At 70.7% G+C, this 50631-nt stretch carries 77 protein-coding genes and 1 pseudogene (1 of these 78 cut by a window edge); 64 read left to right on the forward strand and 14 right to left on the reverse strand.

The window, feature by feature from the left end; all coding sequences use genetic code 11:
- Positions 1-189: 189 nt before the first annotated feature.
- Positions 190-1428 carry an ROK family transcriptional regulator gene (locus tag ABZ725_RS13895; RefSeq protein ID WP_358802902.1) on the reverse strand — a complete coding sequence of 413 codons (1239 nt, stop codon included), beginning with the start codon at positions 1426-1428 and terminating at the stop codon, positions 190-192.
- 22 nt (positions 1429-1450) lie between these two features.
- Positions 1451-2896: a xylulokinase gene (xylB, locus tag ABZ725_RS13900; RefSeq protein ID WP_351902885.1), complete on the reverse strand. Its 1446-nt coding sequence runs from the start codon at positions 2894-2896 to the stop codon at positions 1451-1453.
- 140 nt (positions 2897-3036) lie between these two features.
- Here xylB and xylA point away from each other — a divergent pair, with 140 nt between their 5' ends.
- Positions 3037-4203, forward strand: a complete 1167-nt coding sequence (gene xylA, locus ABZ725_RS13905) for a xylose isomerase (protein ID WP_351902888.1) — start codon at positions 3037-3039, stop codon at positions 4201-4203.
- Positions 4204-4378: 175 nt separating this feature from the next.
- A complete protein-coding gene (locus tag ABZ725_RS13910; protein WP_351902891.1) occupies positions 4379-4834 on the forward strand; it encodes a hypothetical protein in 456 nt (151 codons plus the stop codon).
- A 61-nt stretch (positions 4835-4895) separates the two neighbouring features.
- On the opposite strand, the gene ABZ725_RS13915 is transcribed toward ABZ725_RS13910, so the two are convergent.
- The 3 genes from ABZ725_RS13915 to ABZ725_RS13925 all read right to left on the reverse strand — a co-directional run bounded on the left by ABZ725_RS13915 (position 4896) and on the right by ABZ725_RS13925 (position 10659).
- Positions 4896-6239: an esterase-like activity of phytase family protein gene (locus tag ABZ725_RS13915; protein WP_358802903.1), complete on the reverse strand. Its 1344-nt coding sequence runs from the start codon at positions 6237-6239 to the stop codon at positions 4896-4898.
- 170 nt (positions 6240-6409) lie between these two features.
- On the reverse strand, positions 6410-7753 hold the full coding sequence (locus ABZ725_RS13920; protein ID WP_358802904.1) for an SWF or SNF family helicase: 1344 nt from the start codon (positions 7751-7753) through the stop codon (positions 6410-6412).
- Entirely contained in the window at positions 7750-10659 is a 2910-nt protein-coding gene (locus ABZ725_RS13925) for a DEAD/DEAH box helicase (RefSeq protein ID WP_358802905.1), read from the reverse strand. The genes ABZ725_RS13920 and ABZ725_RS13925 overlap by 4 nt, the downstream gene beginning before the upstream one ends.
- 267 nt (positions 10660-10926) lie before the next feature.
- Between ABZ725_RS13925 and ABZ725_RS13930 the strand changes: the two genes are divergently transcribed.
- Positions 10927-11109 (forward strand): hypothetical protein, encoded by a 183-nt coding sequence (locus ABZ725_RS13930; RefSeq protein ID WP_358802906.1) that lies wholly within the window; start codon positions 10927-10929, stop codon positions 11107-11109.
- A gap of 78 nt (positions 11110-11187) precedes the next feature.
- Here the strand turns inward: ABZ725_RS13930 and ABZ725_RS13935 are convergent, their stop codons facing one another.
- Both ABZ725_RS13935 and ABZ725_RS13940 read right to left on the reverse strand, forming a co-directional pair.
- Positions 11188-12132 (reverse strand): hypothetical protein, encoded by a 945-nt coding sequence (locus ABZ725_RS13935; RefSeq protein ID WP_358802907.1) that lies wholly within the window; start codon positions 12130-12132, stop codon positions 11188-11190.
- A 139-nt stretch (positions 12133-12271) separates the two neighbouring features.
- The gene (locus tag ABZ725_RS13940; RefSeq protein ID WP_358802908.1) at positions 12272-12601 is read right to left on the reverse strand and encodes a hypothetical protein; all 330 of its coding nucleotides are present in this window, start codon (positions 12599-12601) and stop codon (positions 12272-12274) included.
- Between the two features lie 98 nt (positions 12602-12699).
- On the opposite strand from ABZ725_RS13940, the gene ABZ725_RS13945 reads away from it, so the two are divergent.
- A complete protein-coding gene (locus ABZ725_RS13945) occupies positions 12700-13584 on the forward strand; it encodes an oxygenase MpaB family protein (RefSeq protein ID WP_358802909.1) in 885 nt (294 codons plus the stop codon).
- Positions 13585-13722: 138 nt separating this feature from the next.
- On the opposite strand, the gene ABZ725_RS13950 is transcribed toward ABZ725_RS13945, so the two are convergent.
- On the reverse strand, positions 13723-14322 hold the full coding sequence (locus tag ABZ725_RS13950) for a class I SAM-dependent methyltransferase (protein ID WP_358802910.1): 600 nt from the start codon (positions 14320-14322) through the stop codon (positions 13723-13725).
- A gap of 152 nt (positions 14323-14474) precedes the next feature.
- Here ABZ725_RS13950 and ABZ725_RS13955 point away from each other — a divergent pair, with 152 nt between their 5' ends.
- The 7 genes and pseudogenes from ABZ725_RS13955 to ABZ725_RS13985 all read left to right on the forward strand — a co-directional run.
- Positions 14475-15269 (forward strand): MHYT domain-containing protein, encoded by a 795-nt coding sequence (locus ABZ725_RS13955; RefSeq protein WP_351902918.1) that lies wholly within the window; start codon positions 14475-14477, stop codon positions 15267-15269.
- A gap of 65 nt (positions 15270-15334) precedes the next feature.
- Positions 15335-17947: a nitrate- and nitrite sensing domain-containing protein gene (locus ABZ725_RS13960; protein ID WP_358802911.1), complete on the forward strand. Its 2613-nt coding sequence runs from the start codon at positions 15335-15337 to the stop codon at positions 17945-17947.
- A complete protein-coding gene (locus ABZ725_RS13965) occupies positions 17944-18381 on the forward strand; it encodes a roadblock/LC7 domain-containing protein (protein WP_358802912.1) in 438 nt (145 codons plus the stop codon). Before ABZ725_RS13960 ends, ABZ725_RS13965 begins: the two co-directional genes overlap by 4 nt.
- Before the next feature lie 22 nt (positions 18382-18403).
- Positions 18404-18814, forward strand: coding sequence for a DUF742 domain-containing protein (locus ABZ725_RS13970; RefSeq protein WP_358802913.1), 411 nt, complete (start codon positions 18404-18406; stop codon positions 18812-18814).
- 66 nt (positions 18815-18880) lie between these two features.
- Positions 18881-19486 carry an ATP/GTP-binding protein gene (locus tag ABZ725_RS13975; RefSeq protein ID WP_358802914.1) on the forward strand — a complete coding sequence of 202 codons (606 nt, stop codon included), beginning with the start codon at positions 18881-18883 and terminating at the stop codon, positions 19484-19486.
- Between the two features lie 147 nt (positions 19487-19633).
- Positions 19634-20047, forward strand: coding sequence for a roadblock/LC7 domain-containing protein (locus ABZ725_RS13980; protein WP_358802915.1), 414 nt, complete (start codon positions 19634-19636; stop codon positions 20045-20047).
- A 139-nt stretch (positions 20048-20186) separates the two neighbouring features.
- Positions 20187-20573 (forward strand): annotated as a pseudogene (locus ABZ725_RS13985) (DUF6397 family protein); the annotation flags it as partial.
- 3 nt (positions 20574-20576) lie between these two features.
- On the opposite strand, the gene ABZ725_RS13990 reads toward ABZ725_RS13985, so the two are convergent.
- The 3 genes from ABZ725_RS13990 to ABZ725_RS14000 all read right to left on the reverse strand — a co-directional run bounded on the left by ABZ725_RS13990 (position 20577) and on the right by ABZ725_RS14000 (position 23038).
- Positions 20577-21986, reverse strand: coding sequence for a tyrosine-type recombinase/integrase (locus ABZ725_RS13990; protein WP_358802916.1), 1410 nt, complete (start codon positions 21984-21986; stop codon positions 20577-20579).
- A gap of 16 nt (positions 21987-22002) precedes the next feature.
- The gene (locus tag ABZ725_RS13995) at positions 22003-22452 is read right to left on the reverse strand and encodes a hypothetical protein (RefSeq protein ID WP_358802917.1); all 450 of its coding nucleotides are present in this window, start codon (positions 22450-22452) and stop codon (positions 22003-22005) included.
- A 154-nt stretch (positions 22453-22606) separates the two neighbouring features.
- The gene (locus ABZ725_RS14000) at positions 22607-23038 is read right to left on the reverse strand and encodes a hypothetical protein (RefSeq protein WP_358802918.1); all 432 of its coding nucleotides are present in this window, start codon (positions 23036-23038) and stop codon (positions 22607-22609) included.
- 292 nt (positions 23039-23330) lie between these two features.
- Between ABZ725_RS14000 and ABZ725_RS14005 the strand changes: the two genes are divergently transcribed.
- The 27 genes from ABZ725_RS14005 to ABZ725_RS14135 all read left to right on the forward strand — a co-directional run bounded on the left by ABZ725_RS14005 (position 23331) and on the right by ABZ725_RS14135 (position 37139).
- Positions 23331-23570: a helix-turn-helix transcriptional regulator gene (locus ABZ725_RS14005; protein WP_358803253.1), complete on the forward strand. Its 240-nt coding sequence runs from the start codon at positions 23331-23333 to the stop codon at positions 23568-23570.
- Positions 23571-23852, forward strand: a complete 282-nt coding sequence (locus ABZ725_RS14010; RefSeq protein WP_358802919.1) for a hypothetical protein — start codon at positions 23571-23573, stop codon at positions 23850-23852. It abuts the gene before it with no gap.
- A gap of 88 nt (positions 23853-23940) precedes the next feature.
- Positions 23941-24756 carry a phage antirepressor N-terminal domain-containing protein gene (locus tag ABZ725_RS14015; protein ID WP_358802920.1) on the forward strand — a complete coding sequence of 272 codons (816 nt, stop codon included), beginning with the start codon at positions 23941-23943 and terminating at the stop codon, positions 24754-24756.
- Positions 24753-25010 (forward strand): hypothetical protein, encoded by a 258-nt coding sequence (locus ABZ725_RS14020; protein ID WP_358802921.1) that lies wholly within the window; start codon positions 24753-24755, stop codon positions 25008-25010. The genes ABZ725_RS14015 and ABZ725_RS14020 overlap by 4 nt, the downstream gene beginning before the upstream one ends.
- Positions 25003-25908 carry a hypothetical protein gene (locus ABZ725_RS14025; RefSeq protein ID WP_358802922.1) on the forward strand — a complete coding sequence of 302 codons (906 nt, stop codon included), beginning with the start codon at positions 25003-25005 and terminating at the stop codon, positions 25906-25908. The genes ABZ725_RS14020 and ABZ725_RS14025 overlap by 8 nt, the downstream gene beginning before the upstream one ends.
- Positions 25905-26636 (forward strand): hypothetical protein, encoded by a 732-nt coding sequence (locus ABZ725_RS14030; protein WP_358802923.1) that lies wholly within the window; start codon positions 25905-25907, stop codon positions 26634-26636. The genes ABZ725_RS14025 and ABZ725_RS14030 overlap by 4 nt, the downstream gene beginning before the upstream one ends.
- Entirely contained in the window at positions 26633-26860 is a 228-nt protein-coding gene (locus tag ABZ725_RS14035; RefSeq protein ID WP_358802924.1) for a hypothetical protein, read from the forward strand. The genes ABZ725_RS14030 and ABZ725_RS14035 overlap by 4 nt, the downstream gene beginning before the upstream one ends.
- Positions 26857-27576, forward strand: a complete 720-nt coding sequence (locus tag ABZ725_RS14040; protein ID WP_358802925.1) for a hypothetical protein — start codon at positions 26857-26859, stop codon at positions 27574-27576. Before ABZ725_RS14035 ends, ABZ725_RS14040 begins: the two co-directional genes overlap by 4 nt.
- On the forward strand, positions 27576-27824 hold the full coding sequence (locus tag ABZ725_RS14045; protein ID WP_358802926.1) for a phiSA1p31-related protein: 249 nt from the start codon (positions 27576-27578) through the stop codon (positions 27822-27824). Before ABZ725_RS14040 ends, ABZ725_RS14045 begins: the two co-directional genes overlap by 1 nt.
- Positions 27824-28099 carry a hypothetical protein gene (locus ABZ725_RS14050; protein WP_358802927.1) on the forward strand — a complete coding sequence of 92 codons (276 nt, stop codon included), beginning with the start codon at positions 27824-27826 and terminating at the stop codon, positions 28097-28099. Before ABZ725_RS14045 ends, ABZ725_RS14050 begins: the two co-directional genes overlap by 1 nt.
- Entirely contained in the window at positions 28096-28308 is a 213-nt protein-coding gene (locus tag ABZ725_RS14055) for a hypothetical protein (RefSeq protein WP_358802928.1), read from the forward strand. Before ABZ725_RS14050 ends, ABZ725_RS14055 begins: the two co-directional genes overlap by 4 nt.
- Entirely contained in the window at positions 28305-28781 is a 477-nt protein-coding gene (locus tag ABZ725_RS14060; protein ID WP_358802929.1) for a hypothetical protein, read from the forward strand. The genes ABZ725_RS14055 and ABZ725_RS14060 overlap by 4 nt, the downstream gene beginning before the upstream one ends.
- The gene (locus ABZ725_RS14065; protein WP_358802930.1) at positions 28778-29266 is read left to right on the forward strand and encodes a hypothetical protein; all 489 of its coding nucleotides are present in this window, start codon (positions 28778-28780) and stop codon (positions 29264-29266) included. The genes ABZ725_RS14060 and ABZ725_RS14065 overlap by 4 nt, the downstream gene beginning before the upstream one ends.
- On the forward strand, positions 29263-29685 hold the full coding sequence (locus ABZ725_RS14070; RefSeq protein ID WP_358802931.1) for a hypothetical protein: 423 nt from the start codon (positions 29263-29265) through the stop codon (positions 29683-29685). The genes ABZ725_RS14065 and ABZ725_RS14070 overlap by 4 nt, the downstream gene beginning before the upstream one ends.
- A 71-nt stretch (positions 29686-29756) precedes the next feature.
- Positions 29757-29906 carry a hypothetical protein gene (locus tag ABZ725_RS14075; protein WP_358802932.1) on the forward strand — a complete coding sequence of 50 codons (150 nt, stop codon included), beginning with the start codon at positions 29757-29759 and terminating at the stop codon, positions 29904-29906.
- Positions 29903-31021 (forward strand): DNA polymerase III subunit beta, encoded by a 1119-nt coding sequence (locus ABZ725_RS14080; RefSeq protein ID WP_358802933.1) that lies wholly within the window; start codon positions 29903-29905, stop codon positions 31019-31021. Before ABZ725_RS14075 ends, ABZ725_RS14080 begins: the two co-directional genes overlap by 4 nt.
- A 63-nt stretch (positions 31022-31084) precedes the next feature.
- The gene (locus tag ABZ725_RS14085) at positions 31085-31732 is read left to right on the forward strand and encodes a hypothetical protein (protein ID WP_358802934.1); all 648 of its coding nucleotides are present in this window, start codon (positions 31085-31087) and stop codon (positions 31730-31732) included.
- A gap of 124 nt (positions 31733-31856) precedes the next feature.
- Positions 31857-32096, forward strand: a complete 240-nt coding sequence (locus ABZ725_RS14090; protein ID WP_358802935.1) for a hypothetical protein — start codon at positions 31857-31859, stop codon at positions 32094-32096.
- Complete coding sequence (locus ABZ725_RS14095) at positions 32096-33073, forward strand: lambda-exonuclease family protein (RefSeq protein ID WP_358802936.1); 978 nt, start codon at positions 32096-32098, stop codon at positions 33071-33073. The genes ABZ725_RS14090 and ABZ725_RS14095 overlap by 1 nt, the downstream gene beginning before the upstream one ends.
- Positions 33070-33873: a recombinase RecT gene (locus ABZ725_RS14100; RefSeq protein WP_358802937.1), complete on the forward strand. Its 804-nt coding sequence runs from the start codon at positions 33070-33072 to the stop codon at positions 33871-33873. Before ABZ725_RS14095 ends, ABZ725_RS14100 begins: the two co-directional genes overlap by 4 nt.
- Positions 33874-33932: 59 nt before the next feature.
- Complete coding sequence (locus ABZ725_RS14105) at positions 33933-34238, forward strand: hypothetical protein (RefSeq protein WP_358802938.1); 306 nt, start codon at positions 33933-33935, stop codon at positions 34236-34238.
- On the forward strand, positions 34235-34612 hold the full coding sequence (locus ABZ725_RS14110) for a hypothetical protein (protein ID WP_358802939.1): 378 nt from the start codon (positions 34235-34237) through the stop codon (positions 34610-34612). The genes ABZ725_RS14105 and ABZ725_RS14110 overlap by 4 nt, the downstream gene beginning before the upstream one ends.
- Entirely contained in the window at positions 34609-34839 is a 231-nt protein-coding gene (locus ABZ725_RS14115; protein WP_358802940.1) for a hypothetical protein, read from the forward strand. Before ABZ725_RS14110 ends, ABZ725_RS14115 begins: the two co-directional genes overlap by 4 nt.
- The gene (locus ABZ725_RS14120) at positions 34836-35681 is read left to right on the forward strand and encodes a hypothetical protein (RefSeq protein ID WP_358802941.1); all 846 of its coding nucleotides are present in this window, start codon (positions 34836-34838) and stop codon (positions 35679-35681) included. The genes ABZ725_RS14115 and ABZ725_RS14120 overlap by 4 nt, the downstream gene beginning before the upstream one ends.
- Before the next feature lie 20 nt (positions 35682-35701).
- Positions 35702-35932 carry a WhiB family transcriptional regulator gene (locus tag ABZ725_RS14125; RefSeq protein ID WP_358802942.1) on the forward strand — a complete coding sequence of 77 codons (231 nt, stop codon included), beginning with the start codon at positions 35702-35704 and terminating at the stop codon, positions 35930-35932.
- Positions 35929-36393, forward strand: coding sequence for a hypothetical protein (locus tag ABZ725_RS14130; protein ID WP_358802943.1), 465 nt, complete (start codon positions 35929-35931; stop codon positions 36391-36393). Before ABZ725_RS14125 ends, ABZ725_RS14130 begins: the two co-directional genes overlap by 4 nt.
- Positions 36393-37139, forward strand: coding sequence for a DNA methylase (locus tag ABZ725_RS14135; RefSeq protein ID WP_358802944.1), 747 nt, complete (start codon positions 36393-36395; stop codon positions 37137-37139). The genes ABZ725_RS14130 and ABZ725_RS14135 overlap by 1 nt, the downstream gene beginning before the upstream one ends.
- 55 nt (positions 37140-37194) lie before the next feature.
- Here the strand turns inward: ABZ725_RS14135 and ABZ725_RS14140 are convergent, their stop codons facing one another.
- Positions 37195-37416 (reverse strand): hypothetical protein, encoded by a 222-nt coding sequence (locus ABZ725_RS14140; protein ID WP_358802945.1) that lies wholly within the window; start codon positions 37414-37416, stop codon positions 37195-37197.
- Positions 37417-37616: 200 nt separating this feature from the next.
- On the opposite strand from ABZ725_RS14140, the gene ABZ725_RS14145 reads away from it, so the two are divergent.
- The 26 genes from ABZ725_RS14145 to ABZ725_RS14270 all read left to right on the forward strand — a co-directional run bounded on the left by ABZ725_RS14145 (position 37617) and on the right by ABZ725_RS14270 (position 49598).
- Positions 37617-38939, forward strand: a complete 1323-nt coding sequence (locus ABZ725_RS14145) for an HNH endonuclease (RefSeq protein ID WP_358802946.1) — start codon at positions 37617-37619, stop codon at positions 38937-38939.
- A gap of 31 nt (positions 38940-38970) precedes the next feature.
- On the forward strand, positions 38971-39933 hold the full coding sequence (locus ABZ725_RS14150; protein WP_358802947.1) for a hypothetical protein: 963 nt from the start codon (positions 38971-38973) through the stop codon (positions 39931-39933).
- Positions 39930-40580 (forward strand): hypothetical protein, encoded by a 651-nt coding sequence (locus ABZ725_RS14155; protein WP_358802948.1) that lies wholly within the window; start codon positions 39930-39932, stop codon positions 40578-40580. Before ABZ725_RS14150 ends, ABZ725_RS14155 begins: the two co-directional genes overlap by 4 nt.
- Complete coding sequence (locus tag ABZ725_RS14160; RefSeq protein WP_358802949.1) at positions 40577-40894, forward strand: hypothetical protein; 318 nt, start codon at positions 40577-40579, stop codon at positions 40892-40894. The genes ABZ725_RS14155 and ABZ725_RS14160 overlap by 4 nt, the downstream gene beginning before the upstream one ends.
- Positions 40891-41196 carry a hypothetical protein gene (locus ABZ725_RS14165; RefSeq protein WP_358802950.1) on the forward strand — a complete coding sequence of 102 codons (306 nt, stop codon included), beginning with the start codon at positions 40891-40893 and terminating at the stop codon, positions 41194-41196. Before ABZ725_RS14160 ends, ABZ725_RS14165 begins: the two co-directional genes overlap by 4 nt.
- Before the next feature lie 49 nt (positions 41197-41245).
- Positions 41246-41680, forward strand: a complete 435-nt coding sequence (locus ABZ725_RS14170) for a hypothetical protein (protein WP_358802951.1) — start codon at positions 41246-41248, stop codon at positions 41678-41680.
- Entirely contained in the window at positions 41677-41946 is a 270-nt protein-coding gene (locus ABZ725_RS14175; protein ID WP_358802952.1) for a helix-turn-helix domain-containing protein, read from the forward strand. The genes ABZ725_RS14170 and ABZ725_RS14175 overlap by 4 nt, the downstream gene beginning before the upstream one ends.
- Positions 41947-41987: 41 nt before the next feature.
- Positions 41988-42206 carry a hypothetical protein gene (locus ABZ725_RS14180; protein WP_358802953.1) on the forward strand — a complete coding sequence of 73 codons (219 nt, stop codon included), beginning with the start codon at positions 41988-41990 and terminating at the stop codon, positions 42204-42206.
- A 76-nt stretch (positions 42207-42282) separates the two neighbouring features.
- Positions 42283-42939 carry a hypothetical protein gene (locus ABZ725_RS14185; RefSeq protein ID WP_358802954.1) on the forward strand — a complete coding sequence of 219 codons (657 nt, stop codon included), beginning with the start codon at positions 42283-42285 and terminating at the stop codon, positions 42937-42939.
- Positions 42936-43145 (forward strand): hypothetical protein, encoded by a 210-nt coding sequence (locus tag ABZ725_RS14190; protein ID WP_358802955.1) that lies wholly within the window; start codon positions 42936-42938, stop codon positions 43143-43145. The genes ABZ725_RS14185 and ABZ725_RS14190 overlap by 4 nt, the downstream gene beginning before the upstream one ends.
- Positions 43146-43207: 62 nt before the next feature.
- Positions 43208-44161, forward strand: coding sequence for a hypothetical protein (locus tag ABZ725_RS14195; protein ID WP_358802956.1), 954 nt, complete (start codon positions 43208-43210; stop codon positions 44159-44161).
- A 364-nt stretch (positions 44162-44525) separates the two neighbouring features.
- Positions 44526-44777 carry a hypothetical protein gene (locus tag ABZ725_RS14200; protein ID WP_358802957.1) on the forward strand — a complete coding sequence of 84 codons (252 nt, stop codon included), beginning with the start codon at positions 44526-44528 and terminating at the stop codon, positions 44775-44777.
- Entirely contained in the window at positions 44777-44992 is a 216-nt protein-coding gene (locus tag ABZ725_RS14205; RefSeq protein ID WP_358802958.1) for a hypothetical protein, read from the forward strand. The genes ABZ725_RS14200 and ABZ725_RS14205 overlap by 1 nt, the downstream gene beginning before the upstream one ends.
- Before the next feature lie 52 nt (positions 44993-45044).
- Positions 45045-45290 carry a hypothetical protein gene (locus tag ABZ725_RS14210; protein ID WP_358802959.1) on the forward strand — a complete coding sequence of 82 codons (246 nt, stop codon included), beginning with the start codon at positions 45045-45047 and terminating at the stop codon, positions 45288-45290.
- Positions 45287-45466: a hypothetical protein gene (locus tag ABZ725_RS14215; protein ID WP_358802960.1), complete on the forward strand. Its 180-nt coding sequence runs from the start codon at positions 45287-45289 to the stop codon at positions 45464-45466. The genes ABZ725_RS14210 and ABZ725_RS14215 overlap by 4 nt, the downstream gene beginning before the upstream one ends.
- Positions 45463-45777 carry a hypothetical protein gene (locus ABZ725_RS14220; RefSeq protein ID WP_358802961.1) on the forward strand — a complete coding sequence of 105 codons (315 nt, stop codon included), beginning with the start codon at positions 45463-45465 and terminating at the stop codon, positions 45775-45777. The genes ABZ725_RS14215 and ABZ725_RS14220 overlap by 4 nt, the downstream gene beginning before the upstream one ends.
- The gene (locus ABZ725_RS14225; protein WP_358802962.1) at positions 45774-46154 is read left to right on the forward strand and encodes a hypothetical protein; all 381 of its coding nucleotides are present in this window, start codon (positions 45774-45776) and stop codon (positions 46152-46154) included. The genes ABZ725_RS14220 and ABZ725_RS14225 overlap by 4 nt, the downstream gene beginning before the upstream one ends.
- A complete protein-coding gene (locus ABZ725_RS14230; protein WP_358802963.1) occupies positions 46151-46423 on the forward strand; it encodes a hypothetical protein in 273 nt (90 codons plus the stop codon). Before ABZ725_RS14225 ends, ABZ725_RS14230 begins: the two co-directional genes overlap by 4 nt.
- Entirely contained in the window at positions 46420-46698 is a 279-nt protein-coding gene (locus ABZ725_RS14235) for a helix-turn-helix transcriptional regulator (RefSeq protein WP_358802964.1), read from the forward strand. The genes ABZ725_RS14230 and ABZ725_RS14235 overlap by 4 nt, the downstream gene beginning before the upstream one ends.
- On the forward strand, positions 46695-47438 hold the full coding sequence (locus ABZ725_RS14240) for a hypothetical protein (protein WP_358802965.1): 744 nt from the start codon (positions 46695-46697) through the stop codon (positions 47436-47438). The genes ABZ725_RS14235 and ABZ725_RS14240 overlap by 4 nt, the downstream gene beginning before the upstream one ends.
- Positions 47435-47731, forward strand: coding sequence for a hypothetical protein (locus ABZ725_RS14245; protein WP_358802966.1), 297 nt, complete (start codon positions 47435-47437; stop codon positions 47729-47731). The genes ABZ725_RS14240 and ABZ725_RS14245 overlap by 4 nt, the downstream gene beginning before the upstream one ends.
- Entirely contained in the window at positions 47728-48111 is a 384-nt protein-coding gene (locus ABZ725_RS14250) for a hypothetical protein (RefSeq protein WP_358802967.1), read from the forward strand. The genes ABZ725_RS14245 and ABZ725_RS14250 overlap by 4 nt, the downstream gene beginning before the upstream one ends.
- Before the next feature lie 118 nt (positions 48112-48229).
- Positions 48230-48460: a hypothetical protein gene (locus ABZ725_RS14255; protein ID WP_358802968.1), complete on the forward strand. Its 231-nt coding sequence runs from the start codon at positions 48230-48232 to the stop codon at positions 48458-48460.
- Between the two features lie 12 nt (positions 48461-48472).
- Positions 48473-48964, forward strand: a complete 492-nt coding sequence (locus ABZ725_RS14260; protein WP_358802969.1) for a hypothetical protein — start codon at positions 48473-48475, stop codon at positions 48962-48964.
- An 89-nt stretch (positions 48965-49053) separates the two neighbouring features.
- Positions 49054-49338, forward strand: coding sequence for a hypothetical protein (locus ABZ725_RS14265; protein ID WP_358802970.1), 285 nt, complete (start codon positions 49054-49056; stop codon positions 49336-49338).
- A 41-nt stretch (positions 49339-49379) separates the two neighbouring features.
- Positions 49380-49598 carry a hypothetical protein gene (locus tag ABZ725_RS14270; RefSeq protein WP_358802971.1) on the forward strand — a complete coding sequence of 73 codons (219 nt, stop codon included), beginning with the start codon at positions 49380-49382 and terminating at the stop codon, positions 49596-49598.
- A gap of 29 nt (positions 49599-49627) precedes the next feature.
- Here the strand turns inward: ABZ725_RS14270 and ABZ725_RS14275 are convergent, their stop codons facing one another.
- Both ABZ725_RS14275 and ABZ725_RS14280 read right to left on the reverse strand, forming a co-directional pair.
- The gene (locus ABZ725_RS14275) at positions 49628-50008 is read right to left on the reverse strand and encodes a DUF6083 domain-containing protein (protein WP_358802972.1); all 381 of its coding nucleotides are present in this window, start codon (positions 50006-50008) and stop codon (positions 49628-49630) included.
- 256 nt (positions 50009-50264) lie between these two features.
- Positions 50265-50631, reverse strand: the 3' portion of a protein-coding gene (locus ABZ725_RS14280; RefSeq protein ID WP_358802973.1) for a hypothetical protein. 23 nt of this gene lie beyond the right edge of the window; 367 of the gene's 390 nt are visible here — the last part of the coding sequence; its start codon lies off the right edge, out of view; the stop codon is at positions 50265-50267.

Raw genomic sequence — 50631 nt, forward strand, 5'->3', positions numbered from 1 at the left:
GCTGCCGCTGCCGCTGCCGCTGCCGCTGCCGCTGCCGCTGCCGCTGCCGCTGCCGCTGCCGCTGCCGCTGCCGCTGCCGCTGCCGCTGCCGCTGCCAGTGCCAGTGCCAGTGCGAGTTGCAAAGACTGCCAGTGCTTGCGCCTCAGCGGACACCGGCAGGATGCGCGACCCCTGCACGGCCCGAGCCGTTCAGGCCCGTTCCGCCCCCGCCACACCCACCGCACCCGCCGCTCCCACCGCCGCCGGATCGTCCAGCACGGCCCGCACCACCGAGTGCGCGGCCCCCAGCAACGGTCCCTCGGGGCCCAGCCGCGAGACGGACACGGGGCAGGCGGGGCCCGCCGTACGCCGGGAGAGTTCGGTCTCGAGGGACGGCAGCAGCCACGGCGCGAGTGCGGCCAGGGCGCCGCCCAGCACGACGCCCTCCGGATCCAGCAGATTGAGCGCCCCGGTCAGGGCGATCCCCAGGGCTGTTCCCGCTTCGTGCAGAGCGTGCCGTACGTCGGGATCGCCGTCCGCGGCGCGCCCCGCCAGGAGTCCGACGCGATCCTCGCCCGGTTCCAGCCCGGCTGCCCGCAGCACCGCCTCCTCGCCGGCGTACTGCTCCAGACAACCCCGTCCGCCGCACACGCACTCCGGCCCGTCCGGGTGGACCGGCACATGGCCCAGCTCGCCGGCGAAGCCGCGGGTGCCGCGCAGCAGGTTGCCGTCCATGACCAGGGCGGCGCCGATGCCGATCTCCGCCGACACGTGGAGGAAGTTCCCCGGGGTGTCCGCGCCGAGCCATAGTTCGGCCAGTCCGCCGAAATTGGCCTCGTTGTCCACGGTCAGCGGGAACTCGTCGGGCAACAGCGCGCCGAGGTCGACGTCCTGCCAGTCGAGGTTCGGCGCGCGGACGACCGTACGGGCGTCCCGGGCGACCAGGCCGGGGACCGCCACGGCGAGCCCGGCCGGCCACAGCCCTTCGCGCTCCGCCTCGGCGACGATCCGGCGTACGAGCGCGGTCAGCTCCTCGACCACCGGCTCGGGGGAGCGGCCGCGGTTAGTGCCGTGCCGCACGGCACGCGCGCGTACCTCGCCGCGCAGGTCGACGGCGCAGACCGCAAGATGATCGACGCCGATCTCGGCGCCTATGCCCGACGGGCCGCGCCCGCTGACCGCCAGCGCCGAACCGGGCCGCCCGACCCGGCCGGGTCGCTCGGGGCCCAGCTCCTCGAGCAGTCCGGTGCGTATGAGTTCGTCGACGAGCGTCGAGACCGCCGCGCGGGTCAGGCCGATGCGTGAGGCGACCGCCGCCCGCGAGAGCTGGCCCTCGGCGCTGACGGCGTGCATCACCCGGGCCAGGTTGCGGCGGCGCATGCCCTGCTGGGTGTCGGGCAGTGCGCGCCCCGGGCCGGCCGGCCGGGCTTCGTGCAGCGGTGCGGTCATGCCTCCGTCGATTCGTCGATGCTCAGTGGGCGTCCGCGCTCCGTTCCAGCAGCGGGGCCGCGTCGGAGAGTACCCCGGCGATCCTGGCCAGGGTCGTGTCGTCCCGCTCGACGGCGTCGAGCACCGGACCCCGCGCGGTGTTCCAGCGGCGGGCGACGGCGGCCGGGTCCTCGCCGGTCAGCAGGCCCGCCGCCTGCGCCGCGGCGCCCAGCGCGACGAGCTCCTTGGCCTCGGGCACCTGCACCGGCCGCCCGGACAGCCGGCGCACGGTCTGCTGCCAGGCCGTGCCCCGGGCGCCCCCGCCGATCAGCAGGAGCGGCGCCGAGCGGTCCGCGTCCTCGTCGAGGACCAGGTCGAGCGCGCCCAGCAGCGAGTGCACGGCGCCGTCGTAGGCGGCCTGCAGCAGCTGACCGGCGGTGGTGTCGTGGCGCAGGCCGTGCAGCAGGCCGGAGGCGTTCGGCAGGTTCGGGGTGCGCTCGCCGTCCAGGTAGGGCAGCAGCGTGAGGTGCGCGGTGGGTTCCACCGCCTCGCGGTCCAGGCCGAGCAGGGCGGCGACGCGGTCGACGGCGAGCGTGCAGTTCAGGGTGCAGGCCAGGGGCAGCCAGTCGCCGTGGGCGTCGGCGAAGCCGGCCACGGTGCCGGTGGGGTCGGTGGGGCGGTGCTTCGCCACCGCGTACACCGTGCCCGAGGTGCCGAGGCTCAGCACGGGCGTGCCGGGGCGCAGCCCGAGGCCGAGCGCCGCCGCGGCGTTGTCACCGGTGCCCGGCGCGACCAGCGTCCCCTTGGCGAAGGGCAGGTCGTGGCTGTCGCGCACGGTGCCCGCCACCTCGCCGGGCCGTACCACGCGCGGGAGCAACGCGGGGTCCAGCCCCACATGGGCGAGGATCTCCTGGTCGTACGACTCGGTCCCGGACGCCCACCAGCCGGTGCCGGAGACATCGCCGCGGTCGGTGGTGCCCTCGCCGGTGAGGCGCTCGGTGAGGTAGTCGTGGGGGAGGCGCACGGCCTTGGTCGCGCGCAGAGCCTCCGGCTCGTTCTCCGCCAGCCAGGCCCACTTCGTGACCGTGAAGGACGCCGCCGGAACGGATCCGGTGCGCTCCGCCCAGAACTTCGCGCCGCCGAGCTCCTCGGTCAGCCGACGGGCCTGCGGGGCCGAGCGGACGTCGTTCCACAGCAGCGCCGGACGCACCGGCTCGCCGCGCTCGTCCAGCGTCACGAGCCCGTGCTGCTGCCCGCCGATCGACACCGCGGCAGCCTCGCGCGCCGCGTCACCGCACTGGTGCAGCGCCTCGCGCAGCGCGTCCCACCACTGGCGCGGGTCGCTCTCGCGGCCGGCCCCGGAGGACACGGTGTGCGGTGCCTGGCCGCTTGCGACGACCTCGCCGGTGGCCGCGTCGACGACCAGGACCTTGGTGGACTGGGTGGACGTGTCCACGCCGACGACGAGCGGACCCTCGGCTGCTGACATCGGGCTCTCCCTCAAGTTTTTCCGCGGCTCTGCGGGATCTGTCTTCCCAGAGATGCTTCCGCATACTAATTTGTAAACGGCCATGACGAAATAGTCAGCAGGACAGTCAGCAAGACAGACTTCAAGCAAGGAGCCGCGGCATGAGCTACCAGCCCACCCCCGATGACAGGTTCACCTTCGGCCTGTGGACCGTCGGCTGGCAGGGACGGGACCCGTTCGGCGACGCCACGCGGCGTGCCCTGGACCCGGTCGAGACGGTGCAGCGCCTGGCCGAGCTGGGCGCCTACGGCGTCACCTTCCACGACGACGACCTGATCCCCTTCGGGTCCTCGGACAGCGAGCGCGAGGAGCACATCAAGCGCTTCCGTGCAGCCCTGGACACCACCGGCATGACCGTGCCCATGGCCACCACCAACCTCTTCACGCACCCCGTCTTCAAGGACGGCGCGTTCACCGCGAACGACCGCGACGTGCGCCGTTACGCCCTGCGCAAGACGATCCGCAACATCGATCTGGCCGTCGAGCTCGGCGCGAAGATCTACGTCGCCTGGGGCGGCCGTGAGGGCGCGGAGTCGGGTGCCGCCAAGGACGTGCGCGTGGCTCTCGACCGCATGAAGGAGGCCTTCGACCTCCTCGGCGAGTACGTGACCTCCCAGGGCTACGACCTGAAGTTCGCGATCGAGCCCAAGCCGAACGAGCCGCGCGGCGACATCCTGCTGCCCACCGTCGGCCACGCCCTGGCCTTCATCGAGCGCCTGGAGCGCCCGGAGATGTACGGCGTCAACCCCGAGGTCGGCCACGAGCAGATGGCCGGGCTGAACTTCCCGCACGGCATCGCCCAGGCGCTGTGGGCGGGCAAGCTCTTCCACATCGACCTCAACGGCCAGTCCGGCATCAAGTACGACCAGGACCTGCGCTTCGGAGCCGGCGACCTCCGTTCCGCGTTCTGGCTGGTCGACCTGTTGGAGAGCGCCGGTTACGCGGGCCCGAAGCACTTCGACTTCAAGCCGCCGCGCACCGAGGACCTCGACGGCGTGTGGGCGTCGGCCGCGGGCTGCATGCGCAACTACCTGATCCTCAAGGAGCGCGCCGCCGCGTTCCGCAACGACCCGGAGGTCCAGGAGGCCCTGCGCGCCTCCCGCCTGGACGAGCTCGCCCAGGCCACCGCCGCCGACGGCCTGCAGGGCCTGCTCGCCGACCGCGGCGCCTTCGAGGACTTCGACGCGGAGGCGGCCGCCGCCCGGGGCATGGCGTTCGAGCGCCTCGACCAGCTCGCCATGGACCACCTGCTGGCCGCCCGGGGCTGAACCCGCGCACGCGTGTGTGCACCGATGAGCGTGCGCACACGCGTGGCGCAGAACGACCTCTGTTCGAGCGATCTCCGTACGGAGTGCGCCGGAACCATGCCGTCCATGCCATGGGTCGGTATCAACTTCCGTGCGGGGGTCGCGCTGTGAGCGGTCCACCGCGACGCTGGACCGTATGGCCATGCCGCCCGTACCGCCCCAGCCGCCCGGACCGCCGGGTGACACACCGCCTCCCGGCGGATTCGGACCGCCTCACTCCGGCTTCGGACACGACGACGGGACGGGAGGAGGGGGCGGTTGGTCGCCGCCTCCGCCGTCTCAGCCGCCGGGCGGCTCCGGACGGCGCCGGAACCCCCTCTTCGTCGTCCTCGCCCTGCTGGCCGTCGCCGGAGCCGTCCTCGTCGTCGTGCTGATGTCCTCGGGAGGCGACGACTCACCGGACGACGAGCCGACCGGCAGCAGCACGGGCTCCACTCCCGCCCCGTCCTTCAGCCTTCCGGTCGAACTGCCCAGCGGCCTGCCGACCGAGCTGCCGTCGCAGTTCCCCACCGAACTGCCGAGCGAACTGCCGACCGAGATTCCGAGCGAGCTCGAGTCGCTGCTGCCGTCCCTGAGCGAGTTGCTGCCCTAGTCTGCACACGCGCGCGTGGACCGCACATAACGGCCACGCGCGCGTGCCGAGGCGCCGACTCTCAGATGCCCCGCGGCAGCCGCACGTAGGTGACGGTCGTTTCTATGCCGCTGTCGACCAGCCGCCCCTGCGCGTCGAACGCCCCGGTGCCGTCCGTCATCCCGAAGTCGTTGTCGTTGACGAGCGCCAGCGTGTCGTCGTCCACGCGCGCGACGCCCTCGATCTTCCCGGGCACCCCGGCGACCTTGCCCAGGTCGACGACCAGCCGCTTGGACAGCACCGGAACTCCTGAGGCGGCGGGGTCGTCCAGCTGCTCCAGCGACGGCGTCGTCGCGTCGTCGTCCCAGCTGCTGCCCAGGATGTTCGCCGACCGGCTCAGCCGGACCAGCTGCAGCCGTGCGGCCTTGTCCGTGCGCTCCTCCACCAGCAGTCGGTCACCGCCCACGGAGACCACCGAGGAGATCTTGAGCTCGGAGGTGTCGTCCTCGCTCGGGTCGACCACGTCGACCGGGTCGAAGCGGTACGCGTACTCGGCGGTGACCGCCTTCTTCTTCGGCGAGAAACGCAGCAGTCGCGCGGTCCGCGAGCCCTCTCCCGCTGCCGTGTCCGGGAGCGACAGCGGGCTCTGCACCGCCAGCACGAGGTCGCCGCCCGGGAGTTGGGCGAGCCCCTCGAAGCCACGGTTGGTCTTCCGGTGCAGCAGGACCGCGGGCAGCGTCTCCACGACCGGGTAGTCCGTGCCGGTCAGCTTCAGCCCCTCGGGCACGTAACGCGTCAGAACCTTCCCGCGCGCGGAGACGTGCACCAGCGAAGGACCGTATTCGTCGACGAGCCAGAAACTCCCGTCCGCCGCCCGCACGAGGCCCTCGGTGTCCAGCCCGTTCGGGTTGTAGGACAGGGGCGTCCGGGCGTCGTACGAGTACGGCGCCTCATCGCGTCCCTCCTGGTTGGACAGCCCCGTCACGGGCTTCCCCGACGACGTGGTGACCGGGATCGCCTGCACCACCTTCACGGTGTCCCCGGACACCCGGATCCGCACGATGGCCGGGTCGAACCCCGGCACGGGGAACGTGCGGCGCTTGCTGCCGCCGACCTTGATCTGGCCGTTGGGTCCACGGTCGGTGACCGTCCAGAACTCGCCCTTGCGGCCCGTCGGATAGATGTCGCTGCCGATGCCGCCGAGGTCCACGCCCCGGTCGTCGGCCACCGTGCCGGGCAGCAGGGCGTTGCTGAACGCCCCGAGCGGGATGTCCCCGAGCGTCGCGGTCCGGGTGACATGTGCCGTGTGGGACGACGTGCCCGCCGCGGCTGGTCCGGCGGTGGCGAGCGCGGCCAGCACGGCGAGGGGTACGCCCGCCGCGACGGAACGGTGGACGCGGCGCCTGCCGGTGGCGTGCGGGGACATCGGGCCTCCTGAGGGGCGGTTCGGCAAGTTCGGTGACAGCGGCCAGAGTTGGCGCACGCACCGAACGGCATGCGGCCTGCGGGTGAACGCGGGGCGTCGGCCGTCCATCGGGCCGACGCCCGGTCCGGAGCGGGGTGTCGCTCCCGCTCCGGACCGGAGGTGGACCGAGCCTAGGAAAGCGCTTCCTCGCTGTCGGGTCGAGCCGCCGCCAAGGCCGTCGCCGGGTCGTGAGCCGCGTCCCCGGCCGCCGTCCAGCGGCCCCGCTCCTTGCGGTACGGCCACCAACGGCCGTCTTGCCCGAGGCGCAGCTGGCAGGCCGCTCCTTCGCCGACCACCGTCCACCGGTTCCCCCGCGCCCGCAGCACGGGCCGTTCGTCCTCCTCCCAGGCCGAGTCCAGTGCGGCACGCGCGCGTGCGAGCGCCTCGCCCGCTACGGTCCACTCCTCCTCGAGCACGGACAGCGCGGCCGCCCCTCCGAGCCGCCAGGCACGCACGGCCGCTGCCAGCTGCTCCCGGCTGCGCCCCGACCCGGCGGCAAGCCGGCCGACCACGTCCGCGGTGGGTCCATCCACTGCCTGCGGGCCTTCGAGAACGCCCGCCGCCAGCCGGACCGCGTCCTGGCCGAGCGTCAACGCGGTTGGGGCCGGAGCTGGGGGTGGGGGTGGGGGTGCGGCCTGGGGGGCACGCCGTCCGGCCCCCTCGCGGAGCGCCTCCGCCAGCAGCAGATGCGCCGCGACGGCCGTCCGGGCTGCCAGGATCTCCAGCGCCGCCGGTTCCACCCCCGACGGCGGCGGCGCATCCGTGTCCAACGAGGGCGGGACGCCCGGTTCCTCCGGGAGCTCGGGCACGGCGGGCAGCGGAGGCAGGATGCTCCCGGCCGCGTACGCCTGCGCCGCGTCCACCCCTTCGGACCGGGTCGGCTCGGATTCGGCCCGAGCAGCCGTGCCCCGCGTCTGGAGGGCGTCCAGCAGGGCCTGTTCGGCGCGCCCCCGAAGCAGCAGCAGGACGAACGGATCCTGGTCGAGCAACCTCGCCACCTGGTAGCAGACCGCCGCCGTGTGACCGCACTGGTCCCACGCGCCGCAGTCGCACTCCGCCTCCAGGTCTCCGAGCCCGGGGAGCAGGTCGACGCCGGCCGCCTCGGCGTCCTCGACCAGGTGGGGCGGCATCTCGCGGTCGAGCAGCGCGGCCACGTGTCCGGCCCGCTCGACCGCCAGGTCCAGGAACCGGTCCCACTGCGCGTCCGAAAGCCGGTCGAGCAGCACGTCGGCCCGGTGCGACGTGCGATCGTGATCCTGGACGACGGCCGTGACGCGCCCCGGCCGCACCGACACCGCGCCCACGGCGCCCGCGCGCGCGAGTCGGCGGCCCGTCCTCACCTGCTCCCCGTCCAACGCGCCGTCCTCCAACGCGGCCAGCCACGCCCGACCCCACCACGTCTGCGCGAATCCCTTTCCGTGCGCGGGAGGCAACGCGGCGAAGGTGCGTTCCTCGGTGCTGTCGTGCCGGTTCATCGCAGCTCCACCAGGTCGGCCAGCTCGGCGTCCGTCAGTTCCGTGAGCGCCGTCTCGCCGGCCCCGAGAACGGCGTCGGCGAGGTCCTGTTTGCGGCGCAGCATGTCGGCGATGCGGTCCTCGATCGTGCCCTCGGCGATCAGCCGGTGCACCTGCACCGGCCGGGTCTGACCGATGCGGTACGCCCGGTCCGTGGCCTGCGCCTCGACGGCCGGGTTCCACCAGCGGTCGTAGTGCACGACATGCTCCGCGCGCGTGAGGTTGAGGCCGGTGCCGGCCGCGCGGAGCGACAGCAGGAACACCGGGACCTCACCGTCCTGGAAGCGCTGGACCATGGCCTCGCGCTCGGCGACGGGCGTGCCGCCGTGCAGGAACTGAGTGGGCACGCCTCGTGCTGCCAGATGCTGTTCGAGGAGACGCGCCAAGCGCACGTACTGCGTGAAGATCAGCACGCTCGCCCCCTCGGAGAGGAGAGTGTCGAGCAGCTCGTCCAGGAGCTCCAATTTCCCGGAGCGTCCGGCCGTCGTGGGCTGTTCCTCCTTCAGGTACTGCGCCGGATGGTTGCAGATCTGTTTGAGGCCGGTCAGCAGCTTCACGATCAGCCCGCGTCGCGCCATGTCGTCGGCCTCGGCGATCGCCGCGAGCGTCTCGCGCACCACGGCCTCGTACAGGCCCGCCTGCTCCAGGGTGAGGGAGACGGGACGATCGGTCTCGGTCTTGGGCGGCAGCTCGGGGGCGATCCCCGGGTCCGACTTGCGGCGGCGCAGCAGGAACGGTCCCACCAGCCTGGCCAGTCGCTCCGCCGCCGCCGGATCCCCGCCGGCCTCGACGGCGCGCGCGTACCGCGTACGAAAGGCCCCGAGCCGGCCCAGCAGGCCCGGCGTCGTCCAGTCCAGGATCGCCCACAGCTCCGACAGATTGTTCTCCACCGGGGTACCCGTGAGCGCCACACGCGCGCGTGAGCCGATGGTGCGCAGCGCCCGCGCGGTCGCCGAGTACGGGTTCTTCACATGCTGCGCCTCGTCCGCCACGACCAGACCCCATGGCTCCTCGCCCAACCGACCCGCGTCCAGCCGCAGTGTGCCGTAGGTGGTGAGCACGACCTCCCCGTCGGCCAGGGCCTCCAGGTCACGTCGTGGCCCGTGGAAGCGGCGCACCGGCGTGCCCGGCGCGAACCTCTCGATCTCCCGCTGCCAGTTGCCCATCAGGGACGTCGGACAGACCACCAGGGTGGGTCCCGCCGTCTCGGCGTCGGTCTGGCGGTGCAGGTGCAGGGCGATCAACGTGATCGTCTTGCCGAGCCCCATGTCGTCCGCCAGACAGCAGCCCAGTCCGAGGGCCGTGCTCCGGGCCAGCCAGTCCAGGCCGCGCCGTTGGTAGTCCCGCAGTGTCGCGTCGAGCGCGGCGGGTTGCTCGATCGGCTCCTGCGCCTCAGGCCGCGTCAGACGCTCCCGCAGGGCCGCCAGCCAGCCGGTGGGCTGTACGTCGACCCTGCGGCCGTCCACCTCGGTCGAGCCCGTCAGAGCCGCGCCCAGCGCGTCCACGGGCGTCATCTTGCGGTCCTGCTGAATGCGGGCACGGCGCAGTTCCCGGGGGTCGATCAGGACCCACTGGTCGCGCAGCCGCACCAGGGGCCGGTTGGCCTCGGCCAGACGGTCCAGTTCCTCGCGGGTCAGTTGCTGGTCGCCCAGCCCGAACCACCAGGTGAAGGTCACCAGCGCGTCCGCCGACAGGAACGACGGTGTGTCCGATCCGGTGCGATCCGGCCCCGTTCCGTGCTCCGGCGGCCCGACGACCGCGCGGGCCGTGAGCGTGCGGGCCAACTCCCTCGGCCAGTGCACCTCCACCCCCGCGCCGGCCAGTGCTCGCGAACCCTCCCCCAGCAGCTCGGTGATCTCCTCGTCGAGGAGATCGACGGCGTCCGGGACGGCGGCCGACAGCAGGGGGGTGAGCGCGGGCCAGGCGCGGGCCGCACGGCGCAGCGCGAGCAGGGCGTCCATCCGCGCGCGCGGGCCGAACCTCTCGATCGCGGCGCCGGACCCGCCCCAGATCTCGGTGGCGTCCGCGACCAGCGCGGGATCGCTCACACTGTGCACCTGCGGCACGGCCCGGAACCGGGGCGCCGGTCGCCCGGCGGCAGCGGAACCGATCCCGCCGCCGGGCGCGTCGCTGCCGGTCCGGTCGGCCCAGGAGCCGTCGACGTCGATCCCGGACAGGTCGATGCCCGAGATCTCGATCCGCAGCGAGATCCGTACGCCGGCGTCGTGGCCCGCGGCGACGTCAGCCGTCCATGCGCGCAGCTCCGGCGCACGCAGCGGCGGGTGGGCCGCGTAGGCAGGTCCGCCCGTCACGAGCGCCGCGGCGGGCGTACGGGGCAGTGCGTCCGCGACGGCGTCCAGGAAGGCGCGCAGCAGCCGCTCGGGATCGGTCAGGCGCAGCGGCGAGCTCTCGTCCACCGGTACGGCGTGCGCCTCGGGTGGCATCGAGGCGGCCAGCCTGCGCACCTGCTCGACGTCGTCCGGACCCAGCGGGCCGACCCGCCAGGCGTCGTGGTCGTCCGGGGAGAGGCCGGGCAGCAGCAGGCCACGGGCGACGCACCGCAGGGCCAGCAGGGCGGCCGCACCCCAGAAGGCGGTGGCCCGGTGTGCCTCCGGAGCGACACGCGCGCGTGTGAGGACGGGAAGCGCGTCCAACACGGGCAACAGCAGGGCCGGCACGCGCGCGAGGGCCACCCCGCCTCGGGCCGGCCGGACGACGGACAGATCCTGCACGGACGCCGACGGGACGACGGGAGGTGCGTCGCCTTCGGGGTGCCAGAAGGCAACGGTGCCGGTACGGGCCGGGGTGCCGGGCACGAACACGGCACTGAAAGAGGCCAGCTCAGAGATCTCGGTCGATGTTTCCACGGGGAACCTCGGCGCGGCGATGAACCTTCTCCTCAAACTTGACTACTGGAGGCGGAGTCGCCGAGGGTACAACACTTCGCCGGGGAACGCGCACCACCTCTGGGAGAGGCTTCGGCGGGCTTCGCCCGAGAACTTGACGCGAGGGGTTCTCAGGGGCGTCTCGGGGGTGTAGCTCAGGGAGGTCTCAGGGTCGGGTCCGGAACCGCGGGCGGCGTGGAGCCGTTTTCATGGCAGAGAGCGGCAATGGCCGCGAAGGAGGCGACGCACATGTCGAAGAACGCGAAGATCGCCGCAGGAGGTGTGGCGGCAGGGCTCCTCCTGCTGATCTGGCTGCCCTGGTGGGCGGCCTTCTTGATCATGGTGGGGGTGCCGGTGGCGGCCTACCTCACGCTGGATCCGTCTCAACGGCGCAGGCTGCGCCGTGCCACCCGCAAGGAGCTCGGCCGGTGAGCGACGGGGACCGAGCCTCGGTCCCCGTCGTCCGGCCGCCCGAGCCGACGTGGTCGGCGCGGTAGGGCCTCAACCGGCTCAGAGCGGCCGTACCGCCATCTTGTCGAGCGCCTCCAGGAGTCCGGGCAGTTCGGGACCGCGGCCGACCGGCAGCACCTCGCCCGGCTCATCGTCGAGCAGGACGAACGCGATGTCGTCGGTCCTGGCCACCAGCGACCAGCCGGGGCCGTCGGCGCGCAGGGTACGCGCATCACCGGGAGCGAAGGAGGAGCGCACACGGCCGAGCGGAGGCGGGGTGTCCACATAGGCCCGCACCTCCGCCAGGACGCGTCGGATACCGCGGTGGCCCTTCGGCGCGCCCTTCTCGACCCCAACGACGCCATCGACCTCGTCGGCGTCGTCGGCCTTCCTGGACCCGCCGTCGCCCTTCCCGGAGCCGTCGGCGGCCTGCTCGGCCCCGTCGCCCCGGTTCTCCTCGTCCGTGCCCGAGTCCGACCCGGCGGCCGGCTGCGGGGGAGCGAACTCCGTGTCGTCGATCTGCTCCCGCCACAGGGCCCACTGGAGCGCGATCTCGTCGGCCCCCAGCCGCCGCTGCGCCGGGCCCCAGGTGCTCGTGTCCGGAGGGCACAGCGCGGGGCTGTCGGTCACCTCGGGGGCGGGATCGTGCGGCGCGGGCACGCCCGGAGCCGCGACGGCGACCGCCAGCGGCCAGCCCGGCAGCGCGGCGACAACCGTCCGCTCGCCGGGCGACAGGTCGTACTCCATGCCGCAGTCCCACGACGCGATGGCGACGGCCACCAGTGACACGTCGTCGATGACGACGGTCCATCGCGCGCCTTCGCCGTCCTGGCCCAGCACCAGGCCGTACCCGTCGGCGAGCGGCGCGAGGCCGAGCGCCGCACAGGCCTCCGGGTAGTCGTCGCCCAGCGCGCTCGGGAACTTCGCCGGCGTCAGCAACACCGCCGTGAGCACATAGAGCGCATCGTCCGCGGCGGCGACGGCGTCCTCGTCCGTCCCTGCCATCCCAGCCTCCCCATCGGTTCGTCCACCGGCGCGCACCCTAGTGCGGCGGGAAGGCGCTTGTCACGACTCCCCTACACAGCCGGAGCTGCAGTTTTCCGCCCGGACGGGGCGAATCGACCACCTCCGACCGTGGGACAGGTCACCCCGCAGGCAGTCCGAGCAGCGCACGGGCCACCGCCCGCGGCGACTCGTCGCGCTCCCGCGCGAGCGCGATGACGGCGCGACAGGCCAGTTCGTTGACCCCGAAGGACAGTGCCTCCGGCGACACCCAGCCCGCCGCTTCGTCGATTCTGTCCTGGTCGTCCTCGGCACAGGCCGAGACGTACGCGGCGGCCGCCTCGAACAGGTTGGGCGTGCGCTTCCCGGCGGCACGCGACGCCCCGTCCGGACGTCGTTCCCCGTCCGCACGCGACCGCGCACGCCCCGCGTCGCGGAATCTCCCGTAGGCCTCGCGGATCCTGCCGAACATGCCGACCGCCTTCCCCCTGCGCTGTTGTGCAACTGATCGTTCATCTCCTGCTGTTCAACCTAGAGTTGGAGTCACGGCGGCAGAAGGGGGACGCAGCGGTGAAGCGCTTCGAGCGGCTCGAGCAGATCCGGCGGATGGACCCGTACGAGGACGCGTTGGAGATCTACCGGCTCACGTCGGCGTACGAGTTCCCGTGGGACTTCACCCGCGCCTTGGAACTGGCCCTGTACCGCACGTACGCGGTACCGGGCATCGGGCGTCTGCTCGCGCAGACGGCGGAGCTCACGGACCGCGCACAGAAGCGCTACGACGACACCGTGCTCCTGCTCGACGCCGTCGTCGAGCACGGCTTCGACAGCGAACAGGGGCGTACCGCAGTCCGACGCATGAACGAGATGCACCGCAGTTACGACATCGGCAACGACGACATGCGGTACGTGCTGTGCACCTTCGTCGTGATGCCCAAGCGGTGGATCGACGCCTACGGGTGGCGCAGGCTGTCCCGCCACGAGATCGTCGCCTGCACCGAGTACTACCGTGCCCTGGGGCGCCGCATGGGCATCAAGGACATCCCCGGGACCTACGAGGAGTTCGAGACCTGCCTCGACGCCTACGAAGAGGTCCACTTCGCCTGGGACGAGGATGCGCGACGGGTTTCGGACGCCACCCTCGCCCTGATGGCCTCCTGGTATCCGAAGCCGCTGGCACCCGTCCTGCGCAGCGCCACGCTCGCCCTGCTCGACGAACCGCTCCTCAAGGCCTTCCGGTACACCCCGCCGGGCCCCGTCACCCGCACGTTGGTGCGTGGAGCGGTACGCGCGCGTGGACGCGCGGTGCGGCTGCTGCCGCCGCGCCGGGCGCCCCACCACGCGCGACAGAACTGGGAGATCAAGGGCTACCCGAACGGCTACCGGCTCGCCGAACTGGGCACCCGCCCGGTGCCCGGCGCAGGCGGCTGCCCCGTACGGCGCGCGGACGGGTGAGCCGTCGGGTGATCAGCCGCCCAGGGATCCGAACGTCACGTGTCCGACCCCCGCCGTGACGCGTCATGTTCGACCGTCCCGACGCGTTCGTGCGGGCGGTCGCCGGAGAGGCGCGCTTCATGACGCCGTCGACGAGCCTCAGCCCTCTCGGACGGCCAGGGCCAGGAAACGGGCGTCCTCGTCTGCGTAGGACGTCATACGCCACCCCGAACCGGCCAGCAGCGGGCGGAGGTTGGGCTCCGCCCGCTGGTCCTCCGGCGTGATCTGCCGGCCCTGGCGGGCCGCGAGCGCCGCCCTGCCGATCGGATGGAACAGCGCCAGCGTGCCGCCGGGGCGCACCACCCGCGCCAGTTCCCGCAGGTTCTCCGCCGGGTGCGGCAGATGGGCGATGAGGCCCGCTGCGAACACGGCGTCCAGCGATTCCGAGCGCAGCGGGAGCGCGGCGACGTCGGCGACCACCAGCCGCCCGTCGCGGTCGCGTCCCGCCCGTACGGCGGCCTCCAGCATGGCCGGGGTCAGATCGGCTCCCACGACCACTCCCGAGCGTCCCACGGCGGCCCGCAGCGGCGTCAGGGCGCGTCCTGTGCCGCAGCCCGCGTCCAGGACGCGGTCCCCTTCGCGCAGACCGAGTTCGCCGACCGCGGAGGCGTAGGCGGGGCCGTCGTCGGGGAACCGGCGGTCCCAGTCCGCGGCGCGCGCGGTGAAGAACTCCTGAACGTGTGTGTGGTCGTCGCTCATGCTCCGCATGATCCCTCACCGGCACGGATGATGCCCCGGCGCGCATGTTCGAGCGTGACCCGATCGTTCCGGCGCACTTCTGCGCCACTTTCCAACACCTTTCGAAATGCGCCCCCTTTGTGCTCCCGTGCCCCGGCTAGCGTCCCGTGGCCATGGGACACCTGGACCACGCAGCCTTCGGCTGGCTGACCCCCGCGCTGTCGTACGTGATGGCCTGTATCGGCGCCGCCCTCGGGCTGCGCTGCACCGTGCGCGCGCTCGGCGCCACCGGACGCTCGCGCCGCAACTGGCTGATCACCGCGGCCTCGGCGATCGGCACCGGCATCTGGACCATGCACTTCGTGGCCATGCTCGGCTTCGGCGTCAGCGGAACCGACATCCGCTACGACGTTCCGCTGACCGTGCTCAGCCTGCTCGTCGCCATGATCGTCGTCTGCGCCGGCGTCTTCGCCGTCGGCTACAGCCGCGAACGCACGCGCGCGTTGCTGATCGGCGGGCTCACCACCGGCCTCGGCGTGGCGAGCATGCACTACCTGGGCATGGCCGCGGTCCGGCTGCACGGTGACGTGACCTACGACCCGGTGCGCGTCGCACTCTCCGTCCTGATCGCGGTCGTCGCGGCGACCGCCGCCCTCTGGGCGGCCCTCAACATCAAGTCGCCGATCGCGGTCACCCTCGCCTCCCTCGTCATGGGGGCGGCGGTGAGCAGCATGCACTACACCGGGATGTTCGCGGTGAGCGTCCATGTCACGCCTTCCGGCGACGCGCTGCCCGGGGCCACGGCGATGCAGTTCATCTTCCCCCTCGCCGTCGGCCTCGGGTCCTACCTCTTCCTGACCTCGGCCTTCGTCGCACTGTCGCCCACCACGGGAGAGCGCGAGGCGTCCGCCTCGGCACAGCAACCGGTGGAGAGCCGCGTCGGCCGACAACAGGCCCGGACCGTCTGACGACACCGGCGGGACGGGAAGTCCCCCGTACCACTTCCGACGTACCACTTCCGAGCGAGGAGGCCATGCGTACACCCCGTAGGACCCCGACGGCAGGCGCCGACGCGCCGCCCCCCACGCGTGGGCGCCGCGCCCACGCCGGACCCCCCGCCGACGAGGGGCCGGACGAGCAGGCGGACGCCTCGGCGGACGCGATACCCCCGCGCGCGGAACGCCTGCGGCTCCGGCCGCGCACCGTGCGCGCCAAGATCGTCTGTCTGCTGATGGTGCCCGTTGTCTCCCTGCTGGCACTGTGGGCGTACGCCACCGTCACCACCGCGCAGGACGTCTCCCGGCTCCGCCAGCTGCAGCGCGTGGACTCCCAGGTCCGTGCCCCCGTCGCGGCCGCGGTGGCCGCCCTGCAGACCGAGCGGGCGGCCGCCGTCCGGTACGCCACCCATCCCGCCCCCGGGCAGGACGGCGACCTGAGGGCGCTCGCCGAACGCACGGACCGCGCGGTGGCCGCACTGCGGCTCGGCGACGACAGCACCGTCGCCGACGGCCAGGACCTGCCCACAGGAGTCGCCCAGCGGCTCGAGACATTCGTGTCCGGGGCCGAAGGCCTCCTCTCGCTGCGGACCGCGGTGCTCGACGGCAGCGCCGGCTGGGAGGAGACGTACGGCCGGTACACGAGCACGATCTCGGCGGCCTTCTCGGTCGGCGGAGCCCTCTCCGGCATCCAGGACGCCGAACTCGGCTCGGACGCGCGCGTGCTGCTCGAGTTCTCCCGCGCGGGAGAAGCGCTGGCCCAGGAGGACGTCGTGCTCGCCGGCGCACGCCTGGCCGGGGGCCTCGGCGGAGAGCGCCTGCGGCTGTTCACCGGCGCGGTCGACACACGTCGGGCCCTGACCGAGTCGGCCGTCGCGGACCTGCGCGGCCCCGAACGCACCGCCTGGCAGCGACTTGCCGCCGGCAGCGCCTACGCAGCCCTGTACGCCGCCGAGGACAAGGTGCTCGCAGGCCGGGCGGGCGCGAAGGCGATCGCGGCTGCTCCGGCGAGCACATGGGACAAGGCCCACACGCGCGTGCAGAACGGGATGCGGACCATCGAGGCGGACGCCGGACACGGTGTCGCCGACCGAGCCGACCCGCTCACCCGAGGTCTGCTCACCACGGCCGGCGCGGCGGTCCTGCTGGGCCTGGCCGCCGTCGTCGCCTCCCTCGTCATCTCCGTGCGCATCGGCCGCGGACTCGTCGTCGAACTGGTCAGCCTGCGCAACAGCGCCCTGGAGATCGCCAGGCGCAAACTCCCGGAAGCCATGCGGAAACTGCGCGCCGGGGAGGAGATCGACGTCCGCGCCGAGGCCCCGCCCGGACCTCCCTCGGACGACGAGACCGGCCAGGTCGCCGAGGCCTTGGGCACCGTGCACCGCGCCGCGCTGCGGGCCGCCGTGGAGCGGGCCGAGCTCGCCAGCGGCATCTCCGGGGTGTTCGTCAACCTCGCCCGCCGCAGCCAGGTCCTCGTCCACCGCCAGTTGAGCCTCCTGGACAGCATGGAACGCCGCTCCGACGACCCGAACGAGCTGAGCGACCTCTTCCGGCTCGACCACCTCACCACGCGTATGCGACGCCATGCGGAGAGCTTGATCATCCTCTCCGGGGCGGCGCCCGGCCGGGCCTGGCGGATGCCGGTCTCCCTCACCAACGTGATCCGCGCGGCGGTCTCCGAGGTCGAGGACTATGCGCGCGTGGAGGTGCGCCAACTTCCGGAGGCGGCCGTCATCGGCACCGCCGTCGCCGACCTCACCCACCTGCTCGCCGAACTCGTCGAGAACGCCGCCCAGTTCTCACCCCCGCACACGCGTGTGCGGGTCACCGGCGAACCCGTCGGCAACGGATACGCCGTCGAGGTCGAGGACCGAGGCCTCGGCATGGGCAAGGAGACTCTGACCGAGGCCAACCGGCGCATCGCGCAGTCCGAGGCCCTCGACCTGTTCGACAGCGACCGACTCGGTCTGTTCGTGGTCAGCAGGCTCGCCGCCCGCCACGGCATCAAGGTGCACCTGCGGACCTCGCCCTACGGCGGCACCACAGCGGTCGTCCTGCTGCCGACCGCCCTGCTGCACAGCGCGAAGCCGGAACGTTCCGTCCGTGAGACGGCGGAGATCCAGCAGCAGTCTTCGGAACGCGAGTACGCGCGCGTGCCCGCAGTCGACCGGAACACCCACGCTCGCAACACCGACGGTCGCAGTGCCGCTGACCGCCATGTCCCCGACCGGAATGCCCCCGACCGATACGCCGCCGACCGGCGCCAGGAGGCCGTCCCCGCCGCCGCCGACCGCCCCGCGCTGGTGGCGCCCGTCCGAGCCGCCGCCGAACCCGTGGCGGCCGACCCCCCGCCACCCGGAGTGACCGCCTTGCGCCTGCACCGCCCCCCGGACGACTCCGAAGGATCGGACGACCTTCCGCGCCGGGTACGACAGGCCAGTCTCGCCCCTCAGCTGCGCCACCGACTCTCCGAGGAGCCGGCCAAGGCGAGCTCCCCGCGCGGGGACGAAGGGCGTACCCCCGAGGTCGTACGAGACCGGATGGCCGCCTACCGGGCCGGCTGGGCCCGGGGCGGCGGCAGACAGTCCGGCCGCCGAGCCACCCCGGATCCCGCACCGGGCAGTGAGAGCAGTGAAGGAGACCCCGCATGATCCAGGACCCGAGCACGAGGCCGGCCCAGCGGTCCGGCGAACTCGACTGGCTGCTGGACGACTTGGTGATGCGCGTGAGCGAGGTGCGGCACGCCGTGGTGCTGTCCAACGACGGCCTGGCCGTCGGCGCGTCGAGTGACCTCAGACGGGAGGACGCCGAACACCTCGCCGCCGTCGCCTCCGGCTTCCACAGCCTCGCCAAGGGCGCGGGCCGGCACTTCGGCGTCGGTGGTGTCCGCCAGACCATGGTGGAGATGGACGAAGGCTTCCTCTTCGTGGCCGCAGCGGGCGACGGCTCCTGTCTGGCCGTCCTCACCGCGGTGACCGCCGACATCGGCCTGGTCGCGTACGAGATGGCGCGGCTGGTCAAGCGGGTCGGGGAACACCTCTACACACCGACCCGCCTCGCCGCGCGGCCGCCTGTCACCGGATGACGCGAGAGAGCGGCCCGCGCAGATGACCGAGGACATGACCAGCGCCCCGCGTGAGCTGGGCAGCCAGTGGTACGACAGCGAGGCCGGCCCGCTCGTCCGCCCCTACGCCATGACGGGCGGACGCACGAAACCCGGCCCCACCGGAGTGCGCTTCGACCTGATCGCCCTGGTCACCCTGGACCCGGGCGCGCCCGGCACGGACGGCATGGCCATCGGGCCGGAACACCGCACCCTCATCGACCTGTGCTGCACGGAGACGCAGTCCGTCGCCGAACTCTCGGCGGGCTCGGACCTTCCCGTGGGCGTGGTCAGGGTGCTCCTCGGAGACCTGCTGGAACTCGGCTGCGTCACCGTCAGCCGTCCGGTCCCGCCCGCGCAGTTGCCCGACGAACGGATTCTGCGCGAAGTGATCGAGGGGCTGCGAGCGCTGTAGATGAACGTTCAGACCCGACTTGTGCATGCCTTCTGCCGTTGCCGACACGACCGAGAGAAGTGATCCATGGTCTCCGAGCACTCCGACGCCACGGGCGGGGAGACGGCCCCCCTGGCGTTGAAGATTCTGGTCGCCGGCGGGTTCGGCGTGGGCAAGACCACCATGGTGGGCGCGGTCAGCGAGATCAAGCCGCTGCGCACCGAGGAACTGCTCAGCGAGGCCGGTCAGTCGGTCGACGACACCGACGGCGTGGACCAGAAGGTCACGACGACCGTCGCGATGGACTTCGGCCGCATCACCATCCGCTCCGGTCTCTCCCTCTACCTGTTCGGAACCCCGGGCCAGGACCGCTTCTGGTTCCTGTGGGACGAGTTGTCACAGGGAGCCCTGGGCGCGGTGGTCCTGGCCGACACCAGACGCCTCGAGGACTGCTTTCCCGCGGTCGACTACTTCGAGCATCGCCACATCCCGTTCGTGGTGGCGGTCAACTGCTTCGCGGGCACGCGGACATACGGCGCTCAGGACGTCTCGCGCGCCCTCGACCTCGACGGGGGCACCCCTGTCGTCCTGTGCGACGCCCGTGACCGCGACTCGGGGAAGGAAGTGCTGATCCGGCTGGTCGAGTACGCCGGGCGGATGCACACCGCCCGGCTGCTCGACTCCGTGAGCTGACGTCGCCGTCGGCGGCCCGCTCAGGTCGTCCTCCACGCCATGCCGCCGTCCTCCTTGCTCCGGCGGCAGGGACTGGGGAAGGCTTGCGGTCAGATTCTCCGGCGAGGTGGAGGATCACACGGGGAATCGTCACACGGGGAGTGGGACATGGCGCAGAACCAGGGGCTGGGCTGGCTGTTGGACGATCTGACCGAGCGAGTCGACCACGTGCGGCACGCGTTGGTCCTGTCCAACGACGGGCTGGTGGCGGGCGCGAGCACGGGACTGGGCAGGGAGGACGCGGAGCACCTCGCCGCCGTCTCGTCCGGGCTGCACAGCCTGGCCAAGGGATCCGGCCGGCACTTCGGCGCGGGCCAAGTGCGCCAGACGATGATCGAGTTCGACGACGCCGTACTCTTCGTCACCGCCGCGGGCACCGGCAGTTGTCTGTGCGTGCTCAGCGGGGCCGAAGCCGACATGGGCCTCATCGCCTACGAGATGACCCTGCTGGTCAATCGGGTCGGCGAACACCTCACCGTGGACCCCCGACATCCTGAGCGTACTCCCCTGACAGAGCTCTGACCTGCAATTTTGTTCTTCTCCGTGGAGTTATCCACAGGCTTGCCACGAGATCGGCGATTCCGGCTACGGTTTTTTCCGAGGCCACCGCGGACAGCGCGGGCCTGCTTCACTCCACTTCACTCCACGGGGGAGTTCGACCATGTCCGGCAACACCGTCACGCCGTCCCATGCCGTTTCCTGCACGCCGAGCCGAGCGGCGCGGGAACTCGATCTGAAACGAAGCGAGTTCGACCTCGCCGTGCACCTCGGACGCATCAGGACCGTGCCCGACGAAGGAGGAGGGGGCCGCCGGGTGGTCCGGGCGGAGATCGACCGGCTGCGTTCGGAACCCGGCTTCCCCGAGGCACTGCGCGAGCGCGTGCTGGTCGTGGGCACCGGCGAAGGCGCCGCCATCCTGGAGGTGCCCCCCACCCGGTTCACCCGCCTCGCACGTCTGGGACTGGTCGTGCCCGTCAAGTTCTACCTCAACCGGTACCGGGCCGTCGTCTGGCTGTATCTCGCCGACGAGCTACGGCAGTTCGCCTCCGACTCATGCCGCAGATTCCTGCAGCTCAGAGACGCTTTCAGTGCCTCTGGCGTCCGGTAGTCCTGCCGTGTCCTCGGGGGGTGAACCCGCTTCCGGGGCGTCGCAAATCGTGTCTTGGGGAGCGTCTGGGGAGGACGCCGAAGAATCCAGAGCTTGGGAGAACCAGGCGTCCATCGCCTGCCGGCCCCGGCCGTCCGCATCGGGCAGGAAGTGTCCGTACACCCGAAGCGTGATCGCGGCGTCCGCGTGGCCGAGCCACTTCGAGACTGCCACGGGATTCTCCCTGGAGTCCAGCTGCACGCTCGCGAAAGTGTGCCGCAGACAGTGGAAGCCGTGCTCGTGCGCCGCCATGTAGACCAGGCGGAATCCGCGCCCCGTCTTCCGTCGCACCTTCTTCGGCTCGGGGATGACCCCGGCCGCGGCGAGCGCCCGCTTCCAGTAGTTCTCGTTCCACATGTTGGCGCGCACCGCACCGTCGTTGCTGTTGACGATCAGGAGCCGGTGCGTCTGCGGCGCCCGCTCTTTCGCCTCGAGCTTCGTCTTCGGCGGCCGGGGGTCCTTCCACGGCAGCGTCACCGGCTGCGGGGGATAGGCCGCCATATGCGCGGCGAGGCGAGCGGCGAGGTGGTCCGGCATGGGAACGGAGCGGGTCTTGTTGCCCTTCGGCAGGGAGAAGACCAGCTTCCCCTCGACGTTGCGGACCTGCCGCCGGACATGGATCACGCGGCCTTCCATGTCGAGGTCGCCCTCGGCCAGTGCAAGCGCCTCGCCCTGGCGCAGCCCCGCGCCGGAGCCGATGTCGACGAGGATCCGGTACGCGGCGGGCAAGCCGGCCTGAACGGCTGCCACACGGGCGCGCCTCCAGGCGCGCGCCTTGGTGGGCGGCTTCACCGGAGCCTTGATGGTTCGCGCGCGGCACGGGTTCTTCAGGATGCGCTCGTCGTCCACCGCGCAGTCCAGGATGTTGTTCAGGTACCCCCAGACGACGACCGCGGTGCCCGGCGAGATGACGCCCTCCAGCTCCTTGAGCCACAGGCGCAACGTGTCGACCTTGATCTGACGCAGCGACAGGCTGCCCAGGAATGGCAGGATCTGGTTGCGCACCCGGCGGCTGACGGTCTCCAGGGTCGCCGGATCGCCCGTGCGTGACGCCCACCAGTGCTTGTCGATGTACTCGCGCAGCAGCATGTTGCCGTCGCGCGGGTCGATGAACTCGCCCCTGTTGCTGTCGGCCATGGCCTTCGCAAGCCAGGCGTCGGCCGCGCCCTTCTGCTTGTCGGGGAACGACCGGGCGCGGACGCCCGGAATACCGGCGACCTTGTAGCGCTTCCCCTTGCCGTAGCGCTCTGTGGGGATGGTGCGCTTGCCGTCCGGCCCCTTTTTCAACCACCGGTCTTCTACGTAGCCCGCCATGGGAGCCCCCGTTCGTTCAGATGCGGCTCATCGGCTCGGGGCTATTGTCGATGATCTCGCCCGCGTACAACTGGAACCAGTGTCCGCCGGCGAGGAAGTCCTCGGTGGCCGGGTTCATGGCGGCGGCGAACTGCTCCGGATTCAAGTCGGGGCAGATGTAGACGCGGACGGTGCCTCGGTCTTCCGCCACGCACGCGCCGATGTCGCGCGGAACCCAGGGGCGGAAGATGTACTCGATTCGCAGGGGCTGGTCGGGGGTGTCGCGGGAGACGATCTCCGTGCCCCACAGTTGGAACCAGTGGGACGACGACATGAGCCGATCGATCTCGATGTTCAACTGCCGCACCACGTCGGCGAGGGGTCGGGTTTTGTCGAGGCGGACTCTGATGGTTCCGCGGTCTTCGTCTATGGCGGCCAGCCGGCCGGGTGTGAGGTCTTCGACGGCTTCGTAGGCGACGTCCAGCATGCATCCTCCCCGCGTACAACGGTGCACTCAGCCAGAACGGCCGGAAGTGCACGGTTGGTGAAGGGTACGTCTACTGAGAGTCGTCAACAACCGGTTGAGTAAATGTCTACTTACGGACATTGTCGATCAGTCAACGCCGGGCGTCCGCCTGTCGCTACTCGCCGGCCTCACGCCGGGCGCGCTCCTCGGCCTCGATCATGTAGCGCCATTTCATCAGCTCCGCCTTCGACTTGCCCGCGAGGTGGCCGACGATGATGCGGACCTCCTCGTCGTAGCCCGCGAGTTCGGTCGCCTCGTACATCAGCCACTGCTCGGCGGTGGCCTCTTGTACGCGGCGGAACGGCCTGCGGGTGGCTGCGGCGATGGCCTGCATCTGGTCCGGCGACGGCGGGTTCACTGGAGGAGTCTTGACGAGCTTCTGGTACCACTGCTTCGGCAGGCGCTTGCCCTGCGGGTCGATCCCCCGGTCGGCCATCTCCTGGTAGGTGATTCCGGCCTCGTTGGCTTCCTGGATGAGCCGGGAGAGCGCGCCGGCAGGAGTGGTCCCGGCCGCGCCCTGGTCGGAGGCGGTGGCCGCTGCCGTCATGTCGTCTTCCTCTCGCGTCACTGTCACACCGGCTGTCTCTAGGGATAACGGATAGCGCGGGAAAAATAGCAGGTCAGTCTGTACAACCTTCCCGGATCCGGGACAGTCCGTCCACAGACCAACGCTATCTGGCCATGAACTTTGCCGATACTCGCCGACAGGCTGTCCCGATTCTGTTGACATGGCGTCCCGAGAGGAGTTAACTCAAAGCCAGTGAAAGGCACCTCGCAACGGGGGAGATCCATTGAGCGTGCGCTACATCCTGAGAGACCTCGACTACTTCCAAAGAACCATGAAAACCCCAGGTCGCGGCAAGCCTTACACTGTCCGTGATCTAGCGGAAGCGAGCGGTGTATCCCGCTCTCAGGTCGGCCGGCTGCACTCCGGAGATCTCGACCACCTCGACGTCATCGACGCCCACGCCATAGCGGAGGCCCTCGGTGTCGGCGTCCTGGTCCTCTTCATGCCCCCATCGTCCCCAAAACAGGGACACCCTGACATCGAAGCAACCCCCACACGAAGGAGTACCTAAGTGCCCAGGCTCGCCAAGACCCCGACCCCGCCCCCACCGGGACACGTCTGGATCGACGAAGCGGCACGACGCATGAGCGTCACCGTCCAGACGCTCTACAACTACCGGCAGCAGGACAAGGGACCCGTCGGCATCCCCTCGCCTCGCCGCCTCGCCTACTGCATCGACGAGATCGACGCCTACCTCGCCGAACGCCGGCAGGCCGCCGTCAGTGCCATCCGCGCCCACGAGTCCCGCCCGCCAGAGCCGCGTCTCGCCCGCATCGCTGACGTCGCCGCCTGACCTGCGCATGAAGAAGCCGCCCCGCAACGACCAAGTCCGGGACGGCCTCTGGATCCCTCCACAAACGACTGAAACGAAAGGGACCACTGTGTCCATTCTGCCTGAACAGTCGACCGAGGTCGTCAAGCTCGACCTGTCGGCTGGCTCCGTACAGACCATCCTCGTCGACGGCACCCCGCACATCGTGCTCAAGGCCGCGGTCGAGGACTTGGGCCTCGACTACTCAACGCAGCTAGCGAAGCTCCGACGTCGCTCCTGGGCAGTCATGGGGCAGAGCCCCACAACTGCCGCCGACGGCAAGACCTACAGCACGACCGTCATCCCGGTCCGCACCTTCCTGATGCTGCTGGCCACGATCAACGAGCACCGCGTCGCGGAGGCCCACCGCAACACGCTGGTCGCCTTCCAGAACGAGACCGCCGACGCGATCGAGGCGTACTGGACGCAGGGCGGCACGATCAACCCGCGGGCCACCGAGGACCAGCTCGACTCGCTGATCTCCCGGGCCAAGCAGCAGGCCGAGATCCTGTCCATCCTCTCCGGGATCGTCTCGCCGGAATGGCTGGAGACGAAGGGCCGCCTCGTGGCCGCCCGCGCCCTGGGCGAGGAGCCGGAGGTCGACCCGCTCGACATCCCCCTGTACGTCCCGGACTTCCTCAAGGACAAGGGCCTGAAGCGCAAGCAGATCGAATCGGTGCAGTCCTGGTTCGGTCGCCGCGCCGCCGCCATCCACAAGGAGCAGACCGGCGAAGAGGTCGGCACGCGGCAGTCGGATCTGCCGAACGGGTCGGTGCGCGAGACGAAGGCGTGGACGGAGCGGCACCGGCCGGCTTTCGAGGAGACGTGGACCCGCTACTACGCGGCCCAGTTCCCCACCCAGCTCGGCCTCGGCGGTGCGGCATGACGCGCCCGTGGTCGTCGATGGATGTGCCGCTGGCAGTGGTGGAGGCGGACATCGCTGCAGCCCATTTCGAGCAGGCCGCCGGCCGGACGAAGTCCCCGTCGGATCAGATCGCGTTCCGTCTCGACGCCTGGCTGGTGAAGCACCCGGACGACGTCCGCGCGGCCGCCGCCGCGTACCCCGACTGGCCGGCCCAGTTCGCCGCCATCAAAGCAGCCCACAGCTCCACCACTGCAGGAGAGGCCGACCGTGTCTGACGCCACCACGTCCGTCCCCACGGACTCCGACCCCGACCCGTTCTGGATCCAGCACCGGGCCGAGTTCCTCGCCGCCAGGAGCACCAGCGCCGACCCGTCCGCGTGCGGCACCTGTCGCGACCTGGCGAAGAAGGGGCAGCCGGTGAAGCACGAAGAGTGCCAGCAGCGCGCCACGCTGCTTCACGCCCCCGATCACCCGTACTACGAGATCCTCGCCGGCTTCTCCCTGGAGGAGAACGCGAAGCTCCCGGCCCGCTTCCACGTCCCGATCTTCGACGACTGCGGGGTGCCGAACTCCTGGCTGTGCGCGGTGTGCCAGGACGAGGGAATCGTCACCGGCTGGCCGTGCGCAACGGCCGTCAAGTACGGCACGAAGGTGTTCACGCCGCTACACGTGGCGGAGACGGTGCAGGAGAAGCAGGCAGCCGAGTTGGCCGCCTACCGCTCCCTCGAACTCGGAGAGCCCGACGGCCGCGTTTCTGCATGCTGCGGAGACCCTGAGCACCCCACCTGGCTCCACGCCCCGAGCGACAACCGCGGCTGCCCCTGGTGTCGCATCGCCAAGCTGGAGGACGCCCTAGCCGCCACGGGTCGATCGCTGTCGTCGTTCATCTTCGACTCAGACGATCCCGGCGCTGACGCCTTGGGCGCTCAGTGGCTCTACCACCAGGCAATGCCGCAAGCGGACGACCCCTTCGCTCAGCCGCGCGCCTTCCGCTCCAGCGTCTTCACTGAGGCGGCTAAGGCCATCCAGGAACTGAACGGCCACACGCCGGACGGCCACCGCGAACGCCCGCAGGCGTACCTCGACGGCTATTCGGACGGACTCGAGGACGCGTCCGAAGGCTTGGAGAAGCTCGCCGATCAAGCGGCCGAGGGTTCCGAGGCGACGGCATGAGCGACTACGCCGAGATCGCAGGCCACTTCGAGCGCGACTTCGCCGAGGCCAAGCTGACGGAACTCCGCGAGGACGGCCTGTACAGGCACGTCCACTTCTCCGCCCCCAAGTCGATGAACCGGCTGCTCCTGGTGACGTGGCCGTACAACCTGCTGGTCGCCGGGTCGCACGGCTCGTTCCACTTCGAGCGGTACGGCGACGACACCGAGGACATGTTCGACTGGCTGCGCGGCATCCGCGTCGAGCCGTCGTCGTGGGCGTCGAAGCTCCTCAACGGACGCCGCTCGGTGCTGGAGTACGACCAGGACCGCCTGGTCCGGCAAGTCAAGGACGAGGTCGCCGACGCTGTACGCAACGGCGGCCCCCGGGGTCTGCGGGCGGCCGTCCGCGAGCAGATCCTCGAAAGCGACTGGCTGCACAGCAAGGACATCGCGCTCTCCCTCATCAATGAGTTCGAGCACGGGACGAACTATCGCGCCGAGTGCTCATGCGGCGCTGGGGAGGACCGCGATTCCTACAGTTCGGCGCTGACATGGGGCACCTACTCGCACCGCCGCAGCGACGGCCATGAGGTCTCCGTGAAGGAGTTGGGCGGTTTCGCCTTCTCCGACGTGTCCGAGTGGCACGTCGACAAGATCGGCTATCACTTCGTCTACCAGTGCCACGCAGCCTCGTGGGCCATCCGCCAGTACGACGCCGCCCGCAAGCCGGCGGGGGTGACCGCGTGAACACCCCGAAGGACTCGTTCGTCGCCGACTTCAAGGCGCTGTGTGCGGCCCTGAACATCGAGACGGTGACGGTGACCGACACGTTCGGCCGCCAGGACGTGCAGGTCGACCGTGACGGGCTCAACAAGTTGATCGCTGCTGGTCTGCTGCCGGAGGACCCGACCACGCACCCCGCGTGGGAGGACGTTCTCCGCAGGCACCGCGAGGCGGGGGGCGCGTCGTGAACGTCGAGACCTTCAACGCCCTGCATGAGGTCGGCACCCCGGTGCTCGCCTACCCCGGCGCCCGGCCGGAGGACGACCTGGGCGGCGAGCAGCTCATCACGCGAACCCGCACCCGAGCCCAGCGAGTCTGCGGCCACAGCGACGTCGTCTGGGTCGACGGACACGGCGCGTGGATCGCCCTCAGCCACGTCGACCCGGTCACCGAAGCCGAGTGGGAGAAGGCGCGGAACGACCGCGATGCCGCCACCGTCGCCCGCAGGGCGGCCCTGCTCGCCGCGGTCCAGGAACGCCCGTCGCTGGAGTGGAAGCCCGGTCTGGCGGTCGGCGCGCTGCGGCGGGCTGGCATCCACCCGGTGAGCATCGGCACCGCATCCAAGGATCTGCAGGACCTGGCCGCTGAAGGGCTGCTCGTCGCGCACACGGAAACCGTGATCCGCGGATACGGGCTGCCCGAAACGGCCCCAGGAGGAGAAGTGACCGCGACGATCTGCGGCGGCATCACCGCCAACCTCGACACCGGCCCCGTCCAAACCCGCTACGGCCGCGACGGCGAAGGCCGCCAGACGGCGTGGCTGATCGTCGGCGACAACGAGATTGCCCTCAAAGCCAGCGACTCCCCGCCGGAACTCCTCGACCAGCTTGCGGAGAAGGCGGCCGAGTTGGCCGCGTGGATCCGGCGCGACCAGCAGCTGGCCGTGCTGCCGGAGGTGTCGTGATGGACGCGATCCTCGACGGCGCCCGCATCAACTTGGACCGTGTGCAGGTCGCGGCCGACGGCACCACATGGCTGTGGACCTGCGACATCAGCGAGTCCGGGCAGCCCCTCATGCAGCGGGTCGACCAGCCCGGCCAGCCCGGCGAAACCCTGCCGGTCGACTACCTGGTCCGCTGGCACGGCCCGCTCACCCCGCAGCGCCGGCCCACGACCGCGGCCATGTACCGCCGCGTCCTGGCGGTGGCGTGATGGCCGGCTTCTGGATCCGCATCGACCCGCAGGGCTGCGTCACCGGCTCCGTCCGGGAGGACTACATCGGGGCCCTGGCCGAGGACGCCCACAGGGAGTTCACGCCGCGGGTCGCCGACCGCCGCCGCGAGGCAGCGGAAGGGTGGCGGCACGAACTGGTCAGCCCCGCCGAGTTCGACGCCCGCGCCAAGCCGTGCCTGCTCCGGCAGTGCGACCACCGCAGCCGCGGCGGCCGGGTGGTCGAAGACGTGCAGCTCGGCGAGGTCGCCTCGTGACCGCCACGCCTGAACTCCCGCCGCCGGCCGCCGGCTTCATGGACGCCCTGGCCTGCCTCTACATCCTCCGCGCCCTCCCGCACATCGCCGCCCTGGAACGGGCCCTCGACGAATCCCGCAACCTCAACCACCGGCTCCGCACCGCCCGGGACTTCGCCGACAGCGACGCCGCCGGATACATCGACCGCACCGGACTGGAGGAACTGTGAGCGCCGTACCCGACACGTACCTCGGAATGCCCGTACCCGAGTCCCTCAAGCAGAGGTGGCGCACCTGGGAGGCTGCGGACTGGCGTCAGCAGCAGTACCTGAACACCAACCGCCTGTATCCGCCGGACGAACGGTTCAACGTTCGCCTCCCCGAAGGCATGTGCGAGCGGCACGCGGAGAACTGGCTGGGATACCGCAACATGCGCTTCGACCCGGTCAAGGGCGACGCGTGGCCCGGCAACGCGGGTTCCCCGTTCCTGTTCGTCGGCACCGACATGGAAGACCTGCGGGAGCAGCGCCGCGCCGAATGGGACGAGAAGGCTTCCCAGCGGATGCATCAGGTCGAACAGATCTGCCGGGGTGGGCGCGGCGACGGATGCTTCCCGCGGAGGAAGACGGCCAAGGTGATCCACCTTCCTGCGGCCCGCGCGGAGGCGGTTGCCGACGCGCAACTGGCCGGGGAGGCGTCATGACCTTCGCCGAACTCACGCCCGTCCGCCTGGCGATGTTCGCCCGCCACGGCCGCACCCGGCACCGTGCCGTCGACGAAGTCGACCGCCTCAAGTTCCTCCTCTTCGGAGCCAACCTCTGCATCGGCGGAATGCACATCCAACTCGACGACCAGAAACGCCGGCACGCCGAAACTATCGCCCGCATCGACGAGCGGTACACGGAGATCATCGCTGGCCTCGAGGAGAAGGCCGCCGACCTCGAACGGCGCCTCAACATCGCCTGCCAGGCCACCGCCGCGGCCGACCAGACCCAGGAGATCGACACGGCCACGGTCGCCCGGATCTGCGCCAAGCCCGTGCCGCTGCATCAGGCGCCGATGGCCGCCACCACCGACCCGGGGCGCGTCCCGCCGTCCTGGGCGCTCAAGGAGCAGCCGCAGCTGGCCAGCAGCGAGGCCGACATCCCGAACCCGCCCTACGACCTGCCCGAGGGGGACTGGCGATGACCAAGACGAAGAACGACGACCGCAAGGTGTGGGCCGACAAGGCTGCCGCCATCATCGCCGCCGGCGCGAAGCGGACACCGGCCGAGCAAGCGGCCCTGGCCGCCGTCGACGAGAAGCGCTGGGTGCTCTGGCACACGGACGCCATGACCGACCTGGCACTCGCAGTGATCCGCATCCTGTCCGGCGCCGACCTGCTGCGCGACAAGGAGCACGAGAAGCAGCAGGCGAAGGCCGACCAGTTCTGGTCCGGCCACAGCGAGCGCACCCGGGCCGCCGAGCGAGCCGCCCTCGGACGCTTCACCGCCCTCGCGGATCAGGCAGCCGACCGGCTCGACACCGGGGACGACCCGGCCGCGGTCGCCAAGTGGCTGCGCGAAACCCGCGACCGCATCAACGAGGCCCGCGAGAAGGCGGCCTGACCGTCACACGCCGAAGCTCCCGGACGCTCGACCCGTCCGGGAGCAGCCACCAGCATCCCACGGAGGACCAGATGGGCACCGAACAACTCTCCCTCTTCGAAGTCGACCAGATCGCCGGCACCGGCAAGCTGCTGCCCTGGCCGACCGTCACGGAAGAGCCCAGCGCAGAACCGGCTGTCGACGGCGCTCCCGGCGACGAGCCGCAGGTGGAGGCGGCGTGAAGCTCCGCATCGACCAGAAGCAGCTGGCGGAAGCCGCACGCCGCGCGCACCGCCGCCTCCCCAACAACCCGCTCAACCCCGTCCTGGCCGGGCTGCTGATCGAGGCCGCGCCCGACCAGGTGACTCTCTCCGGGTTCGACCTGGAAACCTCCACCCGCGCCAGCCTGGAGGCGGAAACGCTGGAGCCCGGCCACAGCCTGGTCTCCGGCCGCCTGCTCGCCGACGTGACCGCAGCCCTGCCCGCCGGCCCCATCGACGTAGTGGCCGACGAACGGGAGCTGACGGTGTCGGCGCCCGGCACCACGTTCGCGCTGCCCGCCATGAACCGCGGCGACTACCCGGCCCTCCCCGTCCCGCCCGGCACCGCAGGCGTGGCCGCCGGGGAACACCTGGCTGTGGCCGTCGGACACGCCGCCACCGTTGCCATGACCCCCAAAGAGGCTGTTGGCAGCCGCGAAGCGTTCGGCGGCGTCCACATCAGCGCCGACGGCGACCAACTGGTGGTGGAAGGCTCGGACGGCTACCGCATCGCCCGCCACCGGCTCGCCTGGACACCCGACGGCGACGCCGCCGGCGACCTCCTCATCCCGGCCGCCGACATCGCGGTCACCGTCAAGCAGATGACCGGATGCCTCGTCCACGTCGGCTTCCCCGGCCCGGACGGCGGCGTCGCATCCCTCGCCACCGACACGCTCACCGTGACGAGCCGCACCATCGCCACCCCCTATAAGAACATCGACAGCCACTTCCCCGACCCGGCCAAGGCCGCGGGCTGGACCCGGGTCGACGCGGGCGAACTGCTGGAGGCGGTGAAGCGGGCTGCCTTGGTCAACGAGAAGGAAGAGCAGCCGATCACTCTCTTCTTCGACGGCGACCAGGTGATGGTGCGGGGCGGTGTCGAAGGCTCCCGCGGGTCCAGCCGGGTCGACGTCGAAGCCGCCGACCTGGACGGGTTCGAGATCGCATTCCGGGCCGGCTTCCTCGGATCTCTCCTCGCCCCGATCAGCGACGTCGTCCAAATCTGGTTCACGACCCCCACCAAGCCGGCGCTGATCGTGCCGGTCGACGACGACTCCTACCGGGCCGTGTGCATGCCCGTCCGCCTCCCCAAATAGCCCGGGTGCCCCACCGAGGCGAAGTCGGCGGGGCACCCCACCCAGCATCCCAGGAGACCCACAGTGATCACCATCGCCGACCGCACCCTCAGCCGCCTCGTCGCCCAGACCCGCCCGCACGTCGGAAACCTCGTCGACGCCGAAGACGTCCAGTGCATCACCTTCGAATACGAGAACGGCGTGCTGTACGCCATGGCCACCAACCGGTTCACGCTCGCCGTGTCCCGCACCCAGGTCACCAGCGGCAAGGGCGAGCCGTGGCACGCCATCGTGCACCGGCTGCAGATCCCCGAACTCGCCGCCGCCATCCGGCTGCTGGACGCCAAGCCCGTCAACCTCGAGCACACCGCCGACCAGCTCGTGCTCTCCGGGGACTCCGGCACCCGCATCGCCATCGACCTCAGCCCGTTCGCCAAGACCCCCCTCGACTGGCGCAAGATCCTGCTGCCCGCCCTGGAACGCGAGGCCAGCGGCCAGCAGATGGCGATGACGCCCAAGTTCTTCGGCGCCTGGAAGAACCTGCCCGGCCCGGTGCAGATGTGGTCGTCCGGCGAGGGCCGCCCCACGTTGATCGTCGCCGCCGACTTCCTCGGCGCGCAGATGCCGATCCGGCTCCGCGACGGCAAGGACGACACGCTGCGCCGCGAACTCGACGCCTGGGCCGCCGCCAAGCGGACTGAGGCCAAGCCTGCCGAGCCGGCCGCCGCCTGACCCACGCTTCCCGAACCGCCGCGTCGAGTGACCCCCACGCTCCGCGGCACCCAGGGCGGCTCGCCCCACACCCCCCGGCCGGGGCGAGCCGCCCGCCCAACCGCACACCCAGAAACGGGGCCCCATGTACCTCACCCACCACGTCGGCCGCTGGCAGATCGAACTGCACCAGCGGGCCGTGCACCTCACCCGACAACCCAAGGCCGACCCGGCATGCGGTGCCTGCTACGGCCGCGGCGGTCACGGCTGGTTCACCGCCTCCGGCAACGCCGACTGGGAGGACTGCCACTGCGTCAACCAGCTCCGCACCTGGAGCCTCCGCCTCTGGCCCCGCCGCAACACCGCGAAGGAGTACCCGTTCTGATGACCACCGCCATCTACCCCTCCGGCGCCGTCGTCGCGCTCGAGGCCGACGCCTCCCGCGAGGAGTGGCACGCCGTCCGAAAGACCGGCATCGGCGGCTCCGACATCGTCGCGATCTGCGGCCTGAACCAGTGGACGTCGCCACTGGAGATCTGGCTCAAGAAGACCGGCCAGCCCGTCCCCCGACGCATCGACGAAGTACTCGACGAGGCCGCCGAGATGGGCCACGAGCTCGAGCCGTTCGTGGCCAGCCGATTCACCAAGAAGACGGGCCTGCCGATCTTCGAGAACCCCGGGACTCTGCGCCTGCCGGAAATCCCGTGGGCGCTGGTCAACCTCGACCGCACCACCAAAGAGGCTGGCCTGCCGGGCGTCGTCGAAATCAAGACCCGCTCCAGCTACGCACTGAACGACTGGATCGACGAGCCCCCCGTCGACGTCCAGGTGCAGACCCAGTGGCAGATGCTCCTCACCGGCTGGTCCTTCGGCTACGCCGCAGCGTCGATCGGCGGGCAGCGCACGATCGTCCACCGCATCGAGCGCGACGAGAAGCTCATCGACGACCTCCTCGCCATCGCCGCCGAGTTCTGGGGCCGGGTGACCACCGGCGTCCAACCGCCCCTGGACGGCAGCCACGCCACCGGCCAGCTGCTCGACCGAATCCACGCCAAGCCCGGCCGTAAGGACGTCATCGCCGACGCTGCCGAGGTCGAGAAGTGGCTGAACATCCGGCACACCGCCCAGGAGCAGATGCAGGCCGCCGACATCGCCCTCACCGAGGCGGACAACCACCTCAAGGCCATGGCCGGCGACGGCACCGACGTCTACATCCGCGGCGAACTCGCCTACACGTGGCGGCCCCGGCTCGGCCAGATCAGCTGGAAGACCGCCGCCCTCGAAGCCAACCCCGACATCGACCCCGAGGACTACCGGGGCGAAAACACCCGCGTGCTCAACATCGTGATGGAGAACCAGTGACCACCAATGCCCGCAACGCCGTCGCCCGCCGAGCCGAGAACGTCGGCCAGGTCGAGCAGGCCGGCCAGCAGCAGAAGCCGACCATGGCGCAGCAGATCGAACGGATGAAGCCGGAGATCGCCCGCGCCCTCCCGAAGCACATGGACGCGGACCGCATCGCCCGCATCGCGTTGACGCTGATCCGCAAGAACCCCGACCTCGCCCAGTGCACCACCGAATCCTTCCTCGGCGCGCTGATGACCTGCTCGCAGTTGGGCTTCGAGCCCGGCTCCCCGACCCAGGAGGCATTCATCGTCCCCTACAAGGGGGAGGCCACCTTCCAGCTCGGCTACCAGGGCATGGTGACGCTCTTCTACCAGCACCCGATGGCGTCGTCGGTGAAGGTCGAGACCGTCCGGGAGAACGACTACTTCGAGCACGAGGAAGGCCTCGAGGAGAAGCTCGTCCACCGGCCCTGCCGGACGGGCCCGCGCGGCGCCGCGGTCGCCTACTACTCCGTCGCCCGCCTCATCAACGGCGGCCGCACCTTCAAGGTCATGTACCCGGCCGAGATCGAAGAGCGCCGCCTGAGCATGCCGTCGAAGAACAGCCCGGCCTGGCGGAACAGCTACGACGAGATGGCCAAGAAGACCGTCCTGCGCAACCACTTCAAGGCCCTGCCGAAGAGCGCCGAACTGGCCCGCGCCATGGCCCACGACGACACCGTGCGCACCGACTGGCAGCCGGACGCCATCGACGTCCCGCCCGAGTACCTCAGCGAGCCGCAGCGCCCCGAACTCGGCGCCGGCGGCAGCGACTAGCCCACACACCGGAGGCCGCCCCGCGGGAATCGGGGCGGCCCCAGACCAGGAGACCACACGTGACCACCAAGACCATGCATCAGAACGAAGGTCGACTGCGGGCCGTCCTCGCCACCCTCGCCGAACGGTGGGAGCAGCTGGCCGGCCCGAAACCGGACCCGGACGAGGGCCTGTTCGTCGACCAGCCCGGCCCAGACGAGTACGCGCGGGTCGAACGAGCCCACGCCTACCGCACGGCGGCCTCAGACCTGCGCGACGTCCTGCGGACCGGCCAGATCCCGCACCCGATCATGACCGACGCCGAGCTGGAACGGCACGGAACCGTCGCCCTCGACAACCTCGCCCGGCAGGAGACCGCGTCATGACCATCACCCCGGAGCAAGCGAAGGCCCGCGCCTCCCGAATCCTCGCCGCCCTCAACGCCGCCACCGTCACCGACTGGGACACCGCGGTCCTCGACCAAGTCGTCGTCCACCTCGGATCCCAGGGTCAGCCCTTCGGCATGAACGACATCCGCCTGATCGTCCCCGAGGACGCCTGCCGCCGGGCCGGCCTGTACTTCCGGGCACTCGTCGAACTCGAGCACCCGATCGTGCTGCGCGTCGTCGGCGAACAGGTGTCGATCAACCCGAAGGCCCACGGCAAGAAGGTCAACACCTATCGGCTCACCATCGCCGGCCGCGCCCACCTCCGGGACCGCATCAACAAGCGCATCGAGCAGCGGAGGGCCGCCGCATGACCGCCGCCTTGAAGCCGGCCGCCGACTGGTACATCGACCAGCTCGCCGAACACGGCTGGCTCACCGCCCTCGGCATCCAAGCCGGCCTGCTCCTCGCCGCCTGGTGCGTGCTCGACGCCGCCCTCCGCCGGCGCCGGCAGTACTGCGAACGCCGCGACGGCATCCGACGACTCCAGTCCTACGCCAACCACCCCGCCAACCACACCCGGAAGGAGGACCGGCCATGACCACCGCCCACGAGCCCAGCCGCTGGTGCCACCTCCAAGGCTGCGACAGCCCGGAGTGCGCACTCGCCAGCTACCGGTACATGAGCGCCCTCCGACTCGACCACAGCCGCGGCATCCGGCGCCTCCGCGACGCCGCGCCCGTCCTTGAACACATCCAGCGCCTCATCGCCAACGACTGGCTCGTCCGACAGATCTCAGCCGGCAGCGGCGTATCCCAGTCCGCCATCCGCTACGTCCTCTACGGCCAGCCCACCATCAGCCGGGCCCGCGCGGCCGCCATCCTCTCGATCCCCATCGGGCCCGCACCCGTCGACCACGGCACCGTCGACGCCACTGGCAGCATCCGCCGACTCCGGGCGCTCGCCTGCCTCGGCCACACCCTCGACGAGATCGGCGCCGAGACCGGAATGAACCGCCACCGGCTCGGCCGGATCATCACCGGCAAGCACGCCGAGCTCGACGCCTCCACCGCGCGGGCCATCACCACCGCCTATCGCCGCCTGTCCGCCTTCCGCAGCGACAACCCGCACACCATCCGCCGGGCCCGCGCGCAGGGCTGGCACGGACCGCTTGCCTGGGACGACATCGACGACCCCGCCTGCCAGCCCGAACAGGCCGCCCCCTACGAGGCCGCACCCAAGTACGAGCGCGACCCCGACAAGAACGCCGAGATCGAACACCTCTACCTCCTCGGTGAAAGCCCCGAGCAGATCGCCAAACAGCTCGGAGGCAACAAGAAGTACATCGGCGATCAGCTCAGCGCCATCCTCCGCCGCCGCGAAGCAGCCGCACGAATCGAGCGCGAGAAGGCCATGCGTGCCCGGTTGGGGGCCGCCGCGTGAGCGCCGGCCGGTACGCGTGGATGGCCGACGCGCTCTGCGCCCAAGTCGACCCCGACGAATGGACCGAAATCAGGCCCGGCGGAAGCAGCCGGCTACCCAAACGCATCTGCAGCCGATGCCCCGTCCAAGCCGCCTGCACCGCACACATCAACCGCATCGAAGACGCCGAAGGCACCCAGCCCGGCCTGTGGGGCGGCGCCAGCAAACAGCAGCGGACGAAGGCCCGACGGCGACTGGAGGAAGCCGCGTGAACTCCGACACCCGCCAGCAGATCGCGGCCCTGCTCCACTCCGGACACAGCGACATCGAGGTCTACCGCCGCACCGGCGCCGCACGCACCACCATCGCCCGCCACCGGAAACACCTCGGCCTGCCCGGCTACCACACCACCGCCGACAGCCCGGCCTGCCGCCACGGCCACCCCTTCCCGCAGAACCTCGGCCGCAACGAGAAGGGGCACCTGATCTGCCGCGAGTGCGTCCGAGCCAGCAACCGGGCCGCCCAGCGCCGTGCCTACATCCCCGCGCAGCCAGACGAGGTCGCCGTCGACCGGGCCGCCGCCGGAGACCCGCCCGCCCGGCTCACCCCGCGCGAGCGACATGCGGCGATCCGCCGCCTGGACCGGCAGCCGCTGTCGGCGCCGGCCATCGCGGGGCGTGTCGGCTGCTCCACGCGCACCGTCCAGCGGGTTCGCACCAAGGCGGTGTCGTGATGAACCCTCGCCCCCGCGTCCTCGACCTGTTCTGCTGCGCCGGCGGCGCTGGCATGGGCTACCACCTCGCCGGCTTCGACGTCGTCGGCGTCGACATCCAGCCCCGCCCCAACTACCCGTTCGAGTTCGTCCAGGACGACGCGCTCACCGTCATGCGGGACCGCGGGCAGGATTTCCACCTCGTCCACGCCTCCCCACCCTGCCAAGCACACACCGCGCTGACGAAGGGCACCAACCGAGGCCGCGAGTACGTCGACCTCATTCCGCAGATGCGGGAACTGTGCCTCTGGTACGGCGTCGACTGGGTCATCGAGAACGTGCCCGGTGCCGCAATCCGCAGGGACCTGACCCTGTGCGGCGAACAGTTCGGCCTCGGCGTCATCCGCCACCGACACTTCGAGTTCGGCTGGCTCGGCGCGGACCCGATAACTCCCATGCCGCACCGTCGGCATCGCGGCCCGGTCCGCGGCTGGCGGCACGGCGTCTACCGCGACGGCCCGTACATCGCCGCCTACGGCAAGGGCGGCGGCAAGGGCAACGTCGCCGAGATGCAGCAGGCCATGGGCATCTGGTGGACCGACGTCCACGAAGAGCTCACCGAAGCGATCCCGCCCGCCTATACGGAGTGGATCGGCCGGGAGTGGATTGTCCGCGGTCAATGGAACGCCAGGCGTGAGCCGGACGTGGAAAAACGACTCGCACGCCTGCGGCGCACACCCGAACAGGCCGCAACCTCAGCCGCCTAGGCCGCACACGACAAAGGCCCCGCCGCAGCGGGGTCAGGAAGGAGGGGACGTGACGTCAGTCGGAACCAGCAGTCGGCTTCTTGCGAGGAACGCGGACGACGCGCTTCTTCGGGGCCTCAATGCCCTGCTGCTTGCGCCATGCGGCGACGCGAGCGTGCGCATGCCGGCGCAGATCGTCGGCCCGCGACGTTCCCTCCGCCTCGCACAGCTCCCCGTATGCAGCCCACGTGTCGTCGTCGATACGGACCACGCGGCCGGGGGTTCCCTTCGTCGTCATGTCGACAGCGTAGCTGACCGTGCGATGGCTGGTCACCAGGCTGTAGCGAAGTGGCTGGTCATTGACCTACTGGTGACCGGTCACCTTGGGGTACTGTTCAAAGGTGCCACGGCGGCACAAAAGCGATCAAGGAAGCCGCCGTAAGGGCTTGGTTCCGTGCGCCCGAAAGCCCCCAACCAGCACTCTCCGAAAGAAGACCAATGGCCGTCTCTAAGCGCCTTCGCTACGAGATCCTCCGCAGGGATCGGCACATCTGCCGCTACTGCGGCGCGTCCGCCCCGGCCGTCCCGCTGCGCGTCGACCACGTCACGCCCGTCGCGCTCGGCGGAAGCGACAAGCCCGAGAACCTCGTCACCAGTTGCGAACCCTGCAACAGCGGCAAAAGCAGCGCCACCGTCGACTCGACTGTCGTCGCCGACGTGGGCGGCGACGCACTCCGGTGGGCCGCCGCGATGAAGCAGGCGGCTGAAGAACTGCGCCAGCAGCAGGTCCCGAAGGCCGCGTACCGAGAGTCCTTCGAGAAGACCTGGAGCGGGTGGACCCGAGAAGTCGGGTGGAAGACGGAGAAGGTGAAGCTGCCCGACGGCTGGAAGGGGAGCCTCGACACCTTCCACGAGGCCGGCCTGCCGCAAGAGGTCTGGCCCGACATTATCGAGAAGGCTATGACCAACCCCACGGTCAGAGCCGACAACACCTTCCGCTACGCCTGCGGAATCGCTTGGCGCATGGTCAAAGAACTTCAAGAGCGAGCACACCGGATCGTCGCTCCGTCTGCCGAGGGGATTCCCGACGCGCTCAGCCTGGTGGGGCAAGCGGCCGTCGACCGCTGGGCCCACGCCTGGGCAACCGATCTGGAAGAAGCGCCCTCACGTGAAGACCGCGCCAAGTTCGTGCACAGCCTCGTGGAACTGGAGGCGAGCGGTAGTTGGGTGGATCCGGAGCGACTGATCGCGACGGCCATCTCCGGCGGGACCGGGGGCTTCTCGACCATTCAGGACGCCATGGCGAACGCTGCCGATGACGCTCGCGCCCACGTCGTTATCGACTGGTGCGACGCGTGGAACGATCTCGACGGCGCGGCCACGTATGTCGAGCCGCCGGAGGGATTCCTCTTCAGCGTCGTCCATAACCAGGTCGACGACCTGGCGGACGCCGGCATCTCGTTGGAACGCATCAGGCGGGCCGCGCTCTTCGCCGGCTATCACCACTCGTCGGAGCTGCACCACGGCCTGCGAGCCAACGAGGTTGAGCACACGGGAGTTGACGCGTTCCGTCAGCGTGCTGTCGATCTATGGGTCCGCAGTTTCCGTGCCGGGGCCAACCGATGGCCCGAGCCCGAAGAGCGAAGCAGCTTCCTCGGCCACTACGACCGCGTTGCCGCGGACGCCGACTTCTACCTCAACGATGCTCTTGCCGCCGCTGCCGCGGCAGGGGCGTACCAGGACGTCGACCTGACCACCTGCCTGCCCAGGCATCTCTCCGCGCTTGAGATCGCCGCGCACCCTCTGGGCGGTGTCGCCTGATGTTCCACATCAAGCACGCGGGGGGCAGCTGATGCCCTGGTTCCGAATCGACGATAAGGCGCACTCCCACCCGAAGCTCATCAAGGCCGGGAACGCTGCGCTCGGCCTCTGGCTGCGCTGTGGCGCCTACGCCGCACAGCACCTCACCGACGGCGTTGTACCCGGCGTAGTCGCCGAGCTTTACGGCACCAAGCCCCAGGCAGCCAAACTCGTCAAGGCCGGCCTGTGGCACGAACACGGACACGGATGCTCCGGCGGATGCCCCAACCCGAGCCCCGGCGACTACGTCTTCCACGACTTCCTCGAGGACGGCCGCAACACCTCCCGAGCCCGCCACGAGGCCGAGAAGAAGAAGGCTCGGGAGCGCCAGTCGAAGCACCGTGAGGGCATCCGCGGAGCCGGAAACGCAGACCAAAACGCCGAGAAATCGAAGGACTTTACCTTCGATTCCTCCGCGAAAAAAAGTGAAAGTGCTTCGGAAAAATCTCAGAGTCTAAACGAAGATGCAGGTCAGAGTGACTCGTCACGGCGTGACGCTTCCGTCACGGGTATCCATGCCGGTGCCACTCCTTACCCCAGTACTTCCTACGGAAGTACTGGTGCTGCAGGCGAGCAGCGGTCAGGCGGCATCCCGGACCCCCTCGCCGAACTGAAACGGGGCATCGCCAACGCAGGCCTCGCAGGCATCGCATGGGACCTACGCGAATCAGGCTGGGAGTACACGCGCCAAGCCGTCGAGCGCGTGGGCACCGCCGCGATGGTCGCCTACGCAGTCAGCTCAGCACGGCTCAAAGGCCAGCCCGCCGGCGCTTCCGCCTGGGTCCAGGGCTGGCGCTCCCTCGAAGCGCCCGATGCCCAAGACGGGGTGGCCTACCTGCCCGCTGCCGTCGGCCAGAACGGACCAGTCAACCGCCAGCAACAGGAGACCAACGACATGTTCGACCGAGCCATGAACAGGGCGAAGGCCCGCAGGCAGCAGAAGGAGGGCCCGTGAACGAGGAAGAGACCGTGGTCCTCGCCCGCTATGTGCGGGCGCTGTGCCCGCAGCAAAAGTTCGACGAGTTCACTGCCGACGCCTGGCACGACGTTCTCGGAGACTTCTCGCTCGGCGACGCGCGGGCAGCCGCGGCGGCCGTTGCCCGCCGGCAACCGTTCGTGAGCCCCGCGGAGATCATCGGCGAGATCAAGCGGCTTCGAGGCGATCGTGCCGACAGTTTCCAGGGGCCCGGACTTCCAGCCGAAATCCCCGACGCAGACCCCGATGACGTTCCCGCTTACCTTGCAGCCCTACGAGCACAGCGGACTCGGGCGGCGGACGGCCTGGAGTTGAAGCCCCGGAAGATGGCGGAACTCTTGCCCGGCGTGGGCCGGGAGGTGCCGCCCGAGATCGCCGAGGTCAAGCGTCCCGGTCCGCTCGGCATCGAATGCTCCAACTGTGGAGCAGCGGTCGGCCGGCCATGCCGGACACCAGGCGGGCATGAGCGCGCACCCCACGCCGCACGCGCTGGCGGCACGAGCCCCGCGGATGAGCGAGCGGAGGTCGAACGCCGCCGCGCAGCATCCGCCCGCCATCTCGCCCGCCAGCAGGCCGACCAGGACATCCCCGACGCGGTGATCGTCGACGAAGGGGCTGTGTCGTGAACGGCCCGGAGCTGCAGCCCGACGACGTTGCCGTGATGCGACGCGAGGACCCGGACGGCTGGCGCCGCTACATGCGTCAGCAGATCACGAACGGCAAAGCCCGCCTCGAGCAGCCGGCCAAACCCAAGCCACCCCCACCTCCCGGCAGACGCCCCGGGGCCTGGCCGACGGGCTCGTCCCCGCCCGGTCCACCACCAGAGCGGTCACTGCCGAAAGCCGCCTGGGATGCAGCCGTCCGCCACTACCGCAACGAAGAGAACCGCCCCGACCAGCCCTGCGACTGCGGCAACTGCCCGCTGAAGGAGTCCCGATGACGATCCGTGCCGCCGCCCCGATGCCCGAGACCCTGCGCCACTTCATGCGCGCCAGCCAGCATCCGGCCCGCGCCGTCGCCTGCCCGCACTGCTGCGCCCACGCCCACCGGCCGTGCGTCCTGCGGAAGACCGGCCGGCAGTTGCCGGAGCCACACCCGCAGCGCGTGTCGGCCTGGGCCGAGGCGACGGCTTGCTGCCCCGAGTGCCAGGTCACCCCTGCGGTGCCGTGCCACGAAGACGGGCGCGCCCGCGGAACCGTCCACGCCGGCCGCTATCAGGAAGCCGAGGCCAGTGCCGCATGAGCGCATGGCGCGACACGATCGTCAGTCAGCGGCTGGGGGTGACGGTCTGATGCCCGCAGCGCATGCCTCTCGCGCCGACATCGTGCAGCTGCTTCGCGAAGGGCTCGGCAACGTTCGCATAGCCGACACGCTCGGCGTCCGCCGGGACCGCGTCGCCCGGATCCGAGCCGAGGAGGACATCTCGCCCTGCGAGCGGACGTGGCCGACGCAGGGGGTAACCCTCGAACAGAAGTGGACCGCCCACACCCAGCCCGTGACCGGCGGCCACATGCGGTGGACCGGGCCCATGCGAGGCACCACACCCAACTTCTGTCACGGCGGCAACCAGTCCGCCCGCCGCGTCGCGTTCCGGCTCGGCCACGGCCGTGATCCCGTCGGGCCGGTCCTGCCCGGCTGCGGACACGACTGGTGCATCGCCCCCGACCACACCACCGACACACCGATGCGAAACGCATCCCAGAAGTCCTACGGGAGGGCCGCATGAAGATTCGCGCAGACATCGCTGCCCTCGTTCGTGAAGGGCACACGAACGCCTCCGTCGCCCATCGCCTGGGCTGCCACCCCGACACCGTCGCCCGGGTCCGTCGTGCACTCCGTTGTCCGCCCGCTGACGTTCTCGGCCGGCTCTATGCCGAAGCCGTGCCCACCGGCCGAGTGAAGGACTACCGGCCCGAGCGCATGCCGACCAGCCCAGCGCAGCAAGCCGCCAACCGGGCCCGGCTGATGGCTGCACTCCGCGACGCCGCCTGAGTCGATCATCCCCGCGCGGACCACGCCGAAAGGACCACGACATGACCACCGACCGCCACCTCGCCGTGATGGCCCTCATGAACGAGATCGAGGCCCCCGCCAAGACCTACCGCCACTGCGTCCGCCGAGCTGCCGCAGCCCACACCGACAGCGCCGAGTACGACCGGGCCGTCGAACGCGGCAACGCAGCGCTCGACGACATCGAGGCCGCGGCCCGCCGTTGGGTCGCCAGCCACCCGGGGCAGACGCCCGCCACCTGACCGCATTCCTTTCCGTTCCATGCCATCCCGCCCATGCCACCGCATGCCGGGTGAAACGTACAGACAAGGACAAGACGTGACTGACCAGACACCGCCCACCGACCAGCAGCTCGCCGACATCGAGACCCGCGCCAACGCCGCCACGCCCGGCCCGTGGTGCACCGACAGCTGGGAGATCTACCAGGGCACCGAGTACGAGCCCGGCATGTCGATGTGGATCGGCGAGACCTGCCGGGGCACGGGCAGTCTGGAGCAGGACCGGGCCGACGCCACGTTCGTGGCCGCCGCCCGGACCGACGTGCCCGCGCTGATCACGGAACTCCGCCGAGCCCTCGACCGTGTGGCCGAGCTGGAGGCCTACGCCAACGGCTGCGACGCCGAAGGCTGCGCCATCCCGCACTCCTCCTGGTGCGACGCCGCGAAGAAGTCCGCCGCCGAGAACGACGGCTGCACCTGCGGCCAGCCCTGGAAGGGCCACCCGCAGCCGCACGCCATGCACTGCTGGAAGGTCAACCCACCGCGCTCCGAGATCGACGAGATGCGGCGAGCGCTCGCCGCGATGCGCGACAAGACGCTGTCCACGGAGGCCGACGAGATCGTCGCGTACTGCCCGGACCACGGCCCGCAGGAGCAGCCGACGGTGTGGATGGTCTGCCACTGCCCGGTCGCCGACGACATGCGCCGCCCCGCCGTTTCTGCCGTGTCTGGTGCGGCCGACAGCAGGCAGCCGTGACGGCCCACTCGCTCGGCGTCGAGGTCTCCTGCGACGGGCCCGACGAGCAGACCGACTGCCCGGGGAGTGCCGCGATCCGTATCCGCTTCGCATCGCTGACGGCCCGGGAGGTACGCGCCGACGGCCGGAAGGACGGCTGGGCCCGCCAGCGCCGTGCCGGCCGCCTGGCCGACCTCTGCCCCGGCTGCGCCGCCCCGTCCACCTGACCCGTACTGGCGGCTCGCAGTCGAGTTGCGAGCCGTCGGCCCGCCCACCCTACGGAGGACCCATGAACCACACCATCAACCAGGCCGCGCGCTACCGCCAGCGTCCCAACGAGTGCGAAGCCATCCAGTGGACCGGCGCCAACGCCGATGCCCTGCGCGCCTTCGCGGGCAGCAACTTCGACACCATCGACCCCGAGGACCGCATCGAGGACCCGGACCAGGACGCGCAGATCCTCGTCGAGGCCAGCCACTGGGTGGGCATCAAGCCCACGGACTGGGTGCTGAAGTTCGACGGCTACTTCGTCGCCAAGTCGGACGTGCCGTTCCGAGCGGTGTGGGAGCCCGCCGTTCTGCCGTCTGTTGTCGTGTCCGCCGACCGGGCCACGCTGCTCCGGGCCGCCGAGGCGCTGCACGGGGAGGCCAAGCGCCTCACGGCAGAGTTCAACGACAGCGACATCCTCCACGAGGACGGCCCGGCCGCCACCGTGGCGACGTGGAAGCACGCGGCCGAGTTCCTGCGCCGCATGGCCGCCAAGGAGCAGCCCGCCGACGATCCGCTGGCCGGATACCTGGAAGAGCTGTCCGCAGCCGCCGAGGCGGTCGTCACTCCGGAGAAGACCGAACGCCTCCTGCGGCAGATCGCTGGCCGCCAGCTGCCCGCCGTCGGGGAGCAGCCCGACACGGCCGAGCACGTCTGCAAGCCGGGAGCGGCCCGGTATTTCTGCCCGACGAGCGGCAAGACGGAGTCCGCCTGCCACGGAGGCTTCGACGTCTGCTGCGACCGGCCAGACCTCCACCAGCTCGCTGGCCTGGAGCGGCCCGACGCCCAGACACGGGAGGCGCGGCCCGAGTGCGCCCACTGCTGGCGGGAGATCGAGGACCGAGGCACCCCGAGCATGGACGGCAACCACTACGTGAAGTGGGTCCACGTGCCCGGCGGCTTCACAGCCTGCTTCCCGCAGCGAGGCGGAGACAGCCCGGTCGCCGAGCCCAGGGCCACGGAGGCCCCGGAGTGAGCCCTGCCCCCGGTGTCCTGCTGCTGGCCGCGCTCGCCTGCCTCGGCGCCGGGCTGCTGTGCCTGATCGGGGCGGTCGTGTGCGCGGTCTGTGACTGGTGTCGGGGGCGCAGGTGATCGGCCTGGCGGTGTACCTCGTCGTGGTGGTCGCGTACAGCGCGCTGCTGTGCGGGCATCAGGGCGAGGACTGGCCACCGGGGTGGGTGTGGCGGCGGTGGCGGGCGCACCGAGCCCCTCCCGAGGAATTGCCGTTTCCCGCCCCCATAGCGAGCCGTAGACGGCCTAACCCCCTCCCGGCGGTCCCGAGCGACATCCGAGCCCCTGAGCGTCCGTCCTAGCCCTCAATCCGAGAAGGAGCCCAATCCATGATCACCCACGGCGAATGCGGCAAGACCTGGACCGGCCTGCGCCGCGCACATTGCCCGGCTTGTCACGAAACGTTCAACAGTGACAGCGCCGCCGAGCGTCACCGCGTCGGCAAGCCCGGCATCGACCGCCGCTGCGTCGACCCCGCCAGCGTCGGCCTCATCCCCATCGAGCAGCCGTGGGGCACCTGCTGGCAAGCACCCGGCACCGACCTCCGGTTCACCGCTGGCGTGACCGATGAGGCCGCCTGATGTTCAAGACCACCGACACCCGCCGCATCCGCCTCAAGGGCGGCGCCCGCGTCCACGACGTCGTGCCGCACTCGCGGCCGATGAAGACCGCGTGCGGCAAGAGCATCCGCCTCTTCGACGCGCGGGGCCGAGTTCTCGACCGCCCGCTCTCCGACACCACGGAGATCACCGTCACCTGCCGCGCCTGCATCCGCGTGACCACGCCACCCGCCTGACCTGCTCCTCGGCCGCCCCCACCCGGGGCGGCCCTGACCCCCGGAGACCGCCATGACCACCTACACCAGCGAGACCGTCACCCGCACCATCCGCCGCTGGATCATCCCCGCCGCCCAACCCTGGGGCGCGTGCATCGGCGACATCAACGCCGCCACCGTCGCCGCCTGCCGCGCCTACCGGGAAACATGCGGCCTGCCCGAAGACGCGGCCCTTCCCGACAACGCGCTTCGGTTCCACGTCGCCGACGACGCCATCGTCATCAGCTTCGAAACCGACACCCCGGTGGGGCAGCCATGACCGGCGTACAGCTCGCCCTCGAATGGTCGGAACCCTGCAACGACCCGCAGCCCACCAACCAGCCACCCACCCCCTTCGACCTCCGTCAACACGAAATGTGGGACCTCCGCGGACAGGGCCCCGGACCCCTCGCCCTCTGGACCGCCCACACCGTCCACGCCCCGGAGTACCTGTGATCGCCCGCACGAAAGCCCGCTACAGCCAGACGGCCGCCGCCCTGTTTGCCGCCGCCGGCATCTACGCCGGCGCCACACACCCCGCCCTCGGCGCGCCGGGAGTGGTCGCGGCGATCGCCCTGTACCTCGTGGCCCGCTCCTACCGGCGTGAGCACTGGCAGGCGGCCGTCGACTGCGAGCGGGCCCGGCGCGCGGCGATCGTCATCCCCGACCCGGCGCCGATGCCCGACTGGGAACAGCTCGCCGAACAGGCCCGGTACGACGAAACGTTCGGCGACATGATCAGCCACTGGAACGAGGACGCAGCATGACCGACAAGCCCTGCCCGCATCCCATGGTCGGTGTCGGTATGCCCGCCGCCCTCCACCTCGACGCGTTCGGCCGCGAGATCGACGCCGCCTTCGGCCACGTCCCCTACCTCGTCGGCACGGCTGCCATCGGCAAGCAGTGGCGGGATGTCGACGTCCGCCTCATCCTTCCCGACGACGAGTTCGACGCCCTGTTCCCCCGGGACCGGCCGGCCCACGAGGACGGCAGGTGGGGCCTGCTCTGCGCCGCGATCTCCGAACTCGCCCGCCAGCGCACCGGGCTCCCCGTCGACTTCCAGATCCAGCGCCGGACCTACGCCAACGACCGCTTCCCCGGGGTGCGCCATGCCCTCGGCCTCCACGACAGGAACGGGCAATGACCATCCTCGCCTGCAACGGCTGCCGCCGAACCAAGCCCGAACCCACCGGCGACCCCACCGACCTGTTCCCCTCCGAGCACTGCGGCGACTGCCCGCCCTGGACCTGCGAGACCTGCGGCGAGACGTGCTCCGCCGCAGCACTGTGCTCGTGCTGGGTCAGCTTCGACGGCATGACGACCGCCGACATCAAGGCGCTGCTGGCAGCCGACGCCGACGCGGCACCCGAGGGCGCGAAGGTGTTCGAGGTGAATCCGGTGATCGAACCGTGACCGCGACCCCGTTCGACCTCGACGTCGGCATCGGCCGGCTCACCGCACGCCAACGCCAAGTCCTTGCCCACGCTGCCAACGGACTCACGAACGCGCAGATCGGACGGCAACTCGCCCTCAGCCCGCCCACCATCAACCGGCACCTCGCCGCCATCTACAAGGCGCTCGGTGCCCGCGACCGGGCCAACGCCGTAGCCCTCGCCCTCCTGTCCGGTGATCTCTTCCGCGAAGACATCCAGATCCCACAGCGCGCAGCACGAAGGAAGAAGCCATGACCGACACCCCGACACACGGTTGCACGATCGACGGGCAGCCCGCCATACCCATCCTGGCTGCCGACTACAACCGGCTGATCGCAGACCTCGCCGAAGCCCGCGCGGAGATCCAACGCCACGCCGACGCCGAGGCCGCCGAACAATCGCGAACAACCCCGAACAACCCGCCCGGCAGCACCCGCGAACAACTCCCGCCCGCCGTCCTCGCCCTGCTCCCGACCCACCCGTACACGTCTACCGCCTGCCAGACCGCCGACGCCGTTGCCATCACTGCCGTCCGCGGCCTCCCGATGTACGCCGAACTCCGTGCCCACGCCGAACGGCTGCATGCCCGCTGCCGCCTCAACCACAAGTTCACCGGGGTCGCCTGCCGATGCGGCTGCCACGAGGCGGAGGAGCCGGCCGCGCCCGACGCGGGGTCAGACCTCGTTGCCGTTGTCGACAAAGCCGCCCCGGACGAGTTGTGCGCCGGCCGTCCCTGCGCGGGCAGCGGCTGCGCGCACGAACAAGCCGCCGACGAACTGATCGCGCACGACCAGGGCAGCGGCCACTACCCGACCGAGCCGGCTGCCCGTATCCGCCAGCTGAAAGATTTGCTCCACGAGATCCTCGACGAGCAGTACCTGCCGATACGTGCCGCAGACGGGACCGGGGAGATCGAGTACTACCAGCCGTGCCGCGTCCTGCCCAGCGTGTACGGGCGGTGGATCGCCGTGCGCGACGGGAAGGTGCAGCCGTGACCCGCGCCCACGCCCCGAAACCCAACCAGCGGGAACGCGCCCAACGGCAGACCACCATCGACACACTGCTCCAGCGCGCCCTCCGCGGCCTGCTCACCATCCCCGAAGCCGCCCTCCTCGCCGAATACTGGCGGGCCGAACAGCGGCTCGCCGACAAAACCCGCCGCAGCCTCGGCGCCACCACCCGCGCCCTCGAACACCACCGGGCCGCCGCCGACGCCGAAATCCAGCGACTCGAAAATCAGATCGAAGAACTCGCCGCCGGCCGTGAACCCCAGGAGCGCGCCGCATGACCGTCCACCGCCACCCCCAGCCGATCCTCGACGAACACTGGCAAGGGGAAGAGCTCGCCACCGACGACACCCACCGCTACCTGTGGCTGTGGCACGGCTTCAACATCCGGCTCATCGCCGTCCCCCGCGACGACAATCTGGGCTACGACCACGGCTGGTGCTACCCCCGCGACCCGCAGGCGGTAAGGGACGCCGTGGCCGCCTGGAACCCCGACACCCAAGACGAGCCCGTCGGCTGGCACAAACGCCCCACCGCGCCAGTGCGACGTGCCCCGTGCCGCGACGAAGAACCCGACTACAACCGGCCGCGCTGCGTCCACGGCAGCTACTTCCACCACGGATGCCGCACCATTGGCTGCCCAGAGCAGAGCCGGCCGTGATCTTCTCGTGCACCGCCCTCGCCGTCTCCATCGCCACCCTGATCTTCGTGCTCTGGAACGGCAGGAAACTCCGGCAACTACGCCAGCGAGAAGCCGACTTTCGGGCCCGGATACCCCGATGACCGACGACGCGCCCATCCCGCACGCAACCGACCAACTGCCCCTCGTCACCTCCACCAACGGACAGCCCTACGTGGGCATCGACGCCGTCGCCGCCCTCCTCCGCGCCATCGCCGAATCCTGCCGCAACCTCGCCGACGACCCCGACTGCGACCTGCTCACCGCGGCCGCCGCCATCGACATGGAAGCCGACAACCTCGACTTCCGGGCGATTGAAATGACCAGATAAGGAGCCCCGCTCGTGCACAGCGACGACATCCTCGACCAGATCGACAGAGCCCTCCACGACTACGACGTCAGCGACGACGCCATGCGCAGCCGGCCTGCACCCGAACCCGTGGTCTTCGGCGGGGTCGCACCCACGCTGTCGATCATGGACGAGGCGGGAGAATGGCAGGAGACCGCGGGCGTCACCGCCGTCGACCTCCACATTGAGCCAGCGCCCATCGACCTCGAGTTCCAGCAGGCGTGGCAGCAGGTGCAGGAACACTTCGGCCACCTCCACGCCGAACGCGCCCAACGAGCACAGGAAGCCCTCGAGCGTTTCCGGCGATCCTTCGAAAACGCTGCGGCGCCAAGCGCCCGACAGTCCGTCCAGGAAGCAGCGCGCAGCCTGGCCAAGCTCGCCGAAGCCGTACATCAGCCCGCCCACTGCGACCACCACCGCCCCGCCCTCCGGCGCGACCGGCCCGCCTGGCAGTCCCCCTACGGGCCGCCCCAGCGACGACAGTGAAGAAGGCCGGCCATTCGGCGAAGGCGGCATCAAGGCGGTACCGCCTTCCGATAGCCTCGAAAGCGGTACCGCTTATTCGGGAGGTAGCGATGAGTAGCGAGCCGTGGACCATCCAGCGGATCAGTGATGCTCTCGGCAACCCCGCTCTCGCCCAGCGCTTCCTCAGCGAAGTCAACCGGGCACCAGCCCATCAGCTGCTCACCGTTTTCGCGAAATGGCAGGGCATCGCAGAGCGCACCCTCGCAGCCGTCCAGCGAGGCCGCGAAGCCGCCGCCATCGAGGCGGCCGGCGGACAGGTGCCCGGTGACTGGCGTGATGTGACTGAACGTGTCCTTCAGGAAGCTGAGCGGATTCGCTCACGCGGCGCCGCCTGACCTGCTTGAGTGAAGGCGTGTACGCCCTCCGCTGCGACGCCGTGAACCAAGCAATCTGGGACGGCCTCCCCGACGAAGCCAGCGCCCGACTCGCCCTCGCCCTGGCCGACGCCTGCACCGACCCCATCGCCGCCACCCATCCCTACGGCGAAGACGACGGGATCATGCGCACCCTCGTCACCGGCGACATCCTCATCGTGATCTACCTCGGGCACCAGACGAAGACGCTCCACATCTTCCAGATTGACTACCTCGGCTGACCGCCCCCGACGGCCCGGGCACCCCGTACCTACCCGACGTCAGGCCACTCCTCCCCAGGCTGCGACGGTTCTGGATCCCCCCGCCGCTCCGCCGCCCGCGCGTTCTCGCCCCGCAGCGTCGTCAGCCACGGCCACAGATCAGGCAGCTCCTGCCCCGGACACGCCAGCCGATGCTCGATCCGGCACCGCTGCTCCACCACAGGCGGACACACTCCGTACACCGTCACCCGACCATCCGACAGGGTGATCCACCGGTGCTCAGCCGGCACCATATGCGCCAGCGGATGCATGTCCGGCTCCAGCAGCGCCCAGTCGTGCCCCAGCGTCGCCACCCGCTCCTGCGGCAGACCGCAGTACGGGCAGGTGAACATGGTCGTGTCCAGCCGCGATAGCCCCTCGTCAGCCCCCATGAGTCGAGCCTGCAGCCCCGCCCGGGGTGCCGACAGAGCGGGAATTGGACGGGGCAGGGGAGACGAGTCGAGCGTGGCGGGACAGGGCGCGGGCCGGAAGGCGTCTGCTGCATGCACACGACACACGGCAGCAGGCCGAGAAGAGGCAGCATCGCCGTGGCCTCCCGAACGGCCGCCGACGGCACCAAGCCCCTGACAGAAGAAGCCCCCTCGACCGCCGTCCGGTCGAGGGGGCTTCTTCTGCGCTCTGGGAGCCTCACGCGAGGCGGACGAACGCCCGCTCGCCATTGTGGAAGAAGACCGTCAGACCCGTATGGCTCTTGCCCTCACGCGCCGACCACACATCGATCCGCTCCGTGTCCGCCGGCTCCGACGCGCCGATCACGCCAGCCAGCCAGGAGTCCGGAGCAGCCGTCACCGGAGCGGCCGTGAACGCAGGCGGGCCAGCCATCACAGTCGCGGTAGGCGTCGCATGTTTTGCCCCCTCGGCCAGCTGCCCGATCACCTGCCAGCGAGACTCGCGGCCAGCGACCGTCGCGGCCAACGCATAGGGGTACGGTCCGCCCTCCCAGACGTCCACTTTCTGAACATCCGGAGTGTTTTTCAGCAGGTCAACTAGGTGA

The organism is Streptomyces sp. NPDC006872 (genome assembly GCF_040635845.1).
In the GTDB taxonomy this organism is placed as follows: Bacteria; Actinomycetota; Actinomycetes; order Streptomycetales; family Streptomycetaceae; genus Streptomyces.

Bases quoted from the DNA above. Each gene is read 5' to 3' on its own strand.
- ABZ725_RS13940 (WP_358802908.1), bottom strand. From the start codon at position 12,601: ATGTTCGGCAGGATCCGCGAGGCCTACGGGAGATTCCGCGACGCGGGG.
- ABZ725_RS14120 (WP_358802941.1), top strand. From the start codon at position 34,836: ATGACCACCGCCCACGAGCCCAGCCGCTGGTGCCACCTCCAAGGCTGC.
- ABZ725_RS14225 (WP_358802962.1), top strand. From the start codon at position 45,774: ATGACCGACAAGCCCTGCCCGCATCCCATGGTCGGTGTCGGTATGCCC.
- ABZ725_RS13910 (WP_351902891.1), top strand. From the start codon at position 4,379: ATGGCCATGCCGCCCGTACCGCCCCAGCCGCCCGGACCGCCGGGTGAC.
- ABZ725_RS13970 (WP_358802913.1), top strand. From the start codon at position 18,404: ATGACCGAGGACATGACCAGCGCCCCGCGTGAGCTGGGCAGCCAGTGG.
- ABZ725_RS13935 (WP_358802907.1), bottom strand. From the start codon at position 12,132: ATGGCAGGGACGGACGAGGACGCCGTCGCCGCCGCGGACGATGCGCTC.
- ABZ725_RS14095 (WP_358802936.1), top strand. From the start codon at position 32,096: ATGACCACCGCCATCTACCCCTCCGGCGCCGTCGTCGCGCTCGAGGCC.
- ABZ725_RS13955 (WP_351902918.1), top strand. From the start codon at position 14,475: ATGGGACACCTGGACCACGCAGCCTTCGGCTGGCTGACCCCCGCGCTG.
- ABZ725_RS14195 (WP_358802956.1), top strand. From the start codon at position 43,208: ATGAACCACACCATCAACCAGGCCGCGCGCTACCGCCAGCGTCCCAAC.
- ABZ725_RS14140 (WP_358802945.1), bottom strand. From the start codon at position 37,416: ATGACGACGAAGGGAACCCCCGGCCGCGTGGTCCGTATCGACGACGAC.
- ABZ725_RS14125 (WP_358802942.1), top strand. From the start codon at position 35,702: ATGGCCGACGCGCTCTGCGCCCAAGTCGACCCCGACGAATGGACCGAA.
- ABZ725_RS14030 (WP_358802923.1), top strand. From the start codon at position 25,905: ATGAGCGACTACGCCGAGATCGCAGGCCACTTCGAGCGCGACTTCGCC.
- ABZ725_RS14255 (WP_358802968.1), top strand. From the start codon at position 48,230: ATGACCGACGACGCGCCCATCCCGCACGCAACCGACCAACTGCCCCTC.
- ABZ725_RS14275 (WP_358802972.1), bottom strand. From the start codon at position 50,008: ATGGGGGCTGACGAGGGGCTATCGCGGCTGGACACGACCATGTTCACC.
- ABZ725_RS14250 (WP_358802967.1), top strand. From the start codon at position 47,728: ATGACCGTCCACCGCCACCCCCAGCCGATCCTCGACGAACACTGGCAA.
- ABZ725_RS14135 (WP_358802944.1), top strand. From the start codon at position 36,393: ATGAACCCTCGCCCCCGCGTCCTCGACCTGTTCTGCTGCGCCGGCGGC.
- ABZ725_RS14065 (WP_358802930.1), top strand. From the start codon at position 28,778: ATGACCTTCGCCGAACTCACGCCCGTCCGCCTGGCGATGTTCGCCCGC.
- ABZ725_RS14180 (WP_358802953.1), top strand. From the start codon at position 41,988: ATGACCACCGACCGCCACCTCGCCGTGATGGCCCTCATGAACGAGATC.
- ABZ725_RS13960 (WP_358802911.1), top strand. From the start codon at position 15,335: ATGCGTACACCCCGTAGGACCCCGACGGCAGGCGCCGACGCGCCGCCC.
- ABZ725_RS13975 (WP_358802914.1), top strand. From the start codon at position 18,881: ATGGTCTCCGAGCACTCCGACGCCACGGGCGGGGAGACGGCCCCCCTG.
- ABZ725_RS14265 (WP_358802970.1), top strand. From the start codon at position 49,054: ATGAGTAGCGAGCCGTGGACCATCCAGCGGATCAGTGATGCTCTCGGC.
- ABZ725_RS13915 (WP_358802903.1), bottom strand. From the start codon at position 6,239: ATGTCCCCGCACGCCACCGGCAGGCGCCGCGTCCACCGTTCCGTCGCG.
- ABZ725_RS14205 (WP_358802958.1), top strand. From the start codon at position 44,777: ATGTTCAAGACCACCGACACCCGCCGCATCCGCCTCAAGGGCGGCGCC.
- ABZ725_RS14215 (WP_358802960.1), top strand. From the start codon at position 45,287: ATGACCGGCGTACAGCTCGCCCTCGAATGGTCGGAACCCTGCAACGAC.
- ABZ725_RS13950 (WP_358802910.1), bottom strand. From the start codon at position 14,322: ATGAGCGACGACCACACACACGTTCAGGAGTTCTTCACCGCGCGCGCC.
- ABZ725_RS14230 (WP_358802963.1), top strand. From the start codon at position 46,151: ATGACCATCCTCGCCTGCAACGGCTGCCGCCGAACCAAGCCCGAACCC.
- ABZ725_RS14200 (WP_358802957.1), top strand. From the start codon at position 44,526: ATGATCACCCACGGCGAATGCGGCAAGACCTGGACCGGCCTGCGCCGC.
- ABZ725_RS14115 (WP_358802940.1), top strand. From the start codon at position 34,609: ATGACCGCCGCCTTGAAGCCGGCCGCCGACTGGTACATCGACCAGCTC.
- ABZ725_RS14045 (WP_358802926.1), top strand. From the start codon at position 27,576: ATGGACGCGATCCTCGACGGCGCCCGCATCAACTTGGACCGTGTGCAG.
- ABZ725_RS14165 (WP_358802950.1), top strand. From the start codon at position 40,891: ATGACGATCCGTGCCGCCGCCCCGATGCCCGAGACCCTGCGCCACTTC.
- ABZ725_RS13980 (WP_358802915.1), top strand. From the start codon at position 19,634: ATGGCGCAGAACCAGGGGCTGGGCTGGCTGTTGGACGATCTGACCGAG.
- ABZ725_RS14000 (WP_358802918.1), bottom strand. From the start codon at position 23,038: ATGACGGCAGCGGCCACCGCCTCCGACCAGGGCGCGGCCGGGACCACT.
- ABZ725_RS14150 (WP_358802947.1), top strand. From the start codon at position 38,971: ATGCCCTGGTTCCGAATCGACGATAAGGCGCACTCCCACCCGAAGCTC.
- xylB (WP_351902885.1), bottom strand. From the start codon at position 2,896: ATGTCAGCAGCCGAGGGTCCGCTCGTCGTCGGCGTGGACACGTCCACC.
- ABZ725_RS14070 (WP_358802931.1), top strand. From the start codon at position 29,263: ATGACCAAGACGAAGAACGACGACCGCAAGGTGTGGGCCGACAAGGCT.
- ABZ725_RS13895 (WP_358802902.1), bottom strand. From the start codon at position 1,428: ATGACCGCACCGCTGCACGAAGCCCGGCCGGCCGGCCCGGGGCGCGCA.
- xylA (WP_351902888.1), top strand. From the start codon at position 3,037: ATGAGCTACCAGCCCACCCCCGATGACAGGTTCACCTTCGGCCTGTGG.
- ABZ725_RS14020 (WP_358802921.1), top strand. From the start codon at position 24,753: ATGACGCGCCCGTGGTCGTCGATGGATGTGCCGCTGGCAGTGGTGGAG.
- ABZ725_RS14005 (WP_358803253.1), top strand. From the start codon at position 23,331: ATGAAAACCCCAGGTCGCGGCAAGCCTTACACTGTCCGTGATCTAGCG.
- ABZ725_RS14090 (WP_358802935.1), top strand. From the start codon at position 31,857: ATGTACCTCACCCACCACGTCGGCCGCTGGCAGATCGAACTGCACCAG.
- ABZ725_RS14175 (WP_358802952.1), top strand. From the start codon at position 41,677: ATGAAGATTCGCGCAGACATCGCTGCCCTCGTTCGTGAAGGGCACACG.
- ABZ725_RS13920 (WP_358802904.1), bottom strand. From the start codon at position 7,753: ATGAACCGGCACGACAGCACCGAGGAACGCACCTTCGCCGCGTTGCCT.
- ABZ725_RS14170 (WP_358802951.1), top strand. From the start codon at position 41,246: ATGCCCGCAGCGCATGCCTCTCGCGCCGACATCGTGCAGCTGCTTCGC.
- ABZ725_RS14110 (WP_358802939.1), top strand. From the start codon at position 34,235: ATGACCATCACCCCGGAGCAAGCGAAGGCCCGCGCCTCCCGAATCCTC.
- ABZ725_RS14210 (WP_358802959.1), top strand. From the start codon at position 45,045: ATGACCACCTACACCAGCGAGACCGTCACCCGCACCATCCGCCGCTGG.
- ABZ725_RS14145 (WP_358802946.1), top strand. From the start codon at position 37,617: ATGGCCGTCTCTAAGCGCCTTCGCTACGAGATCCTCCGCAGGGATCGG.
- ABZ725_RS14240 (WP_358802965.1), top strand. From the start codon at position 46,695: ATGACCGACACCCCGACACACGGTTGCACGATCGACGGGCAGCCCGCC.
- ABZ725_RS13995 (WP_358802917.1), bottom strand. From the start codon at position 22,452: ATGCTGGACGTCGCCTACGAAGCCGTCGAAGACCTCACACCCGGCCGG.
- ABZ725_RS14075 (WP_358802932.1), top strand. From the start codon at position 29,757: ATGGGCACCGAACAACTCTCCCTCTTCGAAGTCGACCAGATCGCCGGC.
- ABZ725_RS13990 (WP_358802916.1), bottom strand. From the start codon at position 21,986: ATGGCGGGCTACGTAGAAGACCGGTGGTTGAAAAAGGGGCCGGACGGC.
- ABZ725_RS14050 (WP_358802927.1), top strand. From the start codon at position 27,824: ATGGCCGGCTTCTGGATCCGCATCGACCCGCAGGGCTGCGTCACCGGC.
- ABZ725_RS13965 (WP_358802912.1), top strand. From the start codon at position 17,944: ATGATCCAGGACCCGAGCACGAGGCCGGCCCAGCGGTCCGGCGAACTC.
- ABZ725_RS13930 (WP_358802906.1), top strand. From the start codon at position 10,927: ATGTCGAAGAACGCGAAGATCGCCGCAGGAGGTGTGGCGGCAGGGCTC.